Origin of the sequence: Mucilaginibacter sp., from assembly GCF_039925265.1 — a bacterium.
Taxonomy (GTDB): domain Bacteria; phylum Bacteroidota; class Bacteroidia; order Sphingobacteriales; family Sphingobacteriaceae; genus Mucilaginibacter.
In genome coordinates this window covers 1-41,378 of sequence record NZ_JBDSZG010000021.1, presented here as the reverse complement: position 1 = coordinate 41,378, position 41,378 = coordinate 1, and the positions used below count along the sequence as shown (strand labels likewise).

Annotated in this window: 33 protein-coding genes and 1 pseudogene; 7 read left to right on the top strand and 27 right to left on the bottom strand. The window is 43.6% G+C overall.

Annotation, left to right across the window (positions count from 1 at the left end; genetic code table 11):
• A pseudogene (locus ABIX36_RS11185) lies at window positions 1-320 on the top strand (glucosamine-6-phosphate deaminase); the annotation flags it as partial.
• A 103-nt stretch (window positions 321-423) separates the two neighbouring features.
• On the opposite strand, the gene ftcD reads toward ABIX36_RS11185, so the two are convergent.
• From ftcD to ABIX36_RS11160, 5 genes are all read right to left on the bottom strand, one after another.
• Window positions 424-2,112, bottom strand: coding sequence for a glutamate formimidoyltransferase (ftcD, locus tag ABIX36_RS11180; protein WP_348082246.1), 1,689 nt, complete (start codon window positions 2,110-2,112; stop codon window positions 424-426).
• 50 nt (window positions 2,113-2,162) lie between these two features.
• Complete coding sequence (gene hutI, locus ABIX36_RS11175; RefSeq protein WP_348082245.1) at window positions 2,163-3,407, bottom strand: imidazolonepropionase; 1,245 nt, start codon at window positions 3,405-3,407, stop codon at window positions 2,163-2,165.
• 389 nt (window positions 3,408-3,796) lie between these two features.
• Window positions 3,797-5,470: a urocanate hydratase gene (gene hutU / locus ABIX36_RS11170; RefSeq protein ID WP_348082244.1), complete on the bottom strand. Its 1,674-nt coding sequence runs from the start codon at window positions 5,468-5,470 to the stop codon at window positions 3,797-3,799.
• Window positions 5,448-7,007 carry a histidine ammonia-lyase gene (hutH, locus tag ABIX36_RS11165; RefSeq protein WP_348082243.1) on the bottom strand — a complete coding sequence of 520 codons (1,560 nt, stop codon included), beginning with the start codon at window positions 7,005-7,007 and terminating at the stop codon, window positions 5,448-5,450. Before hutH ends, hutU begins: the two co-directional genes overlap by 23 nt.
• Entirely contained in the window at window positions 7,000-7,503 is a 504-nt protein-coding gene (locus tag ABIX36_RS11160; RefSeq protein WP_348082242.1) for a MarR family winged helix-turn-helix transcriptional regulator, read from the bottom strand. The genes hutH and ABIX36_RS11160 overlap by 8 nt, the downstream gene beginning before the upstream one ends.
• Before the next feature lie 166 nt (window positions 7,504-7,669).
• Here ABIX36_RS11160 and ABIX36_RS11155 point away from each other — a divergent pair, with 166 nt between their 5' ends.
• A complete protein-coding gene (locus ABIX36_RS11155) occupies window positions 7,670-8,341 on the top strand; it encodes a basic secretory protein-like protein (protein WP_348082241.1) in 672 nt (223 codons plus the stop codon).
• 233 nt (window positions 8,342-8,574) lie between these two features.
• On the opposite strand, the gene atpG is transcribed toward ABIX36_RS11155, so the two are convergent.
• From atpG to ABIX36_RS11115, 8 genes are all read right to left on the bottom strand, one after another.
• Complete coding sequence (gene atpG, locus ABIX36_RS11150) at window positions 8,575-9,483, bottom strand: ATP synthase F1 subunit gamma (protein ID WP_348082240.1); 909 nt, start codon at window positions 9,481-9,483, stop codon at window positions 8,575-8,577.
• Window positions 9,484-9,563: 80 nt separating this feature from the next.
• Window positions 9,564-11,138 (bottom strand): F0F1 ATP synthase subunit alpha, encoded by a 1,575-nt coding sequence (atpA, locus tag ABIX36_RS11145; RefSeq protein ID WP_128536252.1) that lies wholly within the window; start codon window positions 11,136-11,138, stop codon window positions 9,564-9,566.
• Between the two features lie 33 nt (window positions 11,139-11,171).
• A complete protein-coding gene (atpH, locus tag ABIX36_RS11140) occupies window positions 11,172-11,720 on the bottom strand; it encodes an ATP synthase F1 subunit delta (RefSeq protein WP_348082239.1) in 549 nt (182 codons plus the stop codon).
• A 73-nt stretch (window positions 11,721-11,793) separates the two neighbouring features.
• Complete coding sequence (gene atpF / locus ABIX36_RS11135; protein WP_348082238.1) at window positions 11,794-12,288, bottom strand: F0F1 ATP synthase subunit B; 495 nt, start codon at window positions 12,286-12,288, stop codon at window positions 11,794-11,796.
• Window positions 12,289-12,385: 97 nt separating this feature from the next.
• Window positions 12,386-12,595 carry an ATP synthase F0 subunit C gene (atpE, locus tag ABIX36_RS11130; RefSeq protein WP_191192075.1) on the bottom strand — a complete coding sequence of 70 codons (210 nt, stop codon included), beginning with the start codon at window positions 12,593-12,595 and terminating at the stop codon, window positions 12,386-12,388.
• A 45-nt stretch (window positions 12,596-12,640) separates the two neighbouring features.
• Complete coding sequence (gene atpB / locus ABIX36_RS11125) at window positions 12,641-13,708, bottom strand: F0F1 ATP synthase subunit A (protein ID WP_348082237.1); 1,068 nt, start codon at window positions 13,706-13,708, stop codon at window positions 12,641-12,643.
• 32 nt (window positions 13,709-13,740) lie between these two features.
• Window positions 13,741-14,127, bottom strand: coding sequence for a hypothetical protein (locus ABIX36_RS11120; protein WP_348082236.1), 387 nt, complete (start codon window positions 14,125-14,127; stop codon window positions 13,741-13,743).
• Complete coding sequence (locus tag ABIX36_RS11115; RefSeq protein ID WP_348082235.1) at window positions 14,124-14,354, bottom strand: AtpZ/AtpI family protein; 231 nt, start codon at window positions 14,352-14,354, stop codon at window positions 14,124-14,126. Before ABIX36_RS11115 ends, ABIX36_RS11120 begins: the two co-directional genes overlap by 4 nt.
• 135 nt (window positions 14,355-14,489) lie before the next feature.
• Here ABIX36_RS11115 and ABIX36_RS11110 point away from each other — a divergent pair, with 135 nt between their 5' ends.
• From ABIX36_RS11110 to uvrC, 4 genes are all read left to right on the top strand, one after another.
• Window positions 14,490-14,696: a hypothetical protein gene (locus tag ABIX36_RS11110; protein ID WP_348082234.1), complete on the top strand. Its 207-nt coding sequence runs from the start codon at window positions 14,490-14,492 to the stop codon at window positions 14,694-14,696.
• Window positions 14,697-14,883: 187 nt separating this feature from the next.
• Window positions 14,884-17,832 (top strand): tetratricopeptide repeat protein, encoded by a 2,949-nt coding sequence (locus ABIX36_RS11105; protein WP_348082233.1) that lies wholly within the window; start codon window positions 14,884-14,886, stop codon window positions 17,830-17,832.
• A gap of 7 nt (window positions 17,833-17,839) precedes the next feature.
• A complete protein-coding gene (locus ABIX36_RS11100) occupies window positions 17,840-20,107 on the top strand; it encodes a transglycosylase domain-containing protein (protein WP_348082232.1) in 2,268 nt (755 codons plus the stop codon).
• 99 nt (window positions 20,108-20,206) lie between these two features.
• On the top strand, window positions 20,207-22,030 hold the full coding sequence (uvrC, locus tag ABIX36_RS11095) for an excinuclease ABC subunit UvrC (protein ID WP_348082231.1): 1,824 nt from the start codon (window positions 20,207-20,209) through the stop codon (window positions 22,028-22,030).
• Between the two features lie 3 nt (window positions 22,031-22,033).
• Here the strand turns inward: uvrC and ABIX36_RS11090 are convergent, their stop codons facing one another.
• The 9 genes from ABIX36_RS11090 to ABIX36_RS11050 all read right to left on the bottom strand — a co-directional run bounded on the left by ABIX36_RS11090 (window position 22,034) and on the right by ABIX36_RS11050 (window position 31,489).
• A complete protein-coding gene (locus ABIX36_RS11090) occupies window positions 22,034-23,512 on the bottom strand; it encodes a serine hydrolase domain-containing protein (RefSeq protein WP_348082230.1) in 1,479 nt (492 codons plus the stop codon).
• A gap of 52 nt (window positions 23,513-23,564) precedes the next feature.
• Window positions 23,565-24,140: a Crp/Fnr family transcriptional regulator gene (locus tag ABIX36_RS11085; RefSeq protein WP_348082229.1), complete on the bottom strand. Its 576-nt coding sequence runs from the start codon at window positions 24,138-24,140 to the stop codon at window positions 23,565-23,567.
• A gap of 27 nt (window positions 24,141-24,167) precedes the next feature.
• Entirely contained in the window at window positions 24,168-25,148 is a 981-nt protein-coding gene (gldN, locus tag ABIX36_RS11080; protein WP_348082228.1) for a gliding motility protein GldN, read from the bottom strand.
• Window positions 25,149-25,157: 9 nt separating this feature from the next.
• Window positions 25,158-26,690 carry a gliding motility protein GldM gene (gldM, locus tag ABIX36_RS11075; RefSeq protein ID WP_348082227.1) on the bottom strand — a complete coding sequence of 511 codons (1,533 nt, stop codon included), beginning with the start codon at window positions 26,688-26,690 and terminating at the stop codon, window positions 25,158-25,160.
• A gap of 36 nt (window positions 26,691-26,726) precedes the next feature.
• Window positions 26,727-27,533, bottom strand: a complete 807-nt coding sequence (gene gldL / locus ABIX36_RS11070) for a gliding motility protein GldL (RefSeq protein ID WP_348082226.1) — start codon at window positions 27,531-27,533, stop codon at window positions 26,727-26,729.
• Between the two features lie 43 nt (window positions 27,534-27,576).
• Entirely contained in the window at window positions 27,577-28,896 is a 1,320-nt protein-coding gene (locus ABIX36_RS11065; protein ID WP_348082225.1) for an SUMF1/EgtB/PvdO family nonheme iron enzyme, read from the bottom strand.
• Between the two features lie 258 nt (window positions 28,897-29,154).
• Window positions 29,155-29,919: a uroporphyrinogen-III synthase gene (locus ABIX36_RS11060; RefSeq protein ID WP_348082247.1), complete on the bottom strand. Its 765-nt coding sequence runs from the start codon at window positions 29,917-29,919 to the stop codon at window positions 29,155-29,157.
• A gap of 15 nt (window positions 29,920-29,934) precedes the next feature.
• The gene (locus ABIX36_RS11055; protein ID WP_348082224.1) at window positions 29,935-30,930 is read right to left on the bottom strand and encodes a DUF4271 domain-containing protein; all 996 of its coding nucleotides are present in this window, start codon (window positions 30,928-30,930) and stop codon (window positions 29,935-29,937) included.
• 112 nt (window positions 30,931-31,042) lie between these two features.
• The gene (locus ABIX36_RS11050) at window positions 31,043-31,489 is read right to left on the bottom strand and encodes a DUF1569 domain-containing protein (protein ID WP_348082223.1); all 447 of its coding nucleotides are present in this window, start codon (window positions 31,487-31,489) and stop codon (window positions 31,043-31,045) included.
• A 502-nt stretch (window positions 31,490-31,991) separates the two neighbouring features.
• Between ABIX36_RS11050 and ABIX36_RS11045 the strand changes: the two genes are divergently transcribed.
• Window positions 31,992-32,969 (top strand): hypothetical protein, encoded by a 978-nt coding sequence (locus tag ABIX36_RS11045; protein ID WP_348082222.1) that lies wholly within the window; start codon window positions 31,992-31,994, stop codon window positions 32,967-32,969.
• 388 nt (window positions 32,970-33,357) lie between these two features.
• Here ABIX36_RS11045 and ABIX36_RS11040 read toward each other — a convergent pair whose 3' ends face one another.
• The 5 genes from ABIX36_RS11040 to ABIX36_RS11020 form a co-directional block, all read right to left on the bottom strand.
• Window positions 33,358-36,117 carry an NB-ARC domain-containing protein gene (locus ABIX36_RS11040; protein WP_348082221.1) on the bottom strand — a complete coding sequence of 920 codons (2,760 nt, stop codon included), beginning with the start codon at window positions 36,115-36,117 and terminating at the stop codon, window positions 33,358-33,360.
• A gap of 133 nt (window positions 36,118-36,250) precedes the next feature.
• Window positions 36,251-37,279, bottom strand: coding sequence for a hypothetical protein (locus tag ABIX36_RS11035; protein ID WP_348082220.1), 1,029 nt, complete (start codon window positions 37,277-37,279; stop codon window positions 36,251-36,253).
• A gap of 4 nt (window positions 37,280-37,283) precedes the next feature.
• Window positions 37,284-37,493 carry a KTSC domain-containing protein gene (locus ABIX36_RS11030; RefSeq protein ID WP_348082219.1) on the bottom strand — a complete coding sequence of 70 codons (210 nt, stop codon included), beginning with the start codon at window positions 37,491-37,493 and terminating at the stop codon, window positions 37,284-37,286.
• A 6-nt stretch (window positions 37,494-37,499) separates the two neighbouring features.
• On the bottom strand, window positions 37,500-39,368 hold the full coding sequence (locus ABIX36_RS11025; RefSeq protein WP_117384390.1) for an ATP-binding protein: 1,869 nt from the start codon (window positions 39,366-39,368) through the stop codon (window positions 37,500-37,502).
• Window positions 39,358-40,665: an SIR2 family protein gene (locus tag ABIX36_RS11020; RefSeq protein ID WP_348082218.1), complete on the bottom strand. Its 1,308-nt coding sequence runs from the start codon at window positions 40,663-40,665 to the stop codon at window positions 39,358-39,360. The genes ABIX36_RS11025 and ABIX36_RS11020 overlap by 11 nt, the downstream gene beginning before the upstream one ends.
• Window positions 40,666-41,378 lie beyond the last annotated feature (713 nt).

The window sequence follows — 41,378 nt, the reverse complement described above, 5'->3', positions numbered from 1 at the left end:
TTGCTGCTTTACAGCGTTTGAAGGAAACCGAGGATTGGGTGAAAGATTGCTGGATGTGGCTCTACCGTGGTGCCTGGCACGAGTTTGCTACGCACGAAATTGAAATGGCGGTGCCTTTATCGCCTGCAGAAGTTTTGCGCAAGCGTAACGCCATCTTCAAGCACCAAAGCCAAAAGGACCGCCCCGTATTCCCCGGCGATGATGCCCGCGAGTTCTGGGTGCGTGCCGAGGACCGCAACCGCGAAACTGCCGTTTGTTATGATAAGCTCGGTATGGCGGAGTATGCGGCTATGGAGGCATTTGTCAGGTACCACTACTAAAGTACAATCAACTAAATCTCTCTATATCTCCGAAGAGGCGCGAGCAATTGCGCCTCTTTTTTGTTTAACCGTTTTTCTTGTAGAGACGCGATACTTCGCGTCTCTACAAGAAAATCTTCCCATTTACCAACCGAATGATCTCCGCTTCCGCAGCAATTGCTTTTTGTTCCAGTTCCTCTCCCCGCTTCAAAATATCATCCACAAAAATCTTATCCTTATACCCCGAAGCATTTATTTTCACATTCATAAAAGCGCCTATTACCGCCGAGCGTGCGCACAGTGAAGCCACGCCCGCATCGGTTACCGAATTGGGGTTACCAACCTCTACCATTGCTTTTATCAGGGTCAGGCTCTCGTAAGAAATCTGCATCACCTTAAACGGGATCTCAATAGCGTATTTGGTGGCATCCTGTATCGCTTTACCGCGGGCGGCTTTCTCCTCATCGGTAGACTTGGAAAGACTAAACGCCTCCATAATTTTATTGAACGCTTCGGTATCCAAATCAACCAATTTCAACAGTTCATCTTTATAGGCTTGCCCTTTTTCGGCCCAATCGCTAAACTCTTCCCAACGGCTATCCCATCCTTTTTTGTGCGACGACAGGTTAGCCACCATAGTAGCCAGCGACGCACCCAAAGCGCCCATATAAGCCGAAATAGAACCACCGCCCGGCGCGGGGCTCTCGCTCGCAGTTTCGTCGGCGAAGGCGGTTAAACTCATGCCGACTAATTTGCCTGCGGCGGCATCCTGCAACAGGTATTCGATAATCCGCTCCCTTGGATTAAACGGCCCCAGTTCATCCAGCCCCATCGATTTAAGGGCTATCTTGATCAGTTCCGCTTCACTCACCCCTACCGACCGCTGTTGTTTCCGCAGGAAATATTTACCGGCATCCAGCATCGCCTTCAAGGGAATCAAGCCCACTAATTCGCTGCCCGTTACCCGGATGCCCCGCTCATCGGCCTTTTTACAAACCTCATCAAAAGCTATGTGGATAGGCGTAACTTCAATATTGGTGAGGTTCATGGAGATCTGCGCAACGCCATATTCCTCAATGTACCAGCCTATCGCCTTTACACTTTTTAACGAACCCGGAATGCTTTTTGGCTTGCCGTTCTCATCGGTAATAACTTTACCTGTCACCGGGTCGCCATCGCGCAGCACACGGCCCGCCTCGCGCACATCAAACGCAATAGCATTTGCCCTGCGGGTGCTGGTGGTGTTCAGGTTCACATTATAGGCTATCAAAAACTCACGCGCGCCAATAACGGTAGCGCCCCGTTTTATATCATTTTCCGCAGGCCCAAAATCCGGTGACCATTGCGGTAGTTTTATCTTCTTAAAAAACCCTTCATACTCCCCAGCACGAATGATGGATAGGTTGCTGCGGCTTTTATCCGGCTGCGCATATTCATATAAATACGCAGGGATCTGCAATTCCTCACCCACGCGTTTGGCCAATTGCCTGGCGTACTCCGCAGTTTCTTCCATTGTAATATTGGCAATAGGTATCAGCGGACAGACATCCGTTGCGCCCATCCTGGGGTGCTCGCCCTTATGCCTGCTCATATCTATCAGTTCCCCGGCCTTCTTTATCGACAAAAAAGCGGCTTGTATCACCGCCGATGGCTCGCCTACAAAAGTCACCACAGTACGGTTCGTGGCCTTGCCCGGGTCAACATTCAGCAGGCGCACGCCGTCTACAGACTCCACCTCGTCGGTAATTTGTTTGATGATAGCCAGGTTAACGCCTTCGCTAAAATTGGGTACGCATTCAATTAGTTGGTTCATTGGTTCATTGGTTCAGTTGTTCATTAGTTCATTAGTATTCGCGTGGTTAGTTAAATCAGCGAAATCCCAAAATCATTAAAATCAGCGGTCCACACCTTTTGCGGCTTCATCTTCCCCTGGTAATATAGTATTTCGCGGTAGTCGGCACATGGGTAGGCTTGCATATCGGCAAGCATTCCCGGCGCTAATATACCACGGTTTGTTATTTTTAGTGCGGCTGCTGCACGGTAAGTTAAGCCGGCAAATACCTCGGCGGCTGTCAATTTTTCTGATGCGCTCATTACCGCCGCCTGCATCAGCAAGTCGCCCATTGGGGCAGATCCGGGGTTCCAGTCGCTGGCTATGGCGAGGCAGGCACCGGCATCCAGCAATTTACGGGCGGGAGCATATTGCATTCCCAACCCTAATGATGCGCCGGGTAAAGTAACCGCGACTGAATTTGACTCCGCTAATAATTTTATCTCGGCTTCGCCACTCGCTTCCAAATGATCTGCTGATAATGCCCCTACTTCAACAGCAACCTTACTTCCGCCCGTCGTGAACTGATCAACATGTACCGTAATCTCAAAACCCATTTGCTTTGCATGGTTCAGGTAGAACAATGCGTTCTCCGCATCAAAGGCACTTTGTTCAATAAATATATCCACCCTTGCGGCAAGGTTTTCCTCCCTTACTACCGGCAGCAATTCATGCAGCACATATTCTAAATATTCGCGTTGCGACCCATTAAAATCCTTTGGCACCATGTGCGCGGCCAGGCAGGTGGATACCATTTTAGCTTTAGTTTTAGCAGCTGCCGCTTTTATCGCCCGCAATTGTTTTAACTCTTCGGCCAAACTTAAACCATACCCGCTTTTTACTTCTATCGTGGTAACGCCTTCCGACAGATGCCGGTTTGCCCGTTGTACAAGCAGTTCGGCAAGCATCATTTCATCTGCCGCCCGGGTTTGCGTAACCGTATCCCAAATGCCGCCGCCGCTTTGGGCAATCTCCAAATAGGTTTTACCGGCAATCCGCATAGCGTAATCCTTCGCCCGGTTCCCGCCGAAACAAATGTGCGTATGGCAATCTATAAAGCCCGGCAACAGTACACGACTGCCCCTAATTTCTTCTATTTCTGCCGTTGGGTTCGCCTTTTTCAATTCCTCAAAATCACCAACCGCCAATATCAGTCCATCCTTCACCAATACACCGCCGTTGGGAATGACGTGCAATTGCTCATCCTTCAATGCCCCTTTTAGCGGGAGGTTTGTTAAAGGAAGAATTTGCGTGAAAGGGCCTATTAGTTTTTTCATTTTTTTTATTTCGAATATTAACCACCCCGTCATGCATGCTTGTTTCAGCACCCCAGCTGCTTAGTCGCTACCATGCAAACCGTCCACCTGTCCTGTGGGGTGCCGAAATAAATTCGACGGATTATTTCTGGGGCGTTGCCTGCGGCCCGGGCTTTCCGCTGCAAATCCTCGCCCTTCCCGCCGACAGCCACACACAGCTGTGGGTTTTCCGCTGCAATCCCTAACGCAAAACACCATTGCTCCTCCCTCTTTGCGAGGCACGAAGCAATCTCCGAACCTTTGCAATCGGCGACTTGTCCTATCGGGAGATTGCTTCGTGCCTCGCAATGACGCGTGGATTATTTTTCGTCTTTCGGACTTTCCCTCTTCCCAACTTCCGGACTAACTACCTACCACACCTTCAACCCAAACCTGTCCGCCCATTCGCTGGCTTTATCGTAACCTGCATCCGTATGGCGGAAGATACCCATCGCAGGGTCGTTATGTAACACGCGCTTGAGGCAGGTTGCGGCACGTTCGGTTCCGTCGGCTACTACTACCATGCCTGCATGTTGGGAGTAGCCCATGCCTACCCCGCCACCGTGGTGGAACGATACCCAGGTTGCCCCGCCCGATGTATTTGCCATCAGGTTAAGCAGGGGCCAGTCGGATACCGCGTCCGAGCCGTCCTTCATCGCTTCTGTTTCCCGGTTTGGCGATGCTACCGAGCCGCAGTCCAAATGGTCGCGACCGATCACTATAGGTGCTTTTACTTTTCCGCTGGCTACCAGTTCGTTCAATATCAAGCCGGCTTTTTCGCGTTCGCCCATGCCCAGCCAGCAAATGCGGGCGGGCAGGCCTTGAAAAGCTATTTGCTTTTGCGCTTTCCCCAGCCAGTTGATGAGCGGCTTATTTTCGGGGAAGGCTTCCATCAGCGCCCTGTCGGTTGTATAAATATCTTCGGGGTCGCCGGATAGAGCGACCCATCTAAACGGCCCTTTTCCCTCGCAAAACAGCGGACGGATAAAGGCAGGCGTAAACCCCGGGAAATTAAAGGCATCCGGCTCGCCTCCCTGACGGGCAAATTCACGCAGGTTGTTGCCATAATCAAAGGTAATGGCCCCTTGCTTCTGCAGCTCCAGCATAAGGCCAACATGGCGGGCCATGCTTTTTAGGGAGAGGCGTTTATATTGTTCTGCATCGGCTTTACGCAGGTCCAGCGCTTCGTCTAAACGTAAGCCGTTGGGGATATAACCGTTCAAAGGGTCGTGTGCCGAGGTTTGGTCGGTAAGCATATCGGGCACAATGCCGTCTGCAATCATTCGCTCCAGCATATCGCCGGCATCGCTTACCAAACCAACAGATAAGGTCTCGCCTTTGGCCATAGCCTCTTTTACCCAGGTCATGGCTTCCTCGTATGAGTGTGTCAACCTGTCGATGTATTTGCTATCGATGCGTTTTTGGATGCGTGTTGCATCTACATCGGCACCTAAAAATACCGCGCCTGCCATGGTTGCGGCCAGCGGCTGTGCACCGCCCATACCGCCAATGCCTGCACTCACAATGAGTTTCCCGGTAAGGTCGCCATTAAAATGCTGGCGGCCTGCTTCTACAAAAGTCTCGTAGGTGCCCTGCAAAATGCCCTGGGTGCCGATGTAGATCCAACTGCCGGCGGTCATTTGCCCATACATCATCAGCCCCTCGGCGCGGAGCTTGTTAAAGTGCTCCCAGGTTGCCCAGGCAGGCACCAAATTACTGTTGGCTATCAATACACGCGGGGCCTGCGGGTGGCTGCGGATAATGCCCACCGGTTTGCCCGATTGTACCAGCAAGGAATGTTCCTCGTCCAGTTCCAGCAGCAATTCTATAATTTTCCGTAACGATTCCGGGTTGCGGGCAGCCTGACCAATTCCGCCGTAAACCACCAGTTCATCCGGGTTTTCGGCAACCTGGCCATCGAGGTTGTTGAGCAGCATGCGCAGGGGCGCTTCCGTTTGCCAGCTTTTAGCGTGCAAAGTATTTCCAACCGGCGCTTTGTAAACCGGGTGGCTTGCGTAGGTTTTAATAAATTCCGAACTCGTCATCGTTGTTTAAATTGATGTGATGTTGTTGAGCGACTTTATGGGCTACAGCCTCAAATTCGCCGCTAATAATTAATTGGTGCAGTCGATTAATGTCTTCTGCAAATATCCTGTCTTCATCTATAAAAGGCACGTGTTTGCGTACCAACTGATGGCAAGCCTCAATAACCGGGGTGGATAAAAGCGGCCTGCGAAAATCCAGTGCCTGCGAAGCATACAGCAATTCGATCGCCTGTATATATTCCAGATTATCTAACACCATGTGCAGTTTGCGCCCGCTGATGGAGCCCATGGACACATGATCTTCCTGGCCCAGCGAGGTGGGCACGCTATCGGCGCTGGCCGGGAAGCAAAAGGTTTTATTTTCGGTCACCAGTGCGGCGGTGGTGTATTGCGGGATCATCAGGCCGGAGTTTAAGCCCGCGCCATTTGTTAAAAGTTTTGGCAGGCCGTAACGGCCTTCGCTCATGAGATAGCAGCGGCGGTCGGCAATATTGCCTAATTCGGCTGCGGCTACGGTGGCGTAATCCAGCGGAAGCGCTAAAGGCTGCCCGTGAAAGTTGCCGCCGCTGATGGTGTCTTCGGCAGAAAAAACAACGGGGTTATCGGTAACGGAGTTTAGTTCTATCTCGGTCAACCCTTTTAAATGCAGCCAGGCGTTGCGTGATGCACCATGCACCTGCGGCATGCAGCGGAGTGAATAGGGATCCTGCACGCGGTTACAATCCGCATGTGCGCAATTAATATCCGAGCCAGCAAGCAAGGCTGCTAAACGTTGTGCCACGTGCTTCGTTCCTTTATAGGGGCGAATAGCGTGCAGCCGTGCATCAAAGGGGCGCGAGGAACCCATCAACCCCTCCAGGGACATGGCGCCAATAAGGTCGGCCACATTTAAAGCATTGTTTAACCGCTCCACCGCTTTTATGGCAAATGCTAAAATAAATTGTGTACCGTTGATGAGAGCAAGCCCTTCCTTGGGGCCAAGCACAAGCGGTTCCAAATTATGCTGCTGCAATATTTTTCCCGCGGGAAATTTTTCATCGCCAACAAAAACATAACCCAAGCCTATCAATGGCAAAAACAAATGTGCCAGTGGAGCGAGATCGCCGGATGCGCCTACCGAACCCTTTTCCGGCACCACGGGTATTACATCGTTATCAATATGCCAGATCACCCGCTCTAAAGTTTTTGGGGAGATGCCCGAATAGCCTTGCGCCAGCGCCTGCACTTTGGTGATGAGCATTAGTTTGGCTATTTCCTGTGGAATGGGTTTGCCTACCCCAACGCTATGGCTTTTGAGAATGTTGCTTTGCAGCAGGCTGGTGTCTTTTTCGGAGATGCTGGTATCGCACAACGGGCCGAAACCGGTATTAATTCCGTAGACCGGCTTTTGCGCGTGAACTATCTTCTCTACTTCTTTCCACGATCTATGTATCCCCTCAGCCGCTTCCTCATTAATAACCCCTTTGAGCTTGCCGGAAGCAATATCCAGCACCTTACGTATCGACAGGTGCTCCACTCCATAGTTAAAACTATTCATCAGTAGCGGGTTTTAAGTTCAACTTCTTACCAACGGTATCCGCCAGGTTTGCCGAGCGGAACACGTTTTCCATAGCAGCGATAGCGGGTAATAATTGCGTGGCGGCGGCATCGCTTTCGGCAAGGTCCATCATGCTGGTGTTAATAGCTTCCCAAATGGGCAAGATCTGATCAAGAATGGCTTTGCCCTTCGGTGTGAATTGTACCAGCTGCCTGCGGCCGTCATCGGTACAAACCGACGTTTCCACAATATTTTTATTCTTAAGATTAGTGATCAGCTGGCTTGCCGCCGGGTGCGACACCTCGGTTTGCTCGCTGAGTTCTTTGATGGAAAGCGACTCGTTCTTCGACAATAAATAAAACACCGGGAACCAGCTGGCCTCAAACTCGATGCCCTCATTTTGGTAAATACGGTTTATCTCGGCTAAAAAAGTTTCACTCATCCGCCTGAGGCGGCTGCCTAAAACTAAATAACCCAAGCTTTGATACAAATTCATAACGCAATTTATATAAGTGCTTATATAAATGCAAATGTTATTTTAAATAGGCGAGCCCCCCAGCCCCCTGAAGGGGGAGCTTTTTGATTTGCAAAGCAGAAACATTGGGGCTGTAACATTCGTGTTTTTATTAAACAGATGATACACAAATAAGTATTTTAGGCCCATGAAAAAACTAACACTACTATCTATACTATTCCTTGGCATGTGTTGCCGGATCGCGCTCTCTGCCGGTATAGATACTGTCAAAAGAAACGGCTACACCCTCATCGTATCCGGTAACGACGAGCACTTCGATCAAGCTATTAAGGAAAAACTCATCAGCACCTTTTTTACCGTTTACCCTAAAATTGTAAAGGAGTATAATAAGAAGAGCCTCAAACAGGTTGTGTTCTTTATTGATACAGCCTACCATGGAGTTGCGGCGACTGATAATGGGCGGGTAGTGTTCAGTCCTGCTTACATGACCAAGCATCCGAACGACATCGACGTGGTTACCCACGAGGTAATGCACATTGTTCATGATTACGGCGATAGCAGTGGACCCGGCTGGCTTACAGAAGGTATTGCCGACTACGTTCGTAACGAGCACGGTGTTGCCAACGAGGCTGCGGGATGGAAGCTCCCCGCCTACAAATCAACCCAAAACTATGACAACGCCTACCGTGTAACCGCCCGCTTTTTAGTTTGGGTAGAAACCAAGGTTAAAAAAGGCAGCGTGAAAAAATTTGACGGCATTATGCGCAAGCACATTTATAATGATAATACCTGGAAGGATGTTACCGGGAAATCGGTGGATGAGTTGTGGAAAGAATATGCGGAAAATCCAAACACATAGGCGAACTCCCCGGCCCACTGAAGGGGGAGCCTTTGAATTGCCAACGCCGCCGCTCTGCTGGAGTTGCAATTATTAGGCGGCATCTTGCCGCGGGTGGCCGGAGGCCTTACAATATTCGTCACTCGGCCGGAGCCGAGCGACTGCAAAATCTTATATAAATAAGAAAGGCTTTCCATTTTGGAAAGCCTTTCTTATTTATGTCTTCGACAAGTTCAGACTGACAACCTTTGTTATCAACCACCCAGTGCCGCTGCACCGCTTACAATTTCGGTAAGCTCGGTAGTAATAGCCGCCTGACGGGCCTGGTTGTATGAAAGTTTAAGGGCTTTCAACAGATCACCGGCGTTTTCGGTTGCCTTGTCCATCGCTGTCATACGTGCGCCGTGTTCAGATGCGTTTGAATCTAATACCGCGCGGTATAACTGGATCTTGATATTCTTAGGGATCAGCTGCTCTACAATTTCTTCCTGCGAAGGCTCCAATATGTAGTCAACCTGCGCTTCAATAGCACCATCCTTAGTTTTCAGTTTTTCTTCCTTTGGCTTAGCTTCTGGTTTCGGTACCGGCAATAATTGCTCTGCTACCTGGAACTGTATAGCCGCGTTACGGAAATGGTTGTAAACCAGTTCTACACGGTCGTAATCGCCATTGATAAAGCCTTGCATGATCGCTTCGGTAATTTTTGAAGCGTTGATGAAGTTCAGGTCGAGGTATAGGTCGTTATTGTTGCCAATAACATTGTACTTGCGGCGCTGATAATATTCCTGGCTTTTTTTACCGATAGATACGATAGATACATTGCCAGCCTTAAGTTGCTCGCTGTATTTCTCTGCTATCAGGTTATTGGCAGTTTTAATAACGTTGGTGTTGAACGCACCCGCCAAACCACGGTTTGATGATACAACAACCACCAATACACGTACCGGCTCGCGCTCCTGCAGGTATGGCGACGCGCCATCCTCCAAACTTGCCGATAAGTTTGCCAACAGGTCTTTCAACTTATTAGCGTACGGGCGTAATTGTACAATAGCATTGGTCGCTCTTTTCAGCTTTGCCGCCGAAACCATTTTCATGGCCTTGGTGATCTGCTGCGTTGAGCTTACCGACGATATCCTGTTTCTTACTTCTTTTAAATTAGCCATTCTTTTTTTGAGTGGTGAGTTATGAGTTATAAGTGCTGAGTGTTGAACTCAAGACCTATAACTCCTTACTCAAAACTAAATTAATATTTACCTGCCAACTCTTTAGCTACCGTTTCCAGTACGCCGGTTAGTTGGTCATCGAATTTACCTGCTTTAAGGGCCGCCAACACTTCAGGGTGGCGTTGCTCTAACTGGCTGGTGTATTCTGCTTCAAACTCACGGATCTTGTTAACCGGTACGTTACGCATCAGGTTTTTTGTACCCAGGTAGATAATAGCAACCTGTTTTTCAACCGTTACCGGTGAGTACTGGCCTTGCTTTAGTATCTCTACGTTACGTGCACCTTTGTCAATTACGTTTTTTGTAGAAGCATCTAAGTCCGAACCGAATTTAGAGAAAGCTTCCAGCTCGCGGTATTGAGCCTGGTCAAGTTTCAAAGTACCTGCTACTTTCTTCATCGATTTGATCTGCGCATTACCACCCACACGAGATACCGAGATACCTACGTTAATTGCGGGACGGATACCGGCCAAGAACAAGTTCGACTCCAAAAAGATCTGACCATCGGTAATAGAAATTACGTTGGTTGGGATATAAGCTGATACGTCACCTGCCTGTGTTTCGATAATTGGTAATGCTGTTAACGAACCGCCGCCTTTTACGATGTGCCTGATAGATTCCGGCAGATCGTTCATTTGCTGAGCGATGTTATCGTTGCTGTTCACCTTTGCAGCACGCTCTAATAAACGGCTGTGCAGGTAAAATACGTCACCAGGGTAAGCCTCACGGCCCGGTGGGCGACGTAGTAACAATGATACCTCGCGGTAAGCCACAGCTTGCTTAGAAAGGTCATCATAGATGATCAAAGCAGGGCGACCAGTATCGCGGAAGTACTCGCCAATTGCAGCACCTGCAAACGGAGCAAAGAATTGCATGGTAGCAGAATCCGAAGCGTTTGCAGCAACTATGATAGAGTATGGCATAGCACCGTTCTCTTCAAGCGTGCGTACAATGTTTGCAACGGTAGAGGCTTTTTGGCCACAAGCTACATATATACAAGTTACCGGCTGGCCGGCATCATAAAACTCTTTTTGGTTGATGATGGTATCGATACAAACCGCAGTTTTACCTGTTTGCCTGTCACCAATAACCAACTCACGCTGGCCACGGCCGATAGGGATCATTGCGTCGATAGCTTTGATACCTGTTTGCAAAGGCTCGGTTACCGGCTGGCGATAGATAACACCCGGCGCTTTACGCTCCAAAGGCATTTCATACGTTTGGCCAAGTATTGGTCCTTTACCATCAATTGGAGTACCTAAAGTATCAACAACACGGCCAAGCATACCTTCACCTACGTTGATAGATGCAATACGATTGGTACGTTTTACGTTGTCGCCTTCTTTGATATCGTCAGAACGGCCCAACAATACCACACCCACGTTATCTTCTTCAAGGTTCAAAACGATACCTTGTAAACCGTTATCAAATTCAACCAGCTCACCTGATTGTACTTTAGTTAGTCCGTAAACACGTGCAATACCATCACCCACCTGGAGTACGGTACCCACTTCTTCTAATTCAGATTCTGACTTGAAGCCTGCTAATTGCTGGCGCAATATTGCTGATACTTCGTCTGGTCTTACCTCTACCATTTTTCGAATTTATTTTAGAGTTTTAATTTAATATTATTTAATTGCAGCTTGTGCAAAATCCTTTTTCAATTTCTTTAGGCTGGTGGCTATGCTGGTATCTACCTGCCTGTCGCCAACTGTAAGCACAAAGCCGCCAATTAGTTTTGGGTCAACCTTATCGGTTAACTTAACAGTACCGCCAATTGCCGCCTGTACATCGGCAAGCATTTTTTGCTTGTTGGCCGCAGATAACGGTGCTGCAGTTGTTACCCTTGCATTGGTAATATGGTTCTTCACATCGTATAAGCCAATAAATTCATTAGCGGTAGTGTACAACACTTCGCCACGGCCTTTATTTACCATAATGTTTAAAAACGCGATAGTTACCTTGCCCACCTTGGCACCAAACACATCGGCCAATATATTAACCTTTTTGCTGTGCGAGATGATAGGGTTAGCTAAAACAGCGCCCAACTCCGGGTTTGCCTTTACGGTTTTCAGGAACAGCTCCATATCATCCTTAACCGCCTCAACAGCTTTCTGCTCTGCGGCTAAGTCGATCAATGCTTTTGCGTACCTTAATGCTACTGTTACTTCTGACATATCTTTTAGTTGTGAGTGTTGAGTGGTAAGTAATGAGTTGAACTCAGTACCCGTAACTCAAAACTTATTACTACTATAATTTCACTTCTTTTAACAGTTCTGCAACCAATGCATCCTGTTTGCTGCTGTCTTCAAATTGCTTGCGCAATACCTTCTCGGCAATCTCCAACGATAAAGTTGCAACCTGGTTTTTAACGTCGGCCATTGCAATAGCTTTTTGGTTGTTAATTTCTATACGGGCAAGCTCAATCTGGCGCGCGCCTTCTTTGTGTGCAGCATCTTTAGCTTCGCTGATGATCTGGTCTTTTACTTTTTTAGCTTCAGACAGGATAGCATCACGCTCTATACGCGCTTGTTTCAAAAGGACATCATTCTCGTTTGTTAAACGGGCCATTTCGTCTTTAGCGGCTTCGGCTTTAGAAAGCGAATCTTCAATAAAGCGTTCGCGTTCGTCAAGAGCGCCCATAATAGGCTTCCATGCAAATTTACCAAGTAAGATAAACAGTATAGCTAATGATACTGTGGTCCAAACTACGAGGCCAATTTCCGGGGTTACTAATGGATTCATTTTTATATATAAAATGTTAAAATTTCAATTTTTTAATAACCGTAGCTGCGGCCAATCGCAACAGGCTACGGTTAAAGATTTTCCTTGCGGGGGTTGATTATCTCAAGCCCAGGAAAGATACAACCACACCGAACAAAGCAGCACCCTCTACAAGGGCAGCAGCGATGATCATGGCAGTTTGGATCTTTGAAGCAGCTTCCGGCTGGCGAGCGATACCTTCTACGGCTTTACCACCGATCTGTCCGATACCGATACCTGCTCCGATTACTGATAAACCTGCACCAAGTGCAGCGATACTTCCAATCATTGTATTAAATTTAAAGTGAATATATAGTATAAAAATTATTAAAAATTAGTGGTGATGTTCTTCAATTGCACTGCCGATAAACAGGGCAGTAAGCAGTGTGAAGATGAACGCTTGTAATGCTGCTACCAGCAATTCCAATACATCCATAAAAATCACGAAAGCAACAGAAACAGGCGCTATATAAAGCGATTTGAACACAAATATCAGCGATATTAAGCTCAGCACAATAATGTGCCCTGCGGTAATGTTGGCAAACAAACGTATCATCAACGCGAAAGGCTTTGATATGATACCAACAAGCTCGATAACCCACCATAAAGGCCAGATCCAAACAGGCACATCGGCCGGGATGAAAATGTGTGCCCAGTAGTGTTTGTTACCCTTTACGTTAACTATTATTAAAGTGATAACCGAAAGCACCAGTGTTACCGCTATATTACCGGTAAGGTTTGCACCAAACGGGAAGAAAGGAATTAAACCGATCAGGTTGTTTACCCAAATGAAAAAGAACACGGTTAGCAACAATGGCATGTAACGCTGATATTTATAGCCGATGTTCGGGCGGGCAATATCATCACGTACAAACAGGATCAACGGCTCCATAACAGATTGTAAACCCTTAGGGGCTTTACCTGCACGTTTTTTATACGCCGATGCCACGCTAAAGAAGATGATGAGCAGGAAAAGTATCCCCATCCACATACTAACCACGTTGCGGGTGATAGAAAGATCTACCAGGCTGCTGTTCCATTTTGCTACAGTAGCGCTTTCAGCAAGTGTATTATTTTCGCCAACAATATTTACTTTATCGCTTACCAGCCTGTAGGTATAATATTTGCCGGTATAGTCAGCATGGCCATGTTCAAAGTGCGCTGAAGAAAAAACCTCAAGGCCCTTATCAGTATACAATATAACCGGAAGGGGAATAGTGGTAGTATTCCAGACATGCAGCGAATGCGAGTCGGCAATGTGCTCTAAAATAACTTCGCTCGGTTCAAATGGCTTTTCAGCGCCTTCAGCATGCTCTTCCTGGGAAAAAGCCGGTATCGAAAATGTGGTAAGCGTTAAAAAAACGGCACAAATTCGTAAAAGTGTAAATATTTTTATTTTCAAAATCGAGCTATTATACATCAAAATAAACTTTTCTACTTCAAATTTTGGTTGCGCAAGTTACGCAATAACACGTAAACTTCAAAGGCAGTATTTAAGAAATATAGGTAAAAGAAATTGCCCACAAAAACTGGCTTATCTACCTTAATTTTCATGATAAAAACCACTAAAAATGCCAGGCAGGCCAGCAATTTAAAAACGGTAGTGGCCAAAAAAGTCTGGGCGTAGTTTTCGGGGTTTACCTGTTTGGTGATGATAATGGCCACCATTACTAAAAAAGTAAGGCCGGTTATAAAAGCAAACATCAGCCAAAAATGGGGCACCAATAAATTGGAATGGCCGGTAAATATTAAGGCTATGGGTGGCGCAGCCAACAATATGGCAAATATTAAAAATGCGATGATCGCGGTTTTTGTCTTCATTTTTTTACGGATCTGATAACTAAGAATAATGCAATAAATACACCGGCAAGCGATAGTACAGCGGTTACCCACTTGGTTGCGTGGCCGGTGCTTTCATCTATTTTATAACCGGCAAAGGTAAACACGCCAATAATAACGATCATCTGGAACGCCAACCCCGTGTATTTAACATAAGAACTTGCTTCCTTAGCTCCTTCCTTTATGTCGTTTGGTTCATTTTCGGTCATGGCGCAAATTTATTAATCCTATTGCATACTATTTAGTAAATTAGCGATGCTTTTTATAATACCGAATTTGGCGCCCTTTTAACCAGCGTCGTCCATCGGTGTACTTAAATGGCGGCTTTATCAATTCATAACAAAATGGAAAAAGTGGTAAACTTTGTTAAACAGGATGAGGAAGAGATGCTTTATATACAGCATTGGTTAAAACAACCTGTTATAGAAAGACTAAAAGAAGTAACCCGGTTGAGACACAACTATTATAAATGGCTCAATAAATCTTTTCCCGATAAAATTGAAAAGGTGGTGAATAGACAACATATTCAAAACCAAATAGGTTCTAATTGATCTCAATAAATACCGTGATGAACGAAAATAACGTTAAGCCTCTAACCAAGCGAATATCAAATTTCTTAAGGAACTTAAAGAGGCTATCGAACAGATAAATTTATACAAGGCAGGCAAACTTAAAGGTAAACCTGCGGAGGAGTGGCTTAAAGAACTATTATAAATCTACACACTAACACATCATCCTTTGAGGCGCAATTCTAACCTATTCCTGCACCATCCAATCAAACCTGCCCTGTTTGCGCTTGTACTCCTTATGGCCGGCTGTTCGCTCGAAAAAAAGAGCGCCCTTAACCGCGGACTGCAAAACTTAACGGCACACTATAACATCCTGTTCAACGCAAAAGAGATCCTGAAAGAAAAGGAAGAAGGATACGCCGCCGGATTTGTGGATAATTACAGCGAACTGCTTTCGGTTTACCAGGATACCGCTGCCGCCGGTGCCGCACCGGATAAGGACCTGGAGGCTGCCAAGTCAAAGGCCAATACCATCATAGCTGTAAAAGAACAAAGCCATTATATACCCGATGCCTATTTGGTACTTGGCAAGGCCAACTATCTGGCCGCAAATTATTTCGACGCGGTAGAGTACTTTAACTATGTGGTGCTTACCGGCCGCCCCAAACAAACCGAAATAAAACAGGAGGCCCTGGTTTGGAAAGGCCGCGCCCTCCTGTTCCTCCATAAAGATGCCGAAGCAAAGCAGATCATAGATAGCGCCATACAAAACATCAACCCTAAAAAAAGCATTACAGCCGATGTGTACGCTGCCAAACTGCAGTATGACATTAATACCGGCGAATATGCCGATGCCGAGGCGATGGCTAAAGAGGCTATAAAATATAGCGGCAGCAACCTGCAGCGAATGCGCTGGACTTTTATCCTGGGCCAGTTGCAGGAGCTCAATGGCAAACCCACCGATGCGGTTGTAAGCTACGCCCGCGTGGCCAAAAGCAACGTAACTTTTGATATGGCCTTTAACGCCGACCTGAACCGTATCCGCATTGAGGATAGCCAGAATGGCGTAAAAGTAAGTCGCCTGGCGCGGTTACGCGCTTTGTTAAAAAACCAGAACAACACCGAATTTACCGACCAGATTTACTACCAGATAGCCCAACTGCAATACGCTGATAACAGTATTGATGATGCTATTCAAAACTATAAACGTTCTGCCAACTACAGCACTGTGAACCAAAATCAAAAAGGGCTCGCCTACCTGCGCCTTGCGGATATCTATTTTAAAAACAAGGCAGACTATACGCTGGCTAAAACCTATTACGACAGTACGCTTACCGCCCTATCGCGAAATTACCCGGGGTACATTACCATACAAAAGAAAGCGGAGAACCTGCAGTTACTAACAGATAATTTGAAAGTAATAGCCCGCGAAGATACGCTGCAAATGCTGGCCGCCCTGGACGAACCAAGCCGCGAGAAGCGCATTGATGTAATGGCCAAACGCCAGGAAATAAAAAAACAGGCCGCGACAGCAGTAAATATCGGCTGGCCGGATGCAATTGCCGATCCTTTTGGCGATACACCGTCACCGGTTGCAAGCGTACCCAATGGCGGCAACTTTTATTTTTATAATACCAACGCGGTAAGCCAGGGCTTTAGCGACTTTAAACGAGTTTGGGGGAACCGCAAACTGGAGGATAACTGGCGCCGAAGCAACCGCTCGAACGCCGACTTAACCACCAATACCTTAAATACAGCGAAAAACGTAGACACTAACGCCCTGCCAGATTCTTTGCAGCGCAGCCCCGGCGAGGTAGACGCCAATAACTTCAAGCAGGACCTGATCCAAAACCTCCCGCTCACTGCACCGCTGATGTTGCAATCAAACGCGCGCCGGTACGATGCCTACCTGGCTATCGCCAATTTTTACCGGGATGTGCTGGACGATAAAAAGGAAGCCGCAGCCGCTTACGAAAAGGTATTGTCGCTCTTCCCTAACAACGATAATAAGGCCGCTATTTATTACAACCTGTATCGTTTATACAGCGAAAGCAATGTCGCGCTGTCAGAGAAATATAAAGCCCTGGTACTGAAAGAGTATCCTGAAACGGCTTTCGCCAAAACCATCCTCGACCCCGACTATGGTAAACGCTTGAATGACGAGGACACTGGTTTCAGCGCCTTGTACAATCAGGTGTATGACCTGTATGCAGCTAAAAAATATCCGCAGGTGATCTCCTCTGCTGATGGCTTGCTAAAAACCTATCCAAATAATAAGTACGCGTCGCAATTGGAATATCTGAAAGCATTTGCCGGGGGGCACCAGGAAAAACTTGATCCGTTTAAAGCAGACCTGCAACAAATAATTGCCAAATATCCCGATGACCAGTTGATCACTCCACTGGTAAAACAGCACCTCACTTATATTGATGTGAACCAAACCGACTTGGCAGCACGCAGCATTGTAATAACCGACAGGGATATAGCCGATGGTACGTTCAGCATACCTATAGTATACCAGCAACAAACCGAATACCGTGTGCCGTACACCGGCGGCCCTATTGTTATTGTGCCGGATGTACGCAAACCTGAGAAAAAGCCTGTACCCGCAGTAACTAAGCAACCATTACCAGCACCCGCTAAACAGCAGGAGACAACACCGCCGGTGGTTGCGCAGCAACCCGTAAAAGAGCCGGAAGGGGTGCAAACTAAACCTGAGCCGGTAACGCAAACACAGCCCGAAGTTACACAAGCCGCACCTCCCGTGCAGGCACCCGTAACCGTGGTTACGCCTCCGGTTATTAAAAAACCTTCGATATTTAACCTTCGCGATAGCAGCAACTACTATTTTGTGGTAGCGGTAAATTCGGGCACAACTAATTTGGCCTCTTCACGTTTTGGTATAGGGCAATTTAACCGGGTACAATACCAGGGCAGCCCAATCAATCACAATTTAAAAAACGCCGGTGCAGATAACCAGTTGATATATGTTGGGCGCTTTCTTAACCTCGAAAATGTAAAGGATTACGCCCGCCGCATAGTGCCTTTACTACCCGATATTATAAAGGCACCCAAGGATAAATACAGCTTTTTTATCATTACGAAGGAAAATCTGGATAAATTAGCCGACGGAAAAACATTAGATAGCTATATCGAGTACTATCAGCAAAACTATTAGGCCAGTCATGATCGTCAACAACAATAACCGCAATAATAAAAACAAGCTCACCACACAGGATATCAGGCGTTACAATTGGTATATATGGCGTTTTATAATTGCCGGCTTTTCCTTTTTTGTGATCATGATCTTGCTGATCGCTTTCCAGGTGTTCGGCACGCTGCCATCTTTCCGCGAGTTGGAAAACCCAAAAAGCGACCAGGCGTCGCAGGTGATTTCGTCAGATAACCAGGTTCTTGGCAACTATTATGTAAAAAACCGCACCAGCGTTACCTATAGGCAATTATCGCCCAATGTAATTAACGCGCTGGTTGCCACCGAAGACGCCCGCTTTTACGAACATTCGGGTATCGATTTTCAGCGCTCTTTTACCATCGTATTGTACAACCTAATCGGCAAAAAACAGGGCGGCAGTACTATTACGCAGCAACTGGCCAAAAACTTATTTACCGAAAAAACGCATAACCCATTCGTTCGTATTATTCAAAAATTAAAGGAATGGATCACCGCTGTTAAGCTGGAACGCAACTATACCAAGGAAGAGATCTTAACGCTTTATCTCAACACGGTAGATTTTGGTGCTTATAACACCTACGGTATCAGCTCGGCATCGCGCACCTATTTTAATACCACACCAGATAAGCTTACGCCAGACCAGGCCGCGCTTTTAATGGGCATGATAAACGGCCCGGGCATTTACAGCCCAATCAACCACCCCGATAACGCTTTAAACCGCCGCAACTTTGTGCTGCGCCGCATGGGCGAAGAAGGTTACCTGAGCGCTGGCCAAACCGAGGAGTTTAAACAAAAACCGCTTGGACTGATATTTAAAGTTACCGACCACAACGAGGGTATGGCCACCTACTTTAGGGCGGTGTTGAAAAAAGAGATCCAAAAGATCCTGGTGGATAAAGCTATTCTAAAACCCGATGGCGTTACCACCTACGACCTCGACCGCGACGGGCTAAAAATTTACACCACCATTGATGCTACTATGCAGCAGTATGCGGAAGACGCCCAAAAAGAATACATGAAAAAACTACAGGCACAATTCAATTCGCACTGGAAAGGGTTGAGCCTCTATAAAGCTATTCCAACCTTTAAAAGCCTGCTGGATAAAGGGATGCGCCGGTCAGACAGGTACGCCAGCCTGAAACTGCAGAATAAAACTGACGAAGAGATAAAAACTGATTTTGCCACGCCCGCTAAAATGAACATTTTTACCTGGCATGGCGATATTGATACTGTGATGAAACCTATCGATAGCATTGTGTATTGCAAAATGATGCTGCGCAACGCTTTAATGAGTATGGACCCTACCACAGGTTACATTAAAGCATGGGTTGGTGGCACCAACTTCGAACATTTTAAATACGACCAGGTAAAAACCGGTACGCGCCAGGTGGGTTCAACGGCTAAGCCCTTTACCTACGCCGTTGCTATTGAAAATGGATTTTCGCCTTGTATGCAGGTGGCCAACGAGCCTATCACCATTACAGGTTACGGCGCAGATTGGTCCCCGCGTTCATCGCCAAGCGAAACGGTACCGGGGGTGATAACCCTGCGCACAGCGCTTGCGCGATCGCAAAACTGGGTTACGGCATATGTAATGAACGAAGTGAAACCCGTGCCGGTGATGGAGCAGATAAAGAAGATGGGGATTACCAGCGAGGTGCCTCCATACCCGTCTATTTGCCTTGGTACATTCAACGCATCCGTTTTTGATATGACGGGCGCTTACTCCGCCTTCGCCAACGAGGGCGTTTGGACCGAACCTACCTTCCTGATGCGCATTGAAGATAAAAACGGGAACGTATTATATAACAACACACCAAAGGTAGTGCAGGCCCTTAACCCGCAAACCGCTTACGTAATGACCTATATGCTTAAAGGCGTTATAGATGAAGGAACGGGTTACCGCTTAAGAAGGGATTACCATATCATGAACCCTATTGGCGGTAAAACAGGCACCACTCAAGATAACTCCGATGGCTGGTTTATTGGCATCACCCCGCAATTGGTTACCGGCGTGTGGACAGGCTGCGAAGACCGCGACATCCACTTCCGCAGTACCCGTCTGGGCGAGGGAGCCAATACAGCGTTGCCTATTTTTGCAGGCTATATGAAAAGGGTTTACGCCAATAGTAAGCTCGGCATTAAAACAAACGTAGACTTTGTTCCGCCCAAAAGTGGTGTATCCATCACCCTCGATTGCGGCGCTTACAGCCAGCAACAAAAAGGCACCAACGAGGTGGAGAAGAAATTAGATTTTTAGGTTAGTTCATTGGTTCACTGGTTCATTAGTTCGCTGGTAATATTTGTGTGTAAAGCCTGACTAATGAACCAATGAACTGATGAACCAGTGAACTGGGTAATGGACAAATTTGATCATCGCGAGGCTTTAAAGAATATACCGCACAAACCGGGTGTTTACCAATATTGGGATGTGACGGACGAGCTGATATATATTGGTAAGGCCAAGGACCTGCGTAATCGTGTAGGCTCGTACTTTAATAAGGATACCCAGATAAATGCAAAAACACGGGTATTGGTATCCAAAATACGCAAAATAACTTTTACCATTGTTGATACCGAGGTGGATGCATGGCTGCTGGAGAACAGCATGATCAAGAAGCATCAGCCGCGTTATAACGTGATGCTGAAGGATGATAAAACCTACCCCTGGATCATCATCAAAAACGAAAACTATCCCCGCATATACTGGACCCGCCGCATCATCCGCGATGGTTCTAAATACCTTGGCCCTTATGCCTCGGTAAGTATGATGCACACCATTTTGGGGCTTATAAAAGAAACTTACCCCCTGCGTACCTGCAGCCTCAACCTCACCCGCGAAAACATTGAGAAAGGTAAGTTTAAGGTTTGCCTGGAATACCAGCTGGGTAATTGTAAAGGGCCCTGCCAGGATTACCAGTCGGAAACGGATTACGATAACAGTATTGACGAGATCAAAGATATCCTGAGTGGCAAGATAGGTGCGGTTGTCCGCAACTTAAAAACGGACTTGGAGAAAGCCGTGAGCGAGTTGAACTTTGAACAGGCGCACCGCCTGAAACGAAAATCGGAACTGCTGGAGAATTACCAGAGTAAATCTACTGTTGTAAATTCATCCATTACCGATGTGGATGTTTTCAGCATCGCATCCGAAGAAAAATATGCCTTTGTTAACTACCTCAAAGTAATGAATGGCACCATCACGCAAACTCAAACCATCGAGCTGAAAAAGCGATTGGATGAAACGGATGAAGAGTTGCTCACCATTGCCATCACTGAGTTCCGCACCAGGTACGAAAGCCATTCCAAAGAGATCATAGTACCTTTTGATATTGATCTGGACGACGCAAAAATAAAATTTACGGTGCCTAAACTGGGCGAAAAGCGTAAACTGCTTGATCTTTCTCAAAAGAATGTGATGTTCTTTAAGAAGGAAAAGATAGACCAGTACGAGAAACTGAACCCCGATGTGCGAACCGATAGGTTAATGGAACTGATGATGAAGGAACTGCGCATGAACCAGCAGCCACGCCACATCGAGTGTTTTGATAACTCCAACTTCCAGGGAAAGTACCCGGTATCGGCCATCGTGGTGTTTAGAGATGGGAAGCCATTTAAAAAGGACTACCGCCACTTTAACGTAAAAACGGTAGTTGGGCCTGATGATTTTGCAACGATGGAGGAGGCTGTACACAGGCGTTACCGCCGGCTTCTGGATGAAGGCACCGAACTACCTCAACTCATCATAATTGATGGTGGTAAAGGCCAGCTCTCATCTGCCATGAAGAGTTTGAAGCTACTGGGAATAGAAAAGCAGGTTACCGTTATTGGCATAGCCAAACGGCTGGAAGAACTTTATTATCCCGGCGACCAGTACCCCATGTACCTCGATAAACGATCAGAGACCCTGAAGATCATTCAGCAACTGCGTGATGAGGCTCACCGTTTCGGTATCACTTTCCACCGTAAAAAACGCGATAAAGGAACCCTTGCCACCGAACTGGAATTGATAGAGGGCATAGGCAAAACCACTGCCGAAAAACTGCTTAAATACTTTAAATCGGTAAAGAAAATTCGCGAAGCCAGCGAAACAGTTTTACAGGAAGTGGTAAACCTTAAACAGGCCAAAGCTATTACACAGTATTTCAACCCGGCGGTAAGCGACATAACAGGATTGCAGTAGTATTTACCTGCTGATGCTTCTATTCTTATGCCGGTATAGATACAAAAGTCTAACTGCTATTATCAAAAGGTTCAGTATCCCCAATAGCCCCAAAACCAATATAACATCCGGGAACATTAACATAATCCGTGGCCAGTTAAGTACGCGTCCGCTTATCAGCGTTAACAAATATGGCACCAGCAACAGCAGGGCAAAAGGCCCAAGTCGCAGCGCTGTGTAAAGCCAGGTTTTCCAGGGGGCGCGGCTTTTGTAATTTTGATACCATTGCCTCACCCGCCGCAACCTCCTTATACCAAGGAAAAGGATAATGCATAGCGCCATTATCATAAGCACCGTGTAAAGCCAGCGTGGGAACGTTCCCGTTTCCGGTTCCTTATTGTTTAAAATATCCTGTATCCCCTGCAAAAACGAATAGTAATCTGTGAGGTTATTAAGCCCACCGTTAATGAGCACCACTATGCCATACCCTTTATCGGTAAGCAATATTTCCTGCGAACTGTATGTCCACATAATTCCGCTGTGGTATAAAATGTGGGCATCGGTGTTTGCATGCCAGCCCATCGCGTAGGTAGATGCCCCTCCCCGCGGCGGGGTTTGCATTATTTTGAGCGAGCCACCCTTAAGCACTTGCCCTGTATCCGCACCATGTGCTTTAAGCTGGAACGATAACCACCTGGCCATATCCTTAGCTGTTGATGCAATGCCGGCATCGCCGGCTATAAACCATCCCGGTTCTGTGTAAGCCAAAGGTCTGCCTAAAAGATATAAATTGCCTTTAGGCAAATTGTGCGGCGCGCGGAAAAATTCATCAACGTTGGCAACATCATATGTGTTTGCCATTTGCAGTGGGTTAAAGATGTGTTCCTGTAAATACTTCGCAAACTCCTCATGGCTTACAGCCTCAACTATTTTGGCAAGCACCTGGTAGTTTGGGTTGTGGTAATGAAACTGTTTCCCCGGCGCGGATATCAGGTTCGCCCGGTCCATATTCTTTATAGCGGCATCCAGGGTAGTTGGTTGCTTGTCCAGTGTAAATTCAGCGTAGCCGGTATCGCCCAGGCCGCTTACCTGGTTCAATAAATGCCTAACAGTAATGTTTCCCCGCTGCGGTACATTTGGCAACCAACCGGGCATATATTTAATTACAGGGTTGTCTAACCCTATCTTTCCTTCTTCAACTAATTGAAGAACCGCTGTCGCGGTAAATCCCTTACTTAACGATGCCAGCGCGAAGGGTGTATTCGCGTCTATCAGTGCCCCTGTTGGCGTGGCACCATAGCCTTTGGCAATAATTAAGCTATCGTAATGCACCACGGCTACAGCCAGGCCAGGTATTTTGCTGGCAGCTAATTTCTGCCGAATGTACTTATCAATTTTCTGGGCAGTAGTTTGTTGAGCAAAAGCCTCAGGAGCAAAGCAATTTATAAGTACTATGCAAACGATAGCTGCCAACTGCGTGTATATCAATTTGGTGGTAAACATGCTGTAAAAATACCGCTATGCTACCCGAAATTAATTTACCTATGTAAAGAAACTATTGCTTAACCAATTTAGCGCGGATGCGGCTCAGTTGGGTGGCGCTTATCCCCAAATAGGAAGCAATATGGTATTGTGGGATAAGTTGTTCCAAACCCGGATAAGTTGTTTTAAAAAGCTTATAGCGCTGCCCCGCATCAAGCATTATTATCTCCAATTCCTTCTGTTCCTTTTGTACAAAATAACGCTCTGCGAATAACCGACCGGCTCTTTCAAGACAGGGGTGGGCATTATACAAATTCACAAAGGCTGAATAATTGGCGGTGAGTATCTCACAATCGGTAAGTGCCTGTTGAATTACCTGGTTTGGGCTCCCGGTTATTAAGGAAGTGTAGCCGCCGATAATAGAAGACGGCGTAAAAAAGTGTTTATTGTACTCCGTACCTTTCTGTGTTCGGTAAAAACCCCTTACTATCCCAGAAACTAAAAAGGCAAAGTCTTTGGAGACTTTGCCTTCTGTACAAAAATATTCTTCTTTTTTTAATGTGGCTGGCTTAAATAGCTTTTGAGCGTCTTCCCAAGCCTCATTTGTTATTGGTGACAGTGATTGAAAAAAGTTTCTCAGGCTTTCCATCAGCAACCGTTAGTTTATGCATTAACCTTAATAGCTCCAAAGGTTAAGCTCCCAATCCATCAGGTTCTTTTTGATCCTTTCGGCTTCGTAAAGCTTATCAATACCCTGGGCGTAATCACGTATCCGCTCGTCTTTATCGTTAGATTGTTTGACAATGTAACTGCTGAAAAGGCGCTTCATAAATACGTCGTCGAAGCTTAGGCCTGTTGCATCATTGTTGCGGCTTACTGCCTCTTTAACGGCCAATACAGGCCTTGCTTCCGGGAAGTAGATCCAAAATGCCGGCTGATATTCGTTGTTAACAACGTTACCTGATGTCTTTATTTTCACCATTGGCGCGATGCCTACAATACGGGGCTCAAAAATAGAACGCTGCCTGTCGAAAACCCAATCTTCCTTGATGCGGAACTTGATAAGGCTGTCTGCTAAAAATTCACCTGCAACAACTTTAGAACCTATTCTTTCTCCTGTTTTAGGGTCGAATTTGTCCACTACGCTGCTATCCGACAATTGGCTGTGAGCCTGCGGGCCGGTAAGCGGTTTAGAAAAGCTATCCCCGTTGGGGTCATCCTTGGTGGATGTTGGGTCGTATGCAGTTAATTCTCCATTATCGATAGCGGTCATCAACACATCTATCAGCCTTTGTTTAGGCGACGCCAGGTACTGGTTCATTTTCTCGCGCAGGTCAATCTCGCGCCAAACACGTTTAGCAAAGGCCACGTCCGATTCGCGCAAGTTGGCATAAGGCGTAACCTTAGCGCTTAAAATATTGGTCTTTTTGTAATAACCATCCAATGGGCGGTCAAAGGGTTTTGCAGGTACGGCAGCAGCCTTTCTTGTAGTGTCTAAAACAGATGGTTGCATGTTTGCACCACCATTTTGGGTAGCCGGTTTACGGTTACCCACCGTTCTTTTAGCAGGTGCTTTCTTTTTGGCAGTCGGTTTCTTTTGTGCAAACGATGCGCTGCAAAGCAGGCAAAGCACAATAACTAAAAATCTTGCTTTCATATCTAATTTTTAATTAGCTGTTAATACTATCGCGTCAAGGCCGCGCTGTGTGCCGTCGGGGCCCACCGCTATAATATCTTGTATTACAACTGTTGTACCCGGTGTAACACCTGCCATTGCTGTACGCATTGCGCCACTCAATTCTGAGCCGGTGGTTGAATATCTTACCACATCCTGGCGTGGCTTTAATATGATCAGTGTAAACCTGGTTACAGCAAAAGTTGCATCGAATTCAAAATTCTCTAACCTGGCAAATACTTTGTCTTGTCCCCTTAAGTTAGCTGCGCTTGTGCTGCCACTGCTTTTACCCGCAAATTGCGGCTTAGGATCTGGTATACGTTTTACACGGAATAAGGTTGAGCCTAAAACCTGGGTTTTTCCGGGTGCTATCTCACCTGATACCGATACAGTGGCCTGGCCTGCGCTGCTCACCGTAGCCGTATAGTGCCCGTTTGAACCGCTAACCGAACCACCTGATATACTTACCCTTAATTTCTCTTTGGGAATACCCGGTGCCGATATTGATATTGGGTTTGGAACACCAATGTACAATACGTTCATCTTATCTGGCGATACAACAGCCGACGGGCGCGCTACCTGGTAAGTTTGTGGATTGGTATCATAAGTTTTAGAAGTTCCATCTGCTTGTTTAACAGTTACACGCCCAACCCAGGTGAATACACCCTCGCTACCGGTATTTACGGAATACTTTCCCTTACCATCCGCTACGGCTAAATTAGATCCGTTAACGGTTATGCTTGGGTTAGATTTTGAATCTGAGGCTGTAAGGAACACTTCAGCCGTGTAGGGCTGGCCTGCAATTACGTAGCTCGACGGCGCAACAGCTACTGCGCTGAACTTATCAAGGTTTACTACAGCCTGGTCAACTTCGCCCAACAGCTTCTTAACAATTTCGTTCTCAGCGTTCTTCGCATCAGCCTTGATTTTGGCAAGCGTGGTTAAAGTAGCTCCCAAAGGAATACCTTCGCCAAAATAAGCATCCTCCCAGCTCTTTTGCCCATCTATTCCTTTTGGAGGATCATTGGCCACAAGTGATAGATTGATACCTGTTTTTTCCTTTTCGCTCAATAAGCCAAGTAATTTTGTACGGGTTTCGTTTATCTTCTGACGTAGTTTCTCAGCGTGTTTATTAGCGATCATTACACGTGGAGAAATATCCAGATTATCCCGGCCATCAACGTCATCTATTTCCGGGTTAATGCCTCCACCTTCTTTCACCAGGAGCGCACTTAATTCATCAATATAAGTGCTTAGTTCGCCTGCGGCTTTACTTGCCTCCTTCGCTTTTCTGTAAGGCTCTTTGGCTCTTTCCGGCTGATCTTTAAGCTTTGTTTTCTCAAAAGCAGCGTAAGTATTATCTATCCCGTTGGTAACGTTACTACTTGATGTATTTAAACTGTTTTTGATATTTTTAAATGCATCCAGCAAACCCTCTGGTACGTTTAAGGCGATGAGCCCTAAAAGAACCAGGTATAGGATACCTATCATTCGCTGTCTTGGGGTTTCTTTACCTCCGGCCATCTATATTAGTTCTAATTTCTGGTTGATCAAATGATATTAATTAACGCGGGGTTGGTTCATTGCACTAAGCATGTTACCGTATACCGAGTTAAGCGACGCCAAGTTTTTAGCCAAACGGCCAACCTCATCTTTAAACTGGCGCGAATCGTCTAACGACTCGTTAAAGTTATTCATGGTTACCGACAGGTTTTTGTAGAAACTGTTCATCGCTTTTAAATGCGCGCTCGAATCCTGTAACTCCAGTTCGTAAACACCATTCAGTTCTGCAAGGTTCAGGGCCAGTTTGTTCACCTGGTCGTGGTATGCTTTAGAATCTGTATTAGATGCCGCCATCTCTGCCAAATTAGCTGATGCTTTATCAAATGCAGTGCTTAAAGTATCGTAGCTTGCTGTTGCTGCTTTTACTTTGTTTGTAAAGGCAATAGTAGCGTCACCGGCATCGGTAACTCTCGAGATCGCGTTAACTTTATCGCCAAAGTTACGTAAGCCCTCGCCCAGGCTGCCGATGAGTTCGGGGCCTATCTTGGCATCCTCCAGCATTTTGTCCAAAGCTGCGGTGTTAGAAAAACCGCTGTTTATTGCAACAGGTTTTGCAGACGATTTTGGCAACTCTCCCGCGAAGTCTTCATTCAGTTCGGGATATACCCTTACCCAATCAACTTCTTTATCATCCCTCTGCAAACCTAATATCAGGAATAGTACTGCTTCAGTACCCAGCCCAACTGTTATAAACTCAGATGCAAATTTCCAGTGCTGAATTTTAAATAGCAGACCTATAATAACAACTGTAGCGCCAATTGATATAATATTACTTATTCCGAAAGGTTTTTTCTTACCAGCCATACGTTTTAGTAAATAATAATGATTTTATAATTGATTTGTTTGATTAACGCTTGTCCCGTATGTCGCGGCCCAAATAATGGGTTACACAACGGAAGCCGATGTACGATTTTGCAGTATCCTGGTACTCGAAAGTACGTGTAGAGTTCTGCAGATAATAGCCAATATCTTTCCACGAACCGCCGCGGACTACTTTTCTTTTCAGTACTTCAGGGTCGTTTGGTTTGGCTTCGTAATTAAATGTGGGGGAAAGGTCATGTACAAAAGTTGTAGCCGATTCGTCATAAGCAGACATCGTCCATTCCGCTACGTTGCCAGCCATATTGTATAAGCCGAAATCATTTGGAAAATACGAGCGCACATTTACGGTATAAGCACCACCATCGTCGGTATAGTTACCACGGCCCGGTTTAAAGTTGGCCATCAGGCAACCTTTTGCATTTTTAATATAAGGCCCGCCCCAAGGGTAATCGGTACCTATCCGGCCACCACGTGCGGCATATTCAAATTCAGCATCGTTTGGCAGGTCGAACGGCAGGTTAGCGTCAAGGCCGCGGGCATGTTTGGCACCTTCGCTAAGGCGGGTACGCCATGCGGTAAATGCCCTCGCCTGGCGCCAGGTAACCCCTACAACCGGGTAGTTACGGTATGCCGGGTGCGAGAAGTAGCCTTCAACCATCGGCTCGTTAGCTGCGTATGAAAAATCGCTCAACCAAACCAACGTGTCCGGATAAATTGCAACGGTATCGCGCAAAATAAAGTCCGAACGTTTTTTTGTCTTGTCATTTTTGTAGTTGGCAGCATCGCGCAGCACAACCATAGCAAAGTTATATTTTAACAAGCGGGTGTCGATCTCGTTACGGTCGAACACGCGGTCGTCGCCCTGGTAGTAAAGGCCTTGTAATTTTTGTGCGTTGGCAGCGGCATTTTTGCCCTTAGTGCTAAAAATGGGGTTGCTGCGTGCGTAGGTCCAGTTAATGTATTTTTTGCCGTTAGGGTTTGCAGGCGCTCCTTTTTTAGGCTGAAGGTAATATTTTTGATCGTTGAGGTAGTTGGTGATGGCGATAGAATCGCGCACCCACAGTACAAATTGCTTGTATTTAGTGTTCGAAAGTTCGGTTTCGTCCATAAAAAACGGAGCAACGGTTACCTGTTTGGTTTGCGAGGTTTGTGCAAAAGTTACGTCCTGGTCGGTTTGGCCCATCAGGAAAGTACCACCTTTAATATAAACCATGTTTAACGGAGCGGTGGCTCTGAAAGCGCGCTGACGCACACCAACAACTTCGCCATTTCCGGCGCCACCGGTACTACATCCTACTAAAACGGAACTCGCTAAAACTACTATAAGAAAGTATATTTGCTTCATTTTTGTATTAAAAAACATTAACACGTTATCAATCCTTTGCAACATAACGCACCCCCGAATATATTAAATATACTTCACTCCAATGCAAAAATGTTTTAAAAACCCAAGTTACAAGCCCCTTTAGTTAAAAATTGGCAAAAATTTGGCGTTTAATTGAACTTTAACTAACGGCTTAAATTGGCAATTTAATTTTTAAATTCTTTAACGTTATACGCCATCTAAAAGAAAATGTTGCAAAAAGGCTGTAGTAATTACAAATTATTTGTTTACTTGTTTTACGTATTGGTCTATAGCCATCGTCATGGATGGGGCGGCTGGGGTTGGCGCCGGGATATCCAATATTAAACCGGCCTGCAATACAGCTTTGTGGGTTGTAGCCCCAAATGCTGCAATACGGGTGTTGTTTTGTTTAAAATCGGGGAAGTTTTGGTATAGTGACTGGATGCTGGAAGGGCTAAAAAATGCGATAACATCGTAAAACACTTCGGCCAGGTCGCTCAGGTCGCTGCATACGGTGCGGAACAGTACAGCCGGGGTAAAGTTATAGCCGTTATCCAGCAAAAACTTTTGGGTTTCTTCAGCAGCTACATCAGAGCATGGGTACAGGAATTTTTCGCCTGAGTGTTTTTTCAACACCTCGGCCAGATCGGCAGCGGTTTGCTTACCGAAAAATATTTTACGCTTACGGTACTGGATATACTTTTGCAGGTAAAGGGCAATGGTTTCCGAAAGGCAGAAATATTTCATTTCTACAGGCACCTCAAAGCGCATCTCTTCGCATATGCGGAAAAAATGATCTGCAGAGTTACGGCTGGTGAAAATAACCGCCGTAAAATCGCCAAGGTTTATCTTCTCCTTGCGAAAATCCTTTGCAGGTACCCCCTCAACATGAATAAACGACCTGAAATCGATCTTCAAATTAAGCTTCTTAGCCAGTTCAGCGTAAGGATTTTTATCATTCTCAGGCTTTGGCAGCGTAACTAATATGCTCTTAACCTTTTTCTTTCTGTCTTCCAATGCTATACGTTATAAAACTAACTACTTAAAACCTATATTAAGTGCCTTTACCAATATCAATATTGGGCAAATTTCGAGGGCACAAAGATAGATAAATAAATAAAATTTATGAAATTGAAAATTTGTAATAATACTTACACTGCTGCGCAGATACTGCCATACAAAAACAACGATGGTAAGTAACAACGTAATAGCCAGCAGGTAAGGGAAAAACTTATCGGCTATCAGGCTGAAACACAGGGCCACGGGTAAAAAAACAAAGGTAATATTAAAATAAGTTAGTGACAGCGCGGTTATATAGTCGCCCACCAGTTTATTAATATCAAATACAAAGCCCAAAAACTTTAGCGCCAGGAATTTTATGGCAAACAGCCCGATAATAACCAATGATAGGGTAGCGAATAGCTGAAAACCGCTTATGGGGTAGTAAACTTTATAGTAACCAGTAGTGAGCAAATATAAAAATATGCCGAAAGTGAAGCCAAAGAGCAGGAAAAGCCCGATGAATGTCCAGGCGTTTATGGGGCTGTCTTCCTTACCCGCCTGCGCCATGCTGCGCTTGTTGTAAAACGACAGGAACACGTTGTTCATATCCTTGCTGGAGTAAATATTAAGCACCGGGATAAATAATATCAATACCACAATAATGGCAACAACCCATGGGTCGCGCGAGGGGCGCAGGTGGCCGTAGCCCTTTATGCTGGGTTTTGTATTTGCATGCGCGGCTATATCCAGGTAATGGTTGCCGGTGTAGGCGTTGCTTTTTAATATGCTATCTACAAACAGGCTGGTACGTGTGCTATCGGGTTTTAAAATGTAAACCATCGATAACGAATCGGACACGAACTTTTCTTCCAGCGCTAAGGCATGGGCAACAGAATCGAGCACGGTCATGGGGCGCGGCACCCTTACATAGCGCCTCGGGGTATCGGCACGGCTTGCGGTACTATCCTGCTGTGCAAAAACTGCAGAACATCCGGCAAAACAAAATATGACTAAGCAGATAAACCGGCGCATTAAATCTCCCTCAATTAAGGCGCTGCAAATTTACCTTAATAATTGGGGCTTATGCAAAGTATATGTTAAATGTTTAAACACAAGTGAATTTGGGCCAGGGTAGACTACAATACTACGCGCCAAACTGCCTCAGGTGATGGTCGATGTGTTTATAGGCAAGCAATCCAATTTGCTCGTTTGTCATTTTCCCAAAAAAGGGGTGTACAAAATTGGGTGTAACCGTGTTTGCGTTTTGTTCTATTAAGGCAAGCCACTTTGTTTTTTCGGCGGCAAAATTGCCGGTGCTTTCCTGCGCCTTAACCTCAGGTGTTGTAGGCGAATTACGGCCCATGGGGCTATCGTCTTTCAAAAAACTCTTTAGCGCTATTTTGCCAAATATACGGCCAATAAATACCCGCTTACTGGGCAGGTCGCCGGTTATTAGCTCTTCCCACTGCCTGCAGTGTTTAACCATTTGGTAAGCGTTCATTTTACCCCATTGCGCAGGGGTGCTTTCCTGGATGGTGTTGATACGTTTTACCAGTTCGTCCCTTGTTGCTTTATCAAACGTTGTTTTCACTATGTGGATGGTTTTAATTGAGTGAACAAATTTATGCTTTACGATGGAGAGCTGCATGTATTATTATGACAACTTAAGGGGCCAAATGCGACAAGTGGTAAGAGGTCTTTTATTTATACACCAAATAGCAAAATTTTCAAATCTTTTCCCGGTGTATCTTTGCAGCTATTAAGCTCAACAATACCCCATGGCCAGAATTGAATGTTATACTGATTTACAATAGGTTATACTTAAAAAGTAAAAATAAGTAACGTGATACATATAATAGTTCCAGCAAAATATAGTTAATTTATACTGCATGAAAAAGCACCATTCATTAGATTTGTATATTCTGTAAAAGATGTATATGCAATGGCTAAACCATTAAGTTAGATACATTGAAATGGGGTGTATGTGTTTTCGAGGACGTTTATTGTGTACATTTGAGCTTTATGCCATTTATAGATGATGCCAAATGACAGGACGATACATCATAACGTTAATTTATTTTTTTCCAACACTGTTGTTTGCACAAAAACAAGATAAACTTACGGCAAATCAAATTATAGATTCTTCAATAGTTTTTTGCGGAGGTGAACTCAGAATCTCAAAAATAAAGTCGGTCCAAACTACTTACTTGGTTACCCAACAAGATCAGTCAAGAGCGATAGTAAATGAAAAATTAAAAACTGGGGAAAAATATGTTCAATGTATTTTATCGAAAACTAACTATCCACAGACTACTTTTTTTAACGGAGAAAAAATTAGCAGGATTGACGGAAACTCGGTAGTTCATGTAACCAACATACAGTTGAAAGAAGAAGTAAAACTTAAAACATATAGTCAAATTCAATACGGCTACAAAACGCTTAAGTATGAGTTATCCCGATTACCTGACCACAAATTTGAAAACGCTGACTGCTTTGTGGTGACTGCAAGGGCACCCAATGGTTATACAACCAAAAACTTTTTTGACAAAAAAAATTACAGGTTAATAATGGTGATGTACCCTAGTGGCAACAGATCAATTATGATGGACTACATTTTCAAAGATGGTGTTCTGTTCGACTCCAAAGTTGGAAACGGGTTTGCTAATTCTGATGATATACAAATATTGACACTGCTCGGCGTTCATTTAAATGAGGATATTTCTAACATATGGTTTAATTGCCCCTATTCGGACAAAGTGTTTGTTCCGGAATATATTAAGATCGGACAGTTTGCCTCTACCAACGGAGACCCAACAACATTTACAAGGAATAAAATTTCAATGGACTATACCGACAATAAAGGAAATACAATTTTAAGGCGATTCTTAGAATGGGGCATTGTTTCGCCAGACACTTTCATTTTAATCGACGAACAAGCACTTAAAAATAATGATAAATCGCCATCATCGGAGATATTAGTTAGAATTGTTTCCTGGGATGAACACGGATATGTTTGTCAATGGATTACCGACAACAACACAGCTACTCAGGATTATAAACTAATCAAGTAAAATAATATCCCCTAACAAGTATTACATTTTATTAATCCCCCATGGCCGGAATAGAATATTCAATTGACTTACAAATTGTTACAATCAAAAAGTAACAAATAAGTAACAATAGAGAGTGAAATAAATCATCCAAGAAACAATTAGTTTTCAGGGAGTGCAAGGGGGCGTAGGTTCGAATCAGAGTTTATCGATATGCTGATTATCAGCACTTTAGATTTGTTTCTAAAAGACTAAATTTCAGATGGGAACAGCATAGGTACATCACTTTTGCCAATTTAAATTTAGTTTTATTGATTTTACTCTGCATAAGAAGGTCAAAACGTAAGTTTCTTTGGTTGCGATATTGTCTCTAATAAGCTTTTTAGCGTTATTAGAGAATAATATTCACTTAATTATTAAACTTAGCGGCCCATAAGTCCAATTTAAGTCTCCATTGTTCCTTTAAATGATTGTCTATACTTGTATCAATTGCTGTTTCTAAAGTTCTCAAACAATCTACTGAGTTTTGATGATATTCTACTTCTGATTTGTCATGATAGAATGCCGCCATAAATTTACTTGCCGTACGCTTCTTTATTCCTAAAGCGATAGCTGTATCAATAGCAATATTAGCATTATCATAGTCTTTTAATCCCTTATAGATTTTACAAAGCGTTTGATTATTAAACTCTCCATCTGAATAATCAAGATCTTTTACAACGTTCAAAGCCTTTAGGTAATCCTCCATATTTAGCCAAAATTTGCCGACATTTCGTTTTTGAAAATCATTGAGACTAATAGTTTCGATAAATTCAAAATATTCCAAAAGAGACTTTTTGATTGAATTCATTTTTTCTTCTTTATCTGCTTTGCTGTATCTGTCTTTAAGATGCTTGTAATAAACAGATAATGTGTTTGCGTAATTATATTTTAATTCGTTGTTTGCATCAATATTCGACGGTTCCGGTAGGCTTTCCATAATAAATTCAAATTCTTCTGGAAAACTATAACTAAGTATATCCGAATACTTATTTATGGTTTGGTAAGGTTGATCAAACTTTGCGTCCAAAGATTGCACAAGTTTAATAACGAAGTTATTTATGTTAGTGTCGATATATTGTTTCCTGAGGTGTTCATATTTGCTTGCTGAAAGGATGTCGTAAAATGATAATAGTAACGAAACGGAAATATTTTTCAATATTTCTTCATCTTCAAAAATTAATTTAAGATTGTTCTTCGAAGCATCATAGTCTCTTTTTTGGTCATAAATTCTTGTGATTTGTAAAATGCAGTAATCTGCTTTGGGGTTGATTGCGATGACTTGATCGAAATATTGCAAAGCCATCTTAGGATTATTGATTTTAGCATATATTTTACCGATGTGATGTAGCAGATTAATTTTAATTTCACTATCTATTGTTTTTTGTAAGATGTCGGCGAGCTTACTAATTTGCTTTTCAGCAGTTTGAACGCGATTCGTATCTGATTTTATTTGAAATAAAATAATTTCAAACATTTCTATAAGTAATAGGACATCTATGTATTCTACATCATTTAATTTAAGTTGCTCTAATTTCTCAATTATAGAAGCTGGGTTTACACGAATATCCGTTGCTTGAATGATTGCATATAAAACCGTTTTTTTGAGCAGATCATTTGTATGGGTAAGTTTTTGATTAAGGAATTCGCGGTGATTAAAAACCATGCTGTAAAAATCCGAACCCTTTTTTTGGTTTTGTTCAGACAGAAACTTTAACAGGTTATCGTCAAACTCATCTTCATATTTAATTTCATTTACATAACTAATAATCGCATCTAATACAATTTTATGTACATCATAATATATGGCATCTTGAATATTAATGAATGATGACTTTTGAAAATTCGACAGCACTAATGTTCCAAGTATGGATTTTATGAAATAGCGATTTATTTTCCGGTTATGAGGATTTACATATTTCAAAAACGCGAAAGCCTTGTCGTATTTATCTTTCACAAAACCCACTACTCGTTTTGCAATATTTAAATCTTTGCTCTCCGGGTCATTTAATTGAATTACCGAACCTATTTCCTTTATAATTTCATCCCAAGAAAAACTTCCATTTTCTACGTTGGCTTTAAGGATATTTAAAATTAGTGGATAGCCTTTAATTTCCTTAATTAAAAAATCCAATTGAGATTCGTCTGGTGGGTTTAAACTATCTTCTAAAATAGCAGTTGCTGTACCGTCACTTAAATAAAGTAAATTATAAGTATTGTCGGCTGAAATTTGGCTTTGTAAAGATGTTATAATGCATTTGGACTTTTTAGAATTCGCCTTTAAAAAATCGGCAATAATTCTATTTACGTTGTCATTGAAATTATCCAATATTAACAGAATACGATATTTCTCTAATATGTTTGATAAATTGATGAGTTGATCAAATTTTGAAAGACGTACCCCATTTATATTGAAATGAAGATTTTGTTCATAATCGCCCTCTATAAAAATGACTGTGTCAAATTGATCTTTAAGAGTATGCGCTACGCTTATCGTTAACTCTGTTTTTCCAATACCACTCAGTCCATATACTTGGAGGTGGTCTCTATTCTTTAAAAGATCTATTATTGCACTTTCCTCGGGCCGAGAATAGTATTTAGATTTAAAATTTGGCAATTTATTAGTATCCGGGAAAATTTTAAATAATTCATAAGAACGAGATAAATACATCCAAATACTTTCAAGTTTGGCCGAGGATATGTTGTCAAGTAGTACGTCCCCAATTTTATCCGAATCATAAATAAATACTGTTTGATTGTATTGCTTACTCTTAATGAGGTCGTTTAAGTCAGAGATTTTACTTGTAGTAGCGAATCGATTAGAAAAAAGGTAAATAACTTTGGATTTTGGATGATTACCAATTGCCCCCTCAGTATCCTTAATTGGTTTTTCAAATTTCTCATAATAATCTACATCTGTTCCGCACTGTCCAACTGTATCATAAAATGTACTACCCATATCAGCAGTACTCTTGACTGGTTTTGCATATAAATTTTGGCCCTCCAGCGTGATAGGTTCATTTAATATTAACTCCAGTATTGTACGACACACCACTTCAAATTCGGTTCCATTTAACGCATTTAAATCGTCTTTAACGGTAATTTTGAAATTTCTTTGAATAAGATTCATTGTAATAATTAGGGTGGTTTAGATGTTGTATAGAAACATGCTTTTTATTAAAATCCCCGAAAAGCATACTATTAATTGATTTTACTTAGGATAAATTACAGAGTAATCAAAGACACTTCAAAAAGATCATCGTCTATTCTCTTTCATTGATCTCTTTCTCTATAAGACGATATTTATCTTTAACATCTTCGCCGTTGTAATAGTTTAACAAATCTGTTTTGGTGAGCGTTCCGTCATTGAGGAATTTTTTTAAATAGTGTTGATTAAATTCCATTAAAAGCATACTCTTTTCCAATTGCTTTAATATCGATTTATTATTATCAATATTGCTTTCTACTAAACTCTTTATTGTTAAAACTTCATTTAGACCTTTAATAATCCTATTCACCAGTATTGCTAAAAGCTCTTTGTCAAGTTCAACTGGCGTGGCGTTTAATGCAATGTCACGTGCCAGCATGTAAGCAATTACTAAATTGCTATAGTCCCCCTTTTGTGAATTTACGACTGCGACCATACCGATACCAGGGATATAACCAACGTTTTCAAATTGTTTGAGTACGGTTACATCAACCAGAGATACATCAAACACAATTAAACTGATCTTAGCATCCCTGTTGGCTTGCGATTCTATCAATTGGCTCCATGCAGTATCAGTATGTTTTAGGAATACATCTTTGGATTCTATTTCACCAACTTTGATGCTCTTATCGAATTTGCATTCAATAACAATTTTCAGATCGGATTTCCCTTCTAATTCGCAAACAATGTCCCCAGTTTTGTTTTTGGGAAGAATGCCTGGTATATTTCTTACTAATAGGGCTTTATCTTTTAATTTTTTTTCCGAAAAATAATCATTCAAAAAGTCTGCTATTTCTTCTTCAGCAAGAGAGCCTTTAACCGAGGATTTGTAAAACAACTCCTTCTTCATATCGAAAATCATCTTTAGACTTTCGAGTTCAGTTCCCAATTCATTTGATGTTTTTGACAGGAATGAAGATAAGCGATCTTCCATTAAAGCCAATACACCAATATACAAGGCTCGAAGTAATTTGGAATCCCTTTCTGTAGCCGGAAGGTTATCAAAGTAACTGAAAACTACCGCGTTTTCAATCTCAAAATCTTTGATTTCAACACGTTTTAACTGTTGATTCAGACTTATCATTTATTTAAACTTTTGAGAATCGATAATTACCTTTAATATTTTGAGCAAGATATTGGCCGTGAGAGGCTGCATTCATTATGCCATCGTATTCGCGTTCCGGCACGTCAAAATATTGATAAACGCCGCCATTTATAAATTCAATCTCTAATGTTTCCGATGTTTTGTCATAACCGATCGAGGCTATGTTTGATGAGCTAACTGATTCTCTATTCATGTTGATTTATTTGATAATTCTTTTAATAAATGGACTTTGTGATCTCCAAGCTTCTAAGAGTTCTTCATAATTAGGGTTTTCCTCCATTTTGATACCCCAACCACCAGGCTGAGTTGAAAATTCTTCATCATGCTCGTCGTAAATTATTGGGTCTTGACTATCTGGCCTCCGGTCTTTCGGAGGGGCTTCAATCAGCGTACGCATAGGTAGTTTGACAGCTTCGCCAAGAATGATGGCCTCGCCTGTTCTTAGTATAGGCAACATACTTGTTAAACCTTCAAGGTTATCCGTTACCGCGCTGGTAATATGCCCCCGGTCTGTCGCATTGGCTAATCTCAATGCGAAGAAAGTACCGCACTGTGAAAGTATGGTTGAATTAACTTCCGATGGCCTTTGACTAACAATCATTGCGCCGATACCATATTTTCTGCCTTCCTTTACTATTTTTTGCACAATGGTCAATGCACTGCCTTCATTGTTAAGGTAATTATGTGCTTCTTCCATTAGTAGTAATAGCGGCCTGTTTCTACCCCCTTGTGATAAATTTCTGGCCCAAAAAAGCCCATCATAAATTATTCTTAACAACACCCCAATGATAGTGTTTAAAATCGTGATAGGTACTCCAGACAAATCCATTATCGTAATCGGCTTATCGCTTCCTATCCATTCTTTAAGCAGGCTATCTAAATCCTTTTCTGTTTTTCCGTCTACGTCAGGTGTCCAGTCCCCTGGTTTAAACAAGAAATCAAACCGGGGTATTCTAAGTTTTGCACCAAGCGATAAGACTTGTTGACCAACATTTAGACTTCCCGGTAAGTAGTTGATCTTTTCAGGGTCACCAGCGTCGTTTTTAGGTTTCTTGAAGATTGGTGAAACGGCGGTATCAGCGTTTCCTTTTAATTCAACACCCTCACCGTCTAACTCATAAGCTAAATTATCTATGGGCAACCCATCCCTTTTGTAATAGGTAGCAAAGCATTCCAGGTATAACTGGTGCCAAAGTTTATTAAGGCTAAATGGTATTGGAGAATCGACATTAAGGGTATCAGGATCAACCCCTTTTTTGGGATATAACCTGATGCTTTCTAATTTGGCAAGGGAAATCCTTTCCAACATAATATTTTCGTCTTTCTCGTTATTAAACTTACCTAAACTAATGTTACAAAGTTCTTCAAAATTTAATGCCCAGAACGGAATAAACAAATCCTTTTCTATACTTCCTTCAGTTTTGTCAGCGTTGACTTTAAATATATTTGCCCGGTCTTTTAGTGCTTGTGCATACTCACCATGAATATCAAATACGATAATCCTTGCTGATGGGTAACGCGTCGGATCTGAAATAGCATTCAATATACTGGCCACAGTTGTTGATTTTCCAGACCCGGTTGTTCCGACAATCGCAGAATGCCTAGTAATTAGTTTGTTAATGTCTATTAGGGCAGGAATGGATTCAGCTCCTGAAATATGCCCAACTTTAACAAAATAAGGCTTGTCGGGCTGGCCGTATATTCTTTTTAGGTCTGATTCTGAAACAAGGTGTACTTCGTCACTTATAGTAGGGTATTGCGATATTCCACGTTGAAAAGATCCATTTCGTTGCCCCTCCCCAATAAGTTGAATTTTTATCCACCTGTTACCATATGGCTGCGAGGCGATTTGGTTATCAGGAACGGCACTTGCCCCGACCTGCGTAACAATGCCAAATAAATCAATATATCCTATGGGTATTTTTACAAAGCTGCCGATTTGACCTATTCTATAGCCTTCACCATCTACATAGGTTAATCCAGATGGAGCTCCATTTCCCAAGGTGACACTAACTGATGTTCCGTTTACGTCTTGTATGGTGCCTAAATATGTTGATTTAGTTGCCATTTTCTTCGACTTTAAACTGCTCTTTGCCAATTAACTCCTGTAGAAAATCACCCAACAGCGAAAAATCCCCTAAATGAAATTCATATCGTGTTGTTGTGGACTCTGTTTCTTTTCCCTCTGCATCCTTAACTTTTTCTACAATACATTTAACAGCGTTCGCAATGTTTTCATCTGCATCATATTCTGTTTTTGATGGTCGCCATTTGGCCCTTAAACCACCAATTACCGCTTCATCATAGGTCCATATACTTAGGTTTGATCTATTTTCAGCAAGTTTTAAAGCCTGTTCATACCTAACAAAAGTCTTTTCGGTTTTAACATCGCCCTCCGTTTTTTCCTCCTTGTAAGTTAGTGTCCCGAATAATAAGCCAATTACCATAGCGGTTGGATTTGCCTTCAAGGCATTAAGTATGGTATCATTCAGGTGTTCATCACTAAAAGAATACCCGGACAGGATAAGAACCGCCGAGTTTTGTCGAAGAAATTTATTGAGACGATCAATCAATGCCAAATAGGGCATCTTTCTACTTTGATCATATTTTAAATGAGATGGTTGAATAATACACGGGTCATTTTCTTCTAAACTGGTTGAGCGATAGACATCCTTTTTGTTTTTCTGGTACCAATTTATAGAGCCATGTATTTTCCACAATCTTGACCAGTGCCTTGGAATTAAACAATCTTCAACGGCTCTTAAATCGAAGAATGGTTGTTTGGAGCCGACAAAACCATCAAAGTAAGGGACCCCGATATATTCAAAGGCTTCTTCGACCAATAGATCATAATTGGTTGTGAAAACTTCTATAGGGCAATCTCGTTCTATATTATGCACCCACTTAGCGAGTTTATGATATGGGGTTTTGTTATCCGGCAAAGAAACTTTTAATTTTTCTGCAATCTTGCCGCATACGCTTGTTTCGAGATCTGATAGTTCGGAATCGGTGAATCCTCTAACATCTGTAGCTCCAACCGAAATTTGTTTCATTCCACGTATGAAACTTAGAATGTCTTCAATATTGGCATTTGTTTTGCCTGTCTTTTTAATCTCTTCTATTAATAATGTATAGGACGCACCGATACTCCTTAATTTCCCATCTTTGACATCTTTTTCCTCAAGTAGAGTATCAGATACATATCTAGTCAGTCCAGCAACATCTGGTATCAAAGGCCATTTACCTTCAGGCATAGTCACAGCTAAAGGACATCCGGCGGAGATGAAGAACCCTACAGGTTTCTTATCCTGCGAAAGCGTTTGTCTTAAATATTTGGATTGGCGAATAGGATCGTGAAAGCTCATTGAAAGGTTTAATATTTAATAAACTTAGATAATATTTCTAAGAATGCTTAATATAAAAATGAATTGGCAGAAAGCTTAGGTCGCGTTAACAGATAAAGTGGGTACCATACTCTCTTTACATCGTGCATGTACCCCGACTAAATGGCTGTTAAAAAAACCAAAGTAACCACAAATGCCTTTATGCAACAGAGGATGTGTTACCGATCCTCTCACTATTTAGAGATACTTGGATGCCGTATGTTCTTATGAACAACCAACCCTTATTCAACGCTTAAGCAACAAAAGCGCTTAGCCGAAGCAAATGTCAAGGGCGGGCCAGCCGCTGGAAGCGGACAAAACGGCCCGCTTGTATACCCTTGACGTTTGATTTCGGCGTGGGCTATCTTCGCGACCGCGGTGAATATGGTCAATTCTATTAGATTCTAGTCAATATTTTTGTTGCCAAAAAAGGGACATAATTATACCTTTGGTGTATTATAGATATGTCTTAGAATATTTACAACATCTCATTTTTCTTCATCATATATATACGAGATGTTATAATCTATAATTCTTAAAAGTTTGCCAATTTAGAGGTTATGGGGGTTGTGGAGATTCTGATGAACCAGACCACCTGATTCCGGGGCAAGCTGACCACCAATTCCGGGGCAAACTGACCAGGGGATTCCGGGACAAACTGACCACCCTCGACGTGTAGCAAATGCTGTAGAAGC

Bases quoted from the DNA above. Each gene is read 5' to 3' on its own strand.
- ftcD (WP_348082246.1), bottom strand. From the start codon at position 2,112: ATGAACCAACTAATTGAATGCGTACCCAATTTTAGCGAAGGCGTTAAC.
- hutI (WP_348082245.1), bottom strand. From the start codon at position 3,407: ATGAAAAAACTAATAGGCCCTTTCACGCAAATTCTTCCTTTAACAAAC.
- hutU (WP_348082244.1), bottom strand. From the start codon at position 5,470: ATGACGAGTTCGGAATTTATTAAAACCTACGCAAGCCACCCGGTTTAC.
- hutH (WP_348082243.1), bottom strand. From the start codon at position 7,007: ATGAATAGTTTTAACTATGGAGTGGAGCACCTGTCGATACGTAAGGTG.
- ABIX36_RS11160 (WP_348082242.1), bottom strand. From the start codon at position 7,503: ATGAATTTGTATCAAAGCTTGGGTTATTTAGTTTTAGGCAGCCGCCTC.
- ABIX36_RS11155 (WP_348082241.1), top strand. From the start codon at position 7,670: ATGAAAAAACTAACACTACTATCTATACTATTCCTTGGCATGTGTTGC.
- atpG (WP_348082240.1), bottom strand. From the start codon at position 9,483: ATGGCTAATTTAAAAGAAGTAAGAAACAGGATATCGTCGGTAAGCTCA.
- atpA (WP_128536252.1), bottom strand. From the start codon at position 11,138: ATGGTAGAGGTAAGACCAGACGAAGTATCAGCAATATTGCGCCAGCAA.
- atpH (WP_348082239.1), bottom strand. From the start codon at position 11,720: ATGTCAGAAGTAACAGTAGCATTAAGGTACGCAAAAGCATTGATCGAC.
- atpF (WP_348082238.1), bottom strand. From the start codon at position 12,288: ATGAATCCATTAGTAACCCCGGAAATTGGCCTCGTAGTTTGGACCACA.
- atpE (WP_191192075.1), bottom strand. From the start codon at position 12,595: ATGATTGGAAGTATCGCTGCACTTGGTGCAGGTTTATCAGTAATCGGA.
- ABIX36_RS11120 (WP_348082236.1), bottom strand. From the start codon at position 14,127: ATGAAGACAAAAACCGCGATCATCGCATTTTTAATATTTGCCATATTG.
- ABIX36_RS11115 (WP_348082235.1), bottom strand. From the start codon at position 14,354: ATGACCGAAAATGAACCAAACGACATAAAGGAAGGAGCTAAGGAAGCA.
- ABIX36_RS11110 (WP_348082234.1), top strand. From the start codon at position 14,490: ATGGAAAAAGTGGTAAACTTTGTTAAACAGGATGAGGAAGAGATGCTT.
- ABIX36_RS11100 (WP_348082232.1), top strand. From the start codon at position 17,840: ATGATCGTCAACAACAATAACCGCAATAATAAAAACAAGCTCACCACA.
- uvrC (WP_348082231.1), top strand. From the start codon at position 20,207: ATGGACAAATTTGATCATCGCGAGGCTTTAAAGAATATACCGCACAAA.
- ABIX36_RS11090 (WP_348082230.1), bottom strand. From the start codon at position 23,512: ATGTTTACCACCAAATTGATATACACGCAGTTGGCAGCTATCGTTTGC.
- ABIX36_RS11085 (WP_348082229.1), bottom strand. From the start codon at position 24,140: ATGGAAAGCCTGAGAAACTTTTTTCAATCACTGTCACCAATAACAAAT.
- gldN (WP_348082228.1), bottom strand. From the start codon at position 25,148: ATGAAAGCAAGATTTTTAGTTATTGTGCTTTGCCTGCTTTGCAGCGCA.
- gldM (WP_348082227.1), bottom strand. From the start codon at position 26,690: ATGGCCGGAGGTAAAGAAACCCCAAGACAGCGAATGATAGGTATCCTA.
- gldL (WP_348082226.1), bottom strand. From the start codon at position 27,533: ATGGCTGGTAAGAAAAAACCTTTCGGAATAAGTAATATTATATCAATT.
- ABIX36_RS11065 (WP_348082225.1), bottom strand. From the start codon at position 28,896: ATGAAGCAAATATACTTTCTTATAGTAGTTTTAGCGAGTTCCGTTTTA.
- ABIX36_RS11055 (WP_348082224.1), bottom strand. From the start codon at position 30,930: ATGCGCCGGTTTATCTGCTTAGTCATATTTTGTTTTGCCGGATGTTCT.
- ABIX36_RS11040 (WP_348082221.1), bottom strand. From the start codon at position 36,117: ATGAATCTTATTCAAAGAAATTTCAAAATTACCGTTAAAGACGATTTA.
- ABIX36_RS11035 (WP_348082220.1), bottom strand. From the start codon at position 37,279: ATGATAAGTCTGAATCAACAGTTAAAACGTGTTGAAATCAAAGATTTT.
- ABIX36_RS11030 (WP_348082219.1), bottom strand. From the start codon at position 37,493: ATGAATAGAGAATCAGTTAGCTCATCAAACATAGCCTCGATCGGTTAT.
- ABIX36_RS11025 (WP_117384390.1), bottom strand. From the start codon at position 39,368: ATGGCAACTAAATCAACATATTTAGGCACCATACAAGACGTAAACGGA.
- ABIX36_RS11020 (WP_348082218.1), bottom strand. From the start codon at position 40,665: ATGAGCTTTCACGATCCTATTCGCCAATCCAAATATTTAAGACAAACG.